The organism is Pseudomonas sp. NPDC089996 (genome assembly GCF_044748405.1).
Taxonomy (GTDB): domain Bacteria; phylum Pseudomonadota; class Gammaproteobacteria; order Pseudomonadales; family Pseudomonadaceae; genus Aquipseudomonas.
Window position 1 is genome coordinate 1 of the sequence record NZ_JBIVGA010000011.1, and the last position, 56,138, is coordinate 56,138.

Below are 56,138 nucleotides of genomic sequence, written 5' to 3' on the forward strand. Positions count from 1 at the left end.
TGTGCTCCCACTCGTGCTCATGGCACCTGCGGCATTCAGCTTGTCATTCACCGCTCTCACTTCAGATTCTAATCCCCTCTTAAGACACAAGCGGCCTTGTGTCGCGAAGGGGCCGCACGGCGGCCCCAGCAATATCGGGAGCGAAGTTGAGACCCTGGGGGTGCTTTGCACCCCTTTCGCGACACAAGGCCGCTCCCACAGGGACCTCTGCCAAGCCAAACCCCCAGTCATATCGTTAGACTTTTTCGATCTAGTCCACCGCCTAAATAGAAGCAGCCGCTGTGATAAAGTGGCTCGCTCGAACACGGCCCGCAGGCCGTCCATAAGATCGTTTCGTGTTTTTTCGTGAGTAGCCATGGTCGACAAACTGACGCACTTGAAACAGCTGGAGGCGGAAAGCATCCACATCATCCGCGAGGTGGCCGCCGAGTTCGACAACCCGGTGATGCTGTACTCGATCGGCAAGGATTCCGCCGTGATGCTGCACCTGGCGCGCAAGGCCTTCTTCCCGGGCAAGCTGCCGTTCCCGGTGATGCACGTCGACACCCAGTGGAAATTCCAGGAGATGTACAGCTTCCGCGACAAGATGGTCGAGGAAATGGGCCTGGAGCTGATCACCCACGTCAACCCTGAGGGTGTGGCGCAGGGCATCAACCCGTTCACCCATGGCAGCTCCAAGCACACCGACATCATGAAGACCCAGGGCCTCAAGCAGGCGCTGGACAAGCATGGTTTCGACGCCGCCTTTGGTGGCGCGCGCCGCGACGAAGAGAAGTCGCGGGCCAAGGAACGTGTCTACTCGTTCCGAGACAGCAAACACCGCTGGGACCCGAAGAACCAGCGCCCGGAACTGTGGAACGTGTACAACGGCAAGGTCAACAAGGGCGAGTCGATTCGCGTCTTCCCGCTGTCGAACTGGACCGAGCTGGACATCTGGCAGTACATCTACCTCGAAGGCATCCCGATCGTGCCGCTGTACTTCGCCGCCGAGCGTGAAGTGATCGAGAAGAACGGCACCCTGATCATGATCGACGACGAGCGCATCCTCGAGCACCTGTCCGAGGAAGAGAAGGCGCGCATCGTCAAGAAGAAGGTGCGTTTCCGTACCCTCGGCTGCTACCCGCTGACGGGCGCTGTCGAGTCGGAAGCCGAAACGCTCACCGACATCATTCAGGAAATGCTCCTGACGCGCACTTCCGAGCGCCAGGGCCGAGTCATCGACCACGATGGCGCCGGTTCCATGGAAGACAAGAAACGTCAGGGCTACTTCTAATTTTCAGGGTTACTCCATGTCGCACCAATCCGATTTGATCAGCGAAGACATCCTCGCTTATCTGGCTCAGCACGAGCGTAAAGAACTGCTGCGTTTCCTCACCTGCGGTAACGTGGATGACGGCAAGAGCACCCTGATCGGGCGCCTGCTGCACGACTCGAAGATGATCTACGAGGACCACCTCGAGGCCATCACTCGCGATTCGAAGAAGGTCGGCACCACCGGCGAAGAAATCGACCTGGCATTGCTGGTCGACGGCCTGCAGGCCGAGCGTGAGCAGGGCATCACCATCGATGTCGCCTACCGCTACTTCTCCACTGCCAAGCGCAAGTTCATCATCGCCGACACCCCGGGCCACGAGCAGTACACCCGTAACATGGCCACCGGGGCTTCGACCTGCGACCTGGCGATCATCCTGGTCGATGCCCGCTACGGCGTGCAGACCCAGACCCGTCGCCACAGCTACATCGCCTCGCTGCTGGGCATCAAGCACATCGTGGTCGCGGTCAACAAGATGGACCTCAAGGGCTTCGATGAAGGCGTGTTCGAGTCGATCAAGGCCGACTATCTGAAGTTCGCCGACGCTATCAACCTGAAGCCGAGCAGCCTGCACTTCGTGCCGATGTCGGCGCTCAAGGGCGACAACGTGGTCAACCACAGCGAGCAGTCGCCGTGGTATGCAGGCCCGACGCTGATGGAAATCCTCGAAACCGTCGAAGTCGCGGCCGACCGCAACTTCACCGACCTGCGCTTCCCGGTGCAGTACGTCAACCGTCCGAACCTGAACTTCCGCGGCTTCGCCGGCACCCTCGCCAGTGGCGTGGTGCACAAGGGGGACGAAATCGTCGTGTTGCCTTCGGGCAAGAGCAGCCGAGTCAAGTCCATCGTCACCTACGAAGGTGAGCTGGAAAACGCCGGCCCAGGCCAGGCCGTGACCCTGACCATGGAAGACGAGATCGACATCTCCCGTGGCGACCTGCTGGTGCACGCCGATAACGTGCCGCCGGTGACCGACCAGTTCGACGCCATGCTGGTGTGGATGGCCGAGGAGCCGATGCTCCCGGGCAAGAAATACGACATCAAGCGCGCCACCAGCTACGTGCCGGGCTCGATTGCCAGCATCACCCACAAGGTCGATGTGAACACCCTGGAGCAGGGCGCGGCCAGCGCGCTGCAGCTGAACGAGATTGGTCGCGTCAAGGTCGCTCTGGATGCCTCGATCGCCCTGGACGGTTACGACAGCAACCGCACCACCGGCGCGTTCATCGTCATCGACCGCCTGACCAACGGCACCGTCGGCGCCGGCATGATCATCGCCCCGCCAGTGCTGCCACACGGCGGCACCGGCCAGCATGGCAAGCAGGCTCACGTGGCCACCGAAGAACGCGCCCTGCGCTTCGGCCAGCAGCCGGCCACCGTGCTGTTCAGCGGCCTGTCTGGCGCCGGCAAGAGCACCCTGGCCTACGCCGTCGAGCGCAAGTTGTTCGACATGGGCCGTGCGGTGTACGTGCTCGATGGTCAGAACCTGCGCCACGACCTGAACAAGGGCCTGCCACAGGATCGCGCTGGCCGCACCGAGAACTGGCGCCGTGCCGCCCACGTGGCGCGCCAGTTCAACGAAGCCGGCCTGCTGACCCTGGCTGCGTTCGTTGCCCCGGATGCCGAAGGCCGCGAGCAGGCCAAGGCGCTGATCGGCAAGGAGCGTCTGGTGACCGTTTACGTTCAGGCCTCGCCGCTGGCGTGCCGTGAGCGTGACCCGCAAGGTTTGTACGCTGCCGGTGGCGACAACATCCCGGGTGAGAGCTTCCCGTTCGATGTGCCGCTGGATGCCGACCTGGTGATCGATACCCAGAGCACCAGTGTTGAAGAAGGCGTGAAGCAGGTGCTGGATGTGCTGCGTCAGCGTGGCGCGATCTAAGTATTGCTTGTTGTGGAAAACCCCGCTTCGGCGGTAATGCTGTTTACTTGAGTTGATCTCACACTGCTTGGGGCTGCTTCGCAGCCCATCGCAGGCAAGCCAGCTCCTACAGTACCGCGCAAATCTTGAAATCTGCGCTGTACCTGTAGGAGCTGGCTTGCCTGCGATGGGCCGCAGAGCGGCCCCAATTGCTTAAGTGAACAGCATTACCGCTTCGGCGGTTTTTTTGTTTCTGTGAGATTCATGCTGGATTTACATATGGACTAATTGACAAGTTGACATGTATTGCGCGGCGCTCTAGCCTAAGTGCAAAGGGGCTTTTCAGGCCCTGAGGAGGATCCATGAGTGTGGTCACCCACGATGTCATTCATCCTGCGCTCGCTCATATCGAGGCCGCCAAGGCTGCGTTGCGGGAGCGCTTCGAGGAGCATCTTGCGCGAGCGTCGGCGGCGGTCGTTTTAAAAGCCGTGGCTCTTGCGGACGAGAAAGCTTTTGCTGCGCTCGCCAAAGTGGAAGTTGAAGCCAAGCGCAGTATTGCAACGCGCAATCAGGAAGCAGTGGCCAGGATGAAGGCGCGCGCCTTTGAACGGGTAGACAGCCGCTGTGAACTGCTCGACTCCAAAGCAGCTTGCGAAATTCTAGGTATTACCAAGCAGGCGCTGAGTCAGAAGACCAAGGCGGGGAAGCTCTTGGCGTATACCAATACGGGTAACCGCAGGAAGTTCTACCCGTCGTTTCAGTTTGCCGAAAACAAGCCAAGGTTGATTATTGAAGCAATCATTACGTCGGTTGATGTCGACCCCGCTGATACCGAAGCCATGAACACGCTTGTTCAGCACCTGGTCGGCAGGATGGATTATTCCGACCCAGGCGAGCCAGGCAACGTATTGCCCCGTTTCGAATTGCTGGATGATCCAGCAGCTCTTAAAATCATCAAGCGTGATTACCGAAATGCACTGATGGCTGGGCAGTGAGAACAGACCCCACGAGAGGTCTGTCTTGATGCTTACTCCAGGACTACACCCAGGCTCTCGAGAAACTCTACAGCAGTCTCGCCGTTCGTTAGCAGGGCTTCCAGGCGGCTTATCGCGTTGACCTGGCACTCACGGCCTTCGAACAAGACAAGGTTGCACCCATGCATCGACCCGGTCACCGTGTAGACCGCTGACGGGTACAGCAGGCCGTCGACCTCGCGGATATCCATGCATGCCTGGCTCAATTTTTGGGTGAGTGCGTACCCCTCCCGCCCTTGTCCCCGGGCCTGCACGATATCTCGTACTTTATGGTGAGTGGCTTTGTTTGCCAGCGCAGAGACGTCAACCACGTTCAATACGCGTGCTGCCTTGAGTCGATGGAGGGATGCCTGCTCAAGTCGCCACAGGCTAACGGACTGCTCGTCGATACCCTGCCCAGGCTGGAAAGATTCGGCCACGGCAACTTCTTCGGTGAAACCGAGATAATAGACACCGACCTGCCTGGCGGGATCGGCAAAGCGTGTGTCGGAGTCAGCGCGATAGTGGATGGGGTTGGCATCGTAACGGGAGGGCTGAACGCGGTGCAGCACTGTGCCGATGGGGATCTGGCGTATCAGTTCCGAGTAGCTGTTCAGGGCCTTCAGAACTAGCCCGGAGATAGTGTTCTCCGGCTTTTCCGCTATACCGTCCATGAAGCGCCTCCGAGCTAGCCCTTTGTGTCCTCGAGCGAATTGTAGTGCCGGTCATAGTCACTATGGCGTTCGCATCCTTGTTTGTAAGGATCCATGTCGCAGGCGAATTTCTGGTCCTGACGATCGGGGAGAATGAGGATCCTGCCGTCGGCGCAACCAGATAGAAATAGGATTAACATCCATGCAGACTTTTTCATTTCACGTCCTTGAACAGGCAAAGTCCTTTTGATTTACGCCAGTCGATGATACGAGCGATGACTGCCATAGCGCATCCCTCCAGTTCGTTAGCCGGGTAGTAGAGGAGGTCAGAGCCATCTGGGTGCTCTGCCATGTCGATAAAATGTTCCAGTAATTGATCCTGCCAGGCCGAAGTTCCGTTGGCCTGGAGCAGTTCTTCGAGCACCGTCCGGAATTCTGCGCAGGTGTAGTCGGCAAGGCTGTGCTTTTGACTGATCACCACGCCACCTCCGAACACAGCGCGTACTGCAGGGCACTCATGATCCGCAGGTTCTCGGCGTCGTACATCGCACCGCCCATGGTGGGCGGGTCGAGGTGGCAGATCTGATAGTTGCGCACGCCTTTGGCGGTTTCGCCAAAAGGTGCGCGGGGCGGCCAGCCTTGCTTGATGCGGTTGAGTTGCGAGGTGACGAATTGGTGGGAGTAAACCGGGTCTGCGGCGAGGGCCATTCAAAAGGAAAGGGAGAAATCGTCGAAGTTTGCAAAGGATTGCTCGGCCAGCTTTCTTGCGATGTGATTTGGGAATTGGAAGATCATGGCATCGATTCTATAGGGTAATGTCACAGGGATCATCTCTCCGCTTTGTTGTGATGTGAATATTTCACGTGCTTATTTGTGGGTGAGGTATGTACCAAATAGTTGTAGGAATAATCACTCCTGATCGATTGCGCGCGACGCGGCGGCGAACACCCCGCCGAAGCGAGGGCTGCGATTCATTGTTTATAAATCTTCCACTGCCGTGGCCTGCACGGCTCCTTGATAGTATTCGGCACCGTTTAGAGTTCATCTGGGTTTCAGTTTCAGGGCAGTAGATAAAATCTGTTTCACTGGGTTTGTTTGCTACCGCATACAAACGGTTAAATAAAACAAGACAGTATGTCATTCAGCTCCCCTGTATTGGCGTGCTAGAGCTCTTTGAGGCATTCGACGAAGTCCGCCTCGGTGTGTTCGCTGTAGTGGAATTGTGCTAATCGTTGAAGTGCCGCACATATTCGCAAGCTGATTCTGTTTTCAAAATTACGTACGGAGATGCCTGGTCGGACAAATTAATGCATCGAGGAGTTATGGTGATTCAGTAGCGGGGTTATGCTCGAGTTTCTTTGGGGTGTCGCCTTCGGTCTCGAGATGTTGTCTGATGATCGTATGGTTGGCGCATTGCTGCATATAGGGGTCCATGTCGCACTGGAATTGCCGGGCGGAGTCGAATCGGTAAAGGCTAGGCTTTCCTTCGCAGCCGGCTAGGATTGCAGTTAGGATTATTAAAAGTCTCATCGCGTATTATTCCTGAGTTTTAAGCGCGTAATTTTGTTGTCTTCTCAGTGCGCGTCTATTGTTGCAAGGTTCGTAGGTGAAGTTGTTACTTTATGGTGTGGGAATTTTCTCTAAGGGTTGTAGGAGCTTTTCTGTTCGGCTAGGAGTGTTGGCATAGTTCTGTGATATTGGGATTTGGTAATTTTGAGAAATGATTGCTGTCTGGCTTTTTGTGTAGGGTCTTCGTAACTTTTGGTTGGTCTAAATAGGAGGTGTGTGATGGCTATATAATCTCAGAGCTTCAAAAATAATGGAGGGGCAGTTCTTCCTCCGAATCAGGCGATGACCGCAGGACAGTTCCTTGTTTCCCCTAATGGACGGTTTACCCTTCGTCTTCGTGGGGATGGCAGTTTGGTTTTAGAGGATAGCGGCACCGTGGTTTGGGTTGCAGATGAAAAACAGCCCTATAGCACTACATTTCGATATAAGAAAATGCGTGATCCTTTGAAGTTCGTAGTAAGTAATTCAGGTTTCTTGTACGATCCCGCTCACCGGAGGCTGTGGTCTGCCCAAAGTACGGAAACACTCGATAAGTCTTATTGGTATAACAATTACCTCACGATAACTGATTCCGGCAATATCGTTATATATGATGGTCGCAATGGCGATGTGCGTTGGCCTCGGGTAGGATTTGTTCCAGGGCGACTGCCTCCCGTACGTAAATTCATTGGTCACTTTTTACCCTGAGGATCCGTCGCCACTGTGGGAGTGGGAGCATGACTATCCATGAGTCTTGAATGGTAGTTTCAGTGAGCGTGGAGGACTCCAAGTCCTAGTTCAGCAACTGCTTGGAGTTCAATTTTTTGTGGGGATGGGGCAGTTGCCGGACACATGGTGCGGCGAGCGCTGGAGTGAGGTACTAAGATTAAATATTAAATATGTGTGGCTGATACAGGAATCCCCCGCTTTTCCTTAACCGCTTTGTATGAAAAACTCGAATAGATCTCCTTCACCCCCGGCAACCGCTGCAGCACTTCCCTTGTAAATTCCCCAAACGATTCCAAGTCCCGCGCCAGTATCTCCAACAGAAAGTCATACCGCCCGGAGATGTTGTGGCACGCCACAATTTCAGGAATCTCCATCAGCCTTTGTTCGAAAGCCAAGGCCATTTCCTTGGTATGCGAATCCATCATGATGCTGACAAACGCCGTCACCCCGAATCCCAGCGACTTGGGCGAAAGAATGGCCTGGTAGCCAGTGATATAGCCGTTGTCTTCCAGCAGCTTGACCCGTCGCCAACAGGGCGAGGTGGTCAGTGCAACCTGGTCGGCGAGTTCGGATATGGTCAGGCGGGCGTTGTCCTGCAGGGCAGCGAGCAAGGCGCGGTCAGTGTGGTCGAGGCTTGAAGGCATAATTTGCCCTCCTGGTCTTGTATTTGTTGTTTTCATTCCAAACAAAGCACAAATACATGGGCAATTTTGGAAAATTTCAGGCAGCTCAGTGGCATAAGCTTATAGCAAACCACCAGAGGCTGTTGCCATGCGCAACCCCCATAACAACACCGGTTTTTCCACCCGCGCGATCCATCATGGCTACGACCCGCTTTCCCACGGCGGCGCCTTGGTGCCACCGGTTTACCAGACCTCGACCTATGCCTTCCCCAGCGTCGAATATGGCGCGGCGTGCTTTGCCGGCGAGGAGGGCGGGCACTTTTACAGCCGCATCTCCAACCCGACCCTGGCCTTGCTGGAACAGCGCATGGCTTCGCTGGAAGGGGGCGAGGCAGGCCTGGCCCTGGCGTCGGGCATGGGGGCTATTACCTCGACCTTGTGGACCTTGCTGCGCCCCGGTGACGAGCTGATCGTCGGGCGCACGGTGTATGGCTGCACCTTCGCCTACATGCACCATGGCATCGGTGAGTTCGGGGTGAAGGTGCGCCATGTCGACCTCAATGACAGCAAGGCACTAAAGGCGGCGATCACCCACAAGACCCGGATGATCTACTTCGAAACCCCGGCCAACCCGAACATGCAACTGGTCGATATTGCGGTAGTGGCCGAAGCGGCGCGAGGGCATGATCTGCATATCGTGGTCGACAACACCTACTGCACGCCCTATTTACAGCGGCCGCTGGAACTGGGCGCCGACCTGGTGGTGCATTCGGCGACCAAATACCTAAGTGGCCACGGTGATATCACTGCGGGGCTGGTGATCGGGCGCAAGGCGCTGATTGATCGGATTCGCCTGGAAGGGCTCAAGGACATGACCGGCGCTGTGCTGTCGCCACACGATGCTTCGCTGCTCATGCGCGGCATCAAGACGCTCGCGTTGCGCATGGACCGTCACTGCGCCAATGCCCAGCAAGTCGCCGAGTTTCTCGCGCGCCAGCCGCAGGTGGAGCTGATTCAGTATCCGGGGCTGCCATCGTTTGCCCAGTACCAACTGGCGCAGCGGCAGATGCGCTTGCCAGGCGGAATGATCGCTTTCGAGCTCAAGGGCGGGATCGAAGCCGGTCGGCGCTTCATGAATGCCCTGCAATTGTTTGCCCGTGCTGTGAGCCTGGGCGATGCCGAGTCGCTGGCGCAGCATCCGGCGAGCATGACCCATTCCAGCTATACGCCTGAAGAGCGGGCGCATCACGGCATTTCGGAGGGACTGGTGCGGTTGTCGGTGGGGTTGGAGGATGTGGAAGATTTGCTGGAGGATGTCGAGCAGGCGCTTAAGGCTTGCAGCTAGGTTGCCTGGTCCTGTGGGAGCGGCTTTAGCCGCGAACACCGGCAAAGCCGGTGCCATCCACCGCGTTGTCTGCTTCGCGGCTAAAGCCCACAGGGTATGGCGGCGCTCTTGTGGACATTGTTCCGTCTGCTACAGCGCAGCTCGCAGGGCTGAGTAATCTCCCACAGGAGCCGAGACCCGGGGCACAAAAAAAGGCCTCATACGAGGCCTTCTTCATGTTCAGCAGATCAGCGCTTGAGCCCGTAGCTCTCGTCGAGCATGCCCGGCGAGTCAGGCGACTTCGGCGCGTAGTCGCGTGGCACTTCGGCGGTGTCGCGCGGCGGGGTCAGGCGGTCGCGTGGGCCTTGCGCCGCTTCGGAGTGCAGGGCAGCCAGCAGGCGCTGACGGGTGACATCGTCTAGGGCCAGGCTGTTGGCGCCTTCGGCCAGGTGATCTTGTACGTCCTGGTAGCTCTGGGTCAGTTTCTTGACCAGCATGGCGGTGCTGTTGAAGTGGGTGACCACTTCGTTCTGATAGCTGTCGAAACGCTTCTGGATGTCATCCAGTTGGCGCTGGGTATTGCTGGGCGCCGCGTTGGGCAGCAGGCGGGCCACGATGAAACCGACCGCCACACCGATGACCAGGGCCAGGGTTGGCAACAACCAAACAAGGAGCGAGAGTTCCACGAGTCCTTCCTCTATAAACGGCTTTGCTTTACGTTAACGGCTCAGACCTGCGCTGTATACCGCGAGCGATCGCAAATCAGAACAGAATTCCTCACCTAGACGAAACGACCCCCTTCGAGGTCACGGAGTAGTGCCTTGCTTGTCCGCGAAACCCCCTTGTTCATCGACGGCCCGATCGGCCAGCTGGAAGCCTTGTACCTGGACGTGGCCGATGCCCGCGGTGCGGTGCTGATCTGCCACCCCAACCCGGTTCAGGGCGGCACCATGCTCAACAAGGTGGTCTCGACCCTGCAGCGCACCGCCCGCGATGCCGGCTACGTGACCCTGCGCTTCAACTACCGTGGCGTCGGTCAGAGCGCCGGCAGCCATGACATGGGCGCCGGCGAAGTGGCCGATGCCGAGGCCGCCGCAGCGTGGCTGCGCGCGAAGCACCCGGAACTGCCGCTGGTGCTGATGGGCTTCTCGTTCGGTGGTTTCGTCGCCACCAGCCTGGCCGGGCGCCTGGAAGCCGAAGGCGTGGAGCTGCAGCAGCTGTTCATGATCGCCCCGGCGGTGATGCGCCTGACCGCCGACTTCCCGCTGCCCCAGCGCTGCCCGATCGTCGTGGTGCAGCCAGACGCTGACGAAGTCGTGGATCCGCAATTGGTTTACGAATGGTCCGACGCATTGGGGCGCCCCCATGAGCTGCTGAAAGTGGCAGAATGCGGACACTTCTTCCATGGCAAGCTGACCGATCTGAAGGATCTGCTGCTGCCGCGCCTTTCGAACTGAGCCAAGCCTGAATAAGCGAACACCCATGACCACGCGCATCCTCACCGGTATCACCACCACCGGCACCCCGCACCTGGGCAACTACGCCGGTGCCATACGCCCGGCGATCGTCGCCAGCCAGCAGCCTGGTGTCGACTCGTTCTACTTTCTGGCCGACTACCACGCGCTGATCAAGTGCGATGACCCGCTGCGCATCCAGCGCTCGCGTCTGGAAATCGCTGCCACCTGGCTGGCCGGTGGCCTGGACCCGGCGAAGGTCACCTTCTACCGCCAGTCCGACATCCCCGAAATCCCCGAGCTGACCTGGCTGCTGACCTGCGTCGCGGCCAAGGGCCTGCTCAATCGCGCCCACGCCTACAAGGCCTCGGTGGACAAGAACCTGGAAACCGGCGAAGACCCGGATGCCGGCGTGACCATGGGCCTGTACAGCTACCCGGTGCTGATGGCCGCGGACATCCTGATGTTCAACGCCAACAAGGTGCCGGTCGGCCGTGACCAGATCCAGCACGTGGAAATGGCCCGCGACATTGGTCAGCGTTTCAACCACCTGTTCGGCCAGGGCAATGACTTCTTCGCCCTGCCGGAAGCGGTGATCGAGGAGAGCGTGGCGACCCTGCCGGGCCTGGACGGTCGCAAGATGTCCAAGAGCTACGACAACACCATCCCGCTGTTCACCAGCGCCAAGGACATGAAAGACGCCATCTCGCGTATCGTCACCGACTCGCGTGCGCCTGGCGAAGCGAAGGATCCCGACAATTCGCACCTGTTCACCCTGTTCCAGGCCTTCTCGACGCCGGCGCAGTGCGCCGAATTCCGCGAAGAGCTGCTGCAGGGGCTGGGTTGGGGCGAGGCCAAGCAGCGTCTGTTCCAACTGCTCGACGGCCAGCTGGCCGAGAAGCGCGAGCACTACCACCAGCTGATCGCGCGCCCGGCAGACCTGGAGGACATCCTCCTCGCCGGCGCTGCAAAGGCCCGCAAGATCGCCACGCCGTTCCTCGAGCAGCTGCGTGAGGCCGTTGGCCTGCGCTCGTTCCGCAGCAGCGTGCAGGCCACCACTGAAGTGAAGAAGAAGGCCGCCAAGAGCGCGCGCTTCGTCAGCTTCCGTGACGAAGACGGCAGCTTCCGCTTCCGCCTGCTGGCCGCCGATGGCGAGCAACTGCTGCTGTCGCGCAGTTTCGCCGATGGCAAGAGTGCCGGTGCCGTCAGCAAGCAACTGCAGCAGGGCGGTGACGCCGATGTGCGCGTTGACGGCCTGGGCTTCAGCCTGTGGCTGAACGACGAGCAAGTTGCCGACGGGCCGCAGTTCGACAGCGCCGAAGCCCGTGATTCGGCCATCGAAAGCCTGCGTGTAGCGCTTCAGCCACTGTAGGAGCGGGCTTGCCCGCGATCACCGGCGAAGCCGGTGCCATACAGCGTAAAACTGCCTTGAATGAGGCATATTGACGCAAGTCGCATTGCCATTAAGCGGGCCTGTCGCTACAGTGACGGCCCGTTTTTTGTTGCCTCGCTAACGAAATCATGACGCCCCTAGAACGATATCAAGCAGATCTGAAACGTCCCGACTTCTTCCATGACGCGGCGCAGGAAACTGCGGTGCGTCACCTGCAGCGTCTGTACGACGACCTGGTGCACGCGCAGAACAACAAGCCGGGCGTGTTCGGCAAGCTGTTCGGCAAGAAGGAGCAGACGCCGGTCAAAGGCCTGTACTTCTGGGGCGGGGTAGGGCGCGGCAAGACCTATCTGGTCGACACCTTCTATGAAGCGCTGCCGTTCAAGCAGAAGATGCGCACGCACTTCCACCGCTTCATGAAGCGCGTCCACGAGGAAATGAAAACCCTCAAGGGCGAGAAGAACCCGCTGACCATCATCGCCAAGCGCTTCAGCGATGAAGCCAAGGTGATCTGCTTCGACGAATTCTTCGTGTCCGACATCACCGATGCCATGATCCTCGGCACTCTGATGGAAGAGCTGTTCAAGAATGGCGTCTCGCTGGTGGCGACCTCCAACATCGTCCCCGACGGCCTGTACAAGGACGGCCTGCAGCGCGCGCGCTTCCTGCCGGCCATCGCGATGATCAAGCAGTACACCGACGTGGTGAACGTCGACAGTGGCGTCGACTACCGTCTGCGTCACCTGGAGCAGGCCGAACTGTTCCACTTCCCGCTCAACGACGCGGCGCACCAGAGCATGCGTGCCAGCTTCAAGGCGCTGACGCCTGAGTGTACCCAGGCCGTCGAGAACGACGTGCTGATGATCGAGAACCGCCCGATCAATGCCCTGCGCACCTGCGACGACGTCGCCTGGTTCGACTTCCGCGCCCTGTGCGACGGGCCGCGCAGCCAGAACGACTACATCGAGCTCGGCAAGATCTTCCATGCCGTATTGCTGAGCAACGTGGAGCAGATGGGCGTCACCACCGACGACATCGCCCGCCGCTTCATCAACATGGTGGACGAGTTCTACGATCGCAACGTCAAGCTGATCATCTCGGCCGAGGTGGAGTTGAAGGACTTGTACACGGGTGGGCGCCTGAGCTTCGAGTTCCAGCGCACGCTGAGTCGTTTGCTGGAAATGCAGTCGCACGAGTTCCTGTCGCGGGCGCACAAGCCTTAAGACACTGGGGCCGCTTTGCGGCCCTTTCGCGACACAAGGCCGCTCCTACAGGAATTCGCGTTCCCCTGTAGGAGCGGCCTTGTGTCGCGAAAGGGCTGCAAAGCAGCCCCATTGGCCTCAAGCCTCTTGCATGAACTGCTGCCGATACTGGTTCGGCGACAATTCCGTGTGCTGGCGGAACAACCGCGCAAAGAAGCTCGCATCGTCATAGCCGACCTCATAACTGATGGTCTTGATGCTCTTGCGCGTGCTCGACAGCAGCCCCTTGGCCGTCTCGATGCGCAACCGCTGCAGGTAGTGCAGCGGCTTGTCACCGGTCGCCCCCTGGAAGCGGCGCATGAAGTTGCGGATGCTCATGCCATGGTTGCGGGCCACGTCCTCGAAGCGGAACTTGTCGGCGAAGTGTTCCTCCAGCCAGTGCTGGATCTGCAGGATGATCAGGTCCTGGTGCAGCTTCTGCCCGCCAAAGCCCATGCGCCCGGGGGTGTAGTTGCGCTGCACCTCGTAGAGGATGTCGCGGGCCACGGCTCGCGCCACATTGGCGCCACAGAAGCGCTCGATCAGGTAGATATACAGGTCGCAGGCTGAGGTGGTGCCGCCGGCACAGTACAGGTTGTCGGCGTCGGTCAGGTGCTTGTCCTGGTTCAGGCGGATCTTCGGGTAGCGCTCGGCGAAGCTGTTGAAGAAGCGCCAGTAGGTGGTCGCCTCCTTGCCATCGAGCAGGCCGGACTCGGCCAGCCAGAACACTCCGCTGGCTTCGGCGCACAGCACGGCGCCACGGGCGTGCTGCTCGCGCAGCCATGGTAACACCTGTGGATAACGTTGCTGGAGGTTGTCGAAATCTTCCCAGAAGGCTGGGAGGATGATCACGTCGGCATCGTCAAGGCCGCCATCGACCGGCAACTGCACATTGCTGAAGCTGTCCACCGGCTGGCCATCGGGGCTCACCAGGCAAATCTCGAACATGGGCTGCAAGCCCAGGCCCAGCTGCTTGCTGTAGCGCAAGCTGGCGAGGTGGAAGAAATCCTTGGCCTGCATCAGGGTCGAAGCGAACACCTTGTCAATGGCCAGGATGCTGACGCGCCGCAACGACGCGGGGGGGTTGGTAAACATCATTGTCATTGTTCTTATAGGGTAGAGTGGTCAATCACCGGCTGGATCGTCTTATTTTTTGGCGATTGTGTCTACCCCGTGTCGTGGCGAGGCCGCATGGCGGCCCCGCACCGCTCAAGGCGCCGGGTTTGGCTGCTCCTGATGAATTGCCTCGATCGCCGCCAGCAGCTCGTCGCCAAGGTTCAGCTGCAGGCTGTCGAGGTTGCTCTGCAGTTGCACCAGGTCGGTCGCGCCGATGATGTTGCTGGTCACGAACGGCTGCCGGGTCACGAACGCCAGGGCCATCTGGGCCGGGTCCAGGCCATGCGCCTGCGCCAGCTGCACATAACGGCTGCAGGCCGCTACGGTCTGTGGGTTGGAGTAGCGGGCGAAGCGGCTGAACAGGGTCAGGCGGCCTTTCGCTGGTCGGGCGCCATTCTCGTATTTGCCCGAGAGCATGCCGAAGGCCAGCGGCGAATAGGCCAGCAAGCCGCATTGCTCGCGGATCGCCACCTCCGCAAGGCCCACTTCGAAGCTGCGATTGAGCAGGTTGTACGGGTTCTGGATGGAGACCGCCCGCGGCCAGCCACGCGCGTCGGCCAGTTGCAGGAACTTCATCGTGCCCCAGGGGGTTTCGTTGGACAGGCCGATATGGCGGATCTTGCCGGCACGCACCTGCTCGTCGAGCACCTCGAGGGTTTCTTCCAGGGGGGTGAACAGATCGTTGGCCAGGTGCTGATAGCCAAGCTTGCCGAAGAAGTTGGTGCTGCGTTCCGGCCAGTGCAGCTGGTAGAGGTCGATGCGGTCTGTCTGCAGGCGCTTGAGGCTTTCGTCCAGCGCGGCAACGATGTGCTGGCGGTTGTGCTTGAGCTGGCCGTCGCGGATGTGGCTGATGCCATTGCCGGGCCCGGCGACCTTGCTGGCCAGCACCCAGTCGTCGCGGTCGCCGTTGGCACGGAACCAGTTGCCGATGATGCGCTCGGTGGCCGCATAGGTCTCTGGGCGTGGCGGCACCGGGTACATTTCGGCGGTGTCGATGAAGTTGATGCCGTTGGCCTTGGCCAGTGCGATCTGCTCGAAAGCCTCGTCCTGGGTGTTCTGCTCGCCCCAGGTCATGGTGCCCAGGCACAGGGCGCTGATGTCGAGGTCGGTACGGCCGAGCTTGCGGTATTCCATCGGAAAGGCACTCCTTGGCAAAGAAGCCCATCAAAGCAGGTTGAAATTTTTTGCGCAATCTGGATAATTCTGCCCCTCTCCGTGTGGCGGAAGTGATGCACCACCACGCAGGAAGAACCCCGTCGAACATTGGCGTGCCCGACCCGAGCCCCCAAAAGCGTCAGCGTTCGGCTGCGCGCTTGCCCTTGGCAAGTTGTGCACTATCCAGTAAGATTCGCCGTCTATTTTTCGCTGGGCGGCCTCTGAGGCTTTAGAGAATGAAAACTTTTACTGCTAAACCGGAAACAGTAAAGCGCGAGTGGTTCGTAGTCGACGCCGCTGGCCAGACCCTGGGTCGTCTGGCTACCGAAATCGCTACCCGTCTGCGTGGCAAGCACAAACCAGAATACACCCCTCACGTTGACACCGGCGACTACATCGTCGTTATCAACGCTGAACAGGTTCGTGTGACTGGTGCCAAGTCTTCCGACAAAATGTACTACTCCCACTCCGGTTTCCCGGGCGGTATCAAGGAAATCAACTTCGAGAAGTTGATCGCCAAGGCCCCTGAGCGTGTTATCGAAACCGCGGTCAAAGGCATGCTGCCTAAGAACCCGCTGGGTCGCGACATGTACCGCAAGCTGAAAGTGTACGCGGGTGCAACTCACCCACACACTGCTCAGCAGCCTCAAGAACTGAAGATCTAACGGGAAGGTTCATTATGTCGGCGACTCAAAACTACGGCACTGGCCGTCGCAAGACCGCAACCGCTCGCGTATTCCTGCGTCCGGGTACTGGTAACATTTCCATCAACAACCGTTCTCTGGACGTGTTCTTCGGTCGCGAAACCGCTCGCATGGTTGTTCGCCAGCCGCTCGAGCTGACCGAAACCGTTGAGAAGTTCGACATCTACGTCACCGTTTCCGGTGGTGGTGTCAGCGGTCAAGCCGGTGCGATCCGTCACGGTATCACCCGCGCTCTGATGGAATACGACGAAACCCTGCGTGGCGCTCTGCGTCGTGCTGGTTACGTCACCCGCGACGCTCGTGAAGTCGAGCGTAAGAAAGTGGGTCTGCGTAAAGCGCGTAAGCGTCCTCAGTACTCCAAGCGTTAATACCGCTTCGGCAGTCGAGAAAAGCCCGGTTCCTTGGAACCGGGCTTTTTTTTGTGCTTGAACTAACCTGTCAGCATGTCGGTGACCACTTGTCGCATAGACGCAGATCAAGCAAAGCGCGGGTTATAGCTCCTTGTCGGGGTAATCACCTTGTCACTGTGTGGATTTGTTTCTTACCATGGCGACCAAATTTTAGTGCCACAGACACAACCTAAGTACAGGCCAGGTCCAACTGGCCAAGCAAAGCTGATGGGAGAGGACTGAATGAGCAATGACGGCGTCAACGCAGGCCGGCGCCGCTTCCTCGTAGCCGCGACATCCGTGGTCGGGGCGGCGGGGGCAGTGGGGGCTGCGGTACTGTTCGTGGGGTCATGGTTTCCCAGTGCCAAGGCGAAAGCGGCCGGTGCACCGGTGAAGGTCAATATTGCCAAGGTCGAACCGGGGCAGCAGATGGTTGCCGAATGGCGGGGTCAGCCGGTGTTCATCGTGCGGCGAACGCAGGAGATCCTTGGCAACCTGAAAAAGATCGAAGGTGACCTCTCCGATCCTCAATCGAAGAACTCGGTGCAGCCGACCTATGTCGACCCCGAGGTACGCTCGATCAAGCCGGAACTCCTCATTCTCGTCGGGCTCTGCACGCACCTGGGCTGTTCGCCGACCTTTCGCCCGGAAGTCGCACCCGCAGACCTCGGGCCGAAGTGGGTCGGTGGCTACTTCTGTCCTTGCCACGGCTCCCACTACGACCTGGCCGGTCGTGTCTACAAATCGCAGCCTGCGCCTCTAAACCTGCCAGTGCCGCCGCACTCTTATGAGTCGGACGACATCGTCGTCATCGGCGTCGACCAGGAGAAAGCATGATGAGCAAGTTCATGGACTGGATTGACGCTCGCTTCCCCGCCACCAAGATGTGGGAAGACCACCTGAGCAAGTATTACGCGCCCAAGAACTTCAACTTCCTGTATTTCTTCGGCTCGCTGGCGCTGCTGGTGCTGGTCAACCAGATCGTCACTGGCGTGTGGCTGACCATGAGCTTCACGCCATCGGCGGAAGAGGCCTTCGCCTCGGTCGAGTACATCATGCGTGACGTCGAGTACGGCTGGATCCTGCGCTACCTGCACTCCACGGGCGCCTCGGCGTTCTTCATCGTGGTCTATCTGCACATGTTCCGCGGCCTGCTCTACGGCTCCTACCAGAAGCCCCGGGAGCTGGTGTGGCTGTTCGGCATGCTGATCTACCTGGCGCTGATGGCCGAGGCCTTCATGGGCTACCTGCTGCCGTGGGGGCAGATGTCGTACTGGGGTGCCCAGGTGATCATCTCGCTGTTCGGTGCCATCCCGGTGATCGGCGGCGACCTGACCCAGTGGATCCGCGGTGACTACCTGATTTCGGGCATCACTCTGAACCGCTTCTTCGCGCTGCACGTGGTGGCCCTGCCGATCGTGATTCTCGGCCTGGTGGTGCTGCACATTCTGGCTCTGCACGAAGTGGGTTCGAACAACCCAGATGGTGTGGACATCAAGAAGAAAAAGGACGAAAACGGCATTCCGCTCGACGGCATTCCGTTCCACCCGTACTACACCGTGAAGGACATCGTCGGGGTGGTGGTGTTCCTGTTCGTGTTCTGCGCCGTGGTGTTCTTCTTCCCCGAAATGGGCGGTTACTTCCTGGAAAAACCCAACTTCGAGCAGGCGAACGCGTTCAAGACGCCCGAGCATATCGCCCCTGTGTGGTACTTCACGCCGTTCTACGCGATCCTGCGGGCGGTGCCTGACAAGCTCATGGGCGTGATCGCCATGGGTGCTGCGATTGCCGTGTTGTTCGTGCTGCCCTGGTTGGACCGCAGTCCGGTGCGCTCCATGCGCTACAAGGGCTGGATCAGCAAGGTCTTCCTGCTGGTGTTCTGCATAGCCTTCGTCATCCTCGGCATTCTCGGCGTACTGGCACCGACACCCGGTCGCACCTTGCTGTCGCAGGTGTGCACCGTGCTGTACTTCGCCTACTTCCTGCTGATGCCGTTCTACACAAGGCTCGAGAAGACCAAACCGGTTCCGGAAAGGGTGACTGGCTGATGAAAAAGTTGATTGCAGTATTTTTGCTGGCAGTGATGCCTGCCTTTTCCTTCGCTGCCGAGCATGGCCTGGAGCTGGACAAGGTCGATATCGACCTCACTGACAAGGCGGCCATGCAGGATGGTGCGCGTACGTTCGCCAACTATTGCATGGGCTGCCACAGCGCAAAGTTCCAGCGTTACGAGCGGGTCGCCGACGACCTTGGCATCCCCCATGAGCTGATGCTCGAGAAGCTGGTGTTCACCGGCGCCAAGATCGGCGACCACATGCAGATCGGCATGCAGCCCAACGATGCCAAGACCTGGTTCGGTGCAGCGCCACCCGACTTGACCCTGGTCGCCCGGGTGCGGGGCACCGATTGGTTGTACACCTACCTGCGCAGCTTCTATGAAGACAAGTCGCGCCCGTACGGGGTCAACAACAAGGTGTTCCCGAACGTCGGCATGCCCAACGTGCTGGTCGGCCTGCAGGGCAATCAGGTGGTTGGCTGCAAGCAGGTGCAGATGGTGGTCGATGGCAAGAAGCAATTCGACCCATTGACGGGCAGTCCGCTGACCCATGAAGCTTGTGACCAGCTGACCATTACGCCGAATTCCGGTACCCTGAACACCGAGCAGTTCGACGAGAAGGTCAAGAATCTGGTGACCTTCCTGGCCTATTCGGCCAACCCGGTCAAACTGGAAAGCCAGCGCATCGGTACCTACGTGTTGCTGTACCTGGCTTTCTTCTTCGTATTTGCCTACTTGCTCAAGCGCGAATACTGGAAGGACGTGCACTGATCACGCAGTAGTTTCTGGTAGTTGAACGCGCCCGCGGGGCTCTGGCGAATGCGCCCAGGGCCCCGCGGGCGCGTTTTCATTTTGAGTGTTACAAGCATCCCCTGCGAGGAGGCGCTACATGGGCGCAACCAACCGGTTAGCCTGCTATTCCGACCCTGCTGACCATTATTCTCATCGGGTACGCCTGGTGCTCGCCGAGAAGGGTGTCAGCGTGCAGCTCATCGATGTAGAACCTGCGCGGCTGCCACCCAGGCTGGCTGAGGTGAATCCTTACGGCAGCGTGCCGACCCTGGTCGATCGTGATCTGGCGTTGTATGAGTCGACCGTGGTGATGGAATACCTCGAGGAGCGTTACCCACATCCGCCGCTGATGCCAGTGTATCCGGTAGCGCGTGGCAACAGCCGTTTGCTGATGCACCGTATCCAGCGTGACTGGTGCGCGCTGGCGGACATCATTCTCGACTCGCGCAGCGCCGAGGCCGCCCGCGCCGAGGCGCGCAAGGCGCTGCGCGAGAGCCTGACCGGCGTGTCGCCGCTGTTCGGCGAGTTCGCTTGCTTCATGAGCGAGGAGCAAAGCCTGGTCGACTGTTGTCTATTGCCCATACTCTGGCGTTTGCCGGTAATGGGTATCGAATTGCCGCGGCAGGCCAAGCCGCTGCTGGATTACATGGAGCGACAGTTCGCCCGCGAGCCCTTCATGGCGAGCCTGTCCTCTGTTGAACGTGAAATGCGCAAGCTTTAAGGAGCCGTTGATGAACTCCAGTCGCCCCTATCTGGTTCGAGCACTGTACGAGTGGATCGTCGACAACGATTGCACCCCCCATATGCTGGTCAATGCCGAATTTCCGGCTGTTCAGGTGCCACAAGGTTTCGCCAGTGATGGCCAGATCGTTTTGAATATCTCGCCGAGTGCCGTGCGCAACCTGCACATGGACAACGACGCCGTGAGCTTCGAGGGGCGCTTCAGTGGCGTTGCCCATTCGTTGTTCGTGCCGGCGGGCGCCATTCTGGGTATCTATGCCCGTGAAAACGGACAAGGCATGGTCTTCGAGTTGGAGCCACCGCTGATGGACGGTGATGAACTGGAAGATGAAGAGGTCGAGCCGGATGATGATGGCCCGCCGGAAGGGGGTGGTCAGCCACCGCGGCCAAGCGGGCGCCCCAGCTTGAAGGTGGTCAAGTAACAAAAAAGGCGATCCGCATGGATCGCCTTTTTTTTGCCGCGAAATTGCGCTTACAGGTCGCTGATGGTGCGGACCTGGTCACGGTTGATGCGGGTGCGCTTGCCGTCGAGTTGCTGGAACTCGTAGAAACCCGTGTCCTTCTCGAAGCTCGGGGTATCCACCGCCTGGATTTCACGACCGTCGTTGAGGGTAATGAGGCTTGGGGTGGAGCAGCCGGCCAGGGTGGCGAAGGTGCCGAGCAGCAGGGCGGGCAGCAATAGCTTTTTCATGCGGTATTTCCTGGATATCTGGAAAGGTTGAAGCAGGTGGTTGCCTGCACCGGCCTCTGTGGGAGCGGGCTTGTCCCATGAAGAGGCCAGTACAGGTTGAAGATGGATCAGTCGATGTACTCGAACAGTTTGACGATCTTCTGCACGCCAGACACGCCCTGAACCACGGCAGTGGCCGAGTTGGCCTCTTGCTGGGTCACCAGGCCCAGCAGGTAGACGATACCGTTCTCGGTAATCACCTTGATGCGCGAGCTGGGCACGGCGTTGTCGGTGAGCATCTGGGTCTTGATCTTGGTGGTCAGCCAGGCGTCGTTGTTGCGCGCCAGGATGGAGGAGGGCTGCATCACCTGCAGCTCGTTGTGCACTTTCTTCACCCGCTGGACCTGACTGGCGGTCTGTTCGGCCAGGCTCTTGAGGTCGGCGCGCGGGGTTTGCCCGGCCAGCAGCACAACACCGTTGTAGCTGCTGACGACGATGTGCGAGCTCTTGTCCAGGTCAGGGCTGGCCTTGGCAATATTGACCGAAGCCTTGGTCTCGATCAGTGAGTCGTCGATCTTGCTGCCAATGGTGCGGGTGCCGCGATCATCCTCGATCGGCGAGTTGCGGGTCGAGGTCAGTACCGAGCTGCAGCCGGTGACGCTCAGGCACAGGGTCAGGGCCATCAGGCCGAGGCGGATGGGGGTCATTCTTCACTCCCGAACAGTTGGCTGTCGATCAGATCGCACAGGCAATGGATCGCCAGCAGGTGGACTTCCTGGATACGAGCGGTGACCGTCGACGGTACGCGGATTTCCACGTCTTCGGGCAGCAGTAGCGAAGCCATGCCACCGCCGTCACGCCCGGTCAATGCTACGACAATCATTTCGCGATCATGTGCGGCCTGGATCGCTTGAATCACGTTGGCCGAGTTGCCGCTGGTCGAAATCGCCAGCAGAACGTCGCCGGGCTGGCCCAGGGCGCGGATCTGCTTGGAGAAGATTTCGTTGTAGCTGTAATCGTTGGCGATCGAGGTCAGCGTCGAGCTGTCGGTGGTCAGGGCGATGGCCGGCAGGCTCGGGCGCTCACGCTCGAAGCGGTTGAGCAGCTCCGAAGAGAAGTGCTGGGCATCGCCGGCCGAGCCGCCATTGCCGCAGGCGAGCATCTTGCCCTCGTTGAGCAGCGCATTGACCATGACCAGGCTGGCCTGCTCGATGTGCGGTGCCAGGATGTCCATTGCCTGTTGCTTGGTGTCGATGCTGGCCTGGAACAGCCGGCGAATTCGGGATTGCATGTCCATCTGGTGACCTTAAGTGGGGCGGAGGCCATTGCTACGCGCAACAGGGACCAGCCCGCGAAACATAGAGCAAAAAAATTGAAGTCGGTTCAGCATTCGAAGGCGTTTTTCAGCCATTGAAACGGCCGGCCTGCATGGTGGCTGCCCTGCAGGGCGACAACGTCGAAGCGGCAGGGGTGATTGGCCCAGCGGGACTCCTTCTGCAGGAACAGTGTGGCGGCAAGCACCAGCCGTTTCTGCTTGCGCCCGTCGATACTGCCGAGGGCGCCACCGAAGTCCGCGTGCAGCCGGTAGCGGACTTCGACGAATACTACTGTATCGGCGTCGAGCATGACCAGATCAAGCTCGCCGCCTTTGCATCGCCAATTGCGTGCCAGCAGTTGCAGGCCTTGCCCTTGAAGGTACTCAAGGGCTCGATTTTCTGCAGCCTGACCGGCGCTGCTCGGCGATGCCTCGGGCATCAGCGTGGGGTGTCCGGCAGGCGCTTGACCTGGCCGCCAGAGAACTCGGCCCACGGCAGCTGGCGCTCGATGCGCTGGCTGGCGTTGATGCTCAGGCTGCCAGACAGGCCTTGCACGCGGTTGTCCGGCAGTGCCTTGAGCTGGCCCAGGCGAGGCGCCAGGCTGTAGGCATCGACGCCCATGGCGTACAGGCGGCCGAGGCTGCCTGCGGCCTGTGGCCATTGTTGCACCACCTGCTGGCGCAGGCTGTTGCTGGTGTCAAGCAGCCATGGGGTTTCGCAGAAGCGAATGCCATTCATGTCGTTGTACTGATTGACGTCACCGCTGGCGCTGTACAGGTTCGAGGTGGCGTAGACCGGTACGTCACCGGCGTACTGGAAGTTCAGGGTTGGTTTGATCTGCTGCGCCTGCTGCGGGGTCGAGGCAAGGAAGATGAAGTCGATGTCCTGACGGCGCGAGGGTTGTGCCGCGATGTTGCCGCCAACAGTGCTCTGCAGGCTCTGGGCACGGCCTTCGCTCTGGCGCAGCTGGAACAGGCTGGCGATCTGCTGGGCCAGTGCGACCGGTTGTGCGATGCGCTCGGCAGCGATGATGGTGCCGCCATTGCCTTCCCAGTCCTGGCGGAAGGCGGCCAGTACGCGGTCACCCCACTCACCGCTCGGCACCAGGGCGACGGCGCGGACCATGCCGTCGGCGCGGGCGCGGCGCGCCACTTCGCGGGCTTCGTCCTCGGCCGCGAGGCCGAACTGGAACAGCTGCGGTGGCGCCTTCTGGCCGGCGTCGGCGTAGTTCAGGGCGAGGGTGGTGATAGGCAGTTGCGCGTTGGCCGCGAGTTTCTTGACCAGGGGTTTTTCCAGCGGGCCAACGACCAGTTGTACGCCATCGGCCTGGGCCTGGCGGTAGAAGTCGTCGAGCGAGCCGATGCGTGAGCTGTCATACACCTGCACCGCCGGTGCTTGCTGGCCAGCCTGCTGAGCCTGGAAGTGGGCAGCCATGAAACCGTCACGCAGGGCGCGTGCCACGCCGGCCAGCGGGCCTTCCTGAGGCAGCAGCAGGGCGATCTTGGTCAGCGGCTGGCTGGCCAGCTCCTTGAGCTTGGCCAGGGCCTGCGGCAGCTGCTTGGCAGCCGGATGGTCGGGGTGCTGCTTGCGCCAGGCGTCGATGGCGGCCTGTTGCTGCTCGAGGGTGCCGGCGCTTTTCACCGCCAATGCCAGGCTGGTCCAGCCGGCCAGGATCTCGTTGCTGGCAGGCTGTTGCAACTGCTCGGCCGGCAGCGAGGCAACCAGGGCCCAGGTCGCGTCATTGTTGGCGCTGGCAGCCTGACCGCTGAGCAGCGGGCTCAGCAGTACGCGCTGCTGGGCGGCGGCCAGGGCCTGGCCGTCTGCCTCGAGGGCGGCGGCGTGGACGCTGTAGGTGCGCACCTGCTGTTGCTCTGGCAGTTCGGCGATGTGCTGCAGGCTCGGGTGCGACAGCGCGGTCAGGGCGGCCTTGGGCTGATTGCGGCTCATGGCCAGCTCGGCGCCGAGGGTGGCGGCGAAGATCTGCTGGGCCGGTTTGAGCGTGTCCATCGGCACCTGCTCGAGGATGCGTGCGGCGCGTGGGAAGTCCTTCTGCGTGTACGCCAGGTCGGCAGCGCTCAGGCGCAGCAGGGCAGCATCTTCCGCGGACTTGCTGGTGGCGGCTTTCTCGAGCAGTTGCTCGATACTGGCATCCGGAGTGCGTGGCAGTTCGCCCAGGCTGGATGAGGGCGAGCTGGCGCAGGCTGCCAGCAGGGCAGCGAGGCAGAGGGCTGTGAACAGCCGCAGGCAAGCGATCATGTAAAGGTCCTGTTACTCGATCAAGTTGGCCGACAATTGTACCCAAGCGGCGGCCGGGGCGCGATCTGCCGTTGGCAGAACCTTCACTATAGGCGGCTCGCCGGTGGCCGCCGATGAAGTTCTTTGCGCCCTGTTACCGGCGCTCGGGCTACAATGGCGCCTTTGATCCGAAAGGCAGGGTGTGTGCAGTGACTGATGTGGCCGGGGCTTCGAAATCCACCATGGGGACGCTTTATGTGGTCGCGACCCCCATCGGCAACCTTGACGACATGAGCGCCCGGGCGCTCAAGGTGCTGGCCGATGTCGCCCTGATCGCTGCCGAGGACACCCGGCATTCGATCCGCCTGCTGCAGCACTTCGGCATCGATACGCCGCTGGCGGCCTGCCATGAGCACAACGAACGCGACGAGGGCGGGCGTTTCATCACCAAGCTGCTGGCTGGTGAAGACGTGGCACTGGTGTCCGATGCCGGTACGCCGCTGATTTCCGACCCGGGCTACCACCTGGTGCGCCAGGCCCGGAGTGCGGGGGTCAGGGTAGTTCCGGTACCAGGCGCCTGCGCATTGATTGCCGCCCTTTCGGCGGCCGGGCTGCCTTCTGACCGGTTCATTTTCGAAGGCTTCCTGCCGGCCAAGGCTGTCGCTCGTCGCGCGCGCCTGGAGCTGGTGAGGGAAGAGCCTCGCACGCTGATCTTCTACGAGGCGCCGCACCGCATCCTGGAGTGCCTGGAAGACATGGAGCTGGTGTTCGGTGGCGAGCGCCCTGCGCTGCTGGCGCGCGAGCTGACCAAAACCTTCGAGACCCTCAAAGGCCTGCCTTTGGCCGAGTTGCGCGCGTTCGTCGCTGGCGATAGTAACCAGCAGCGGGGCGAGTGCGTGGTGCTGGTCGGTGGCTGGAGTGCACCTGAAGGCGAGGAAGCGATCAGTGCCGAGGCGCAGCGTGTGCTGGATCTGCTGCTGGCCGAAGTGCCATTGAAAAGAGCGGCGGCATTGGCGGCGGAAATTACCGGCGTACGCAAGAACCTGTTATATCAAGCGGCCTTGGAAAAGCAGAAAGCCCAGTAGTGGCAATCAGGCATAAATCACGGTATCGCTTGTTCTTGCGCGCGCGTACCGTTAACCTTGGCGGCGGAGAGTCGATCGGACAGTCGCTGCCCTCTTTTGTTCCGCAAAAGAGGGGGGAGGAAAGTCCGGGCTCCATAGGGCAGAGTGCCAGGTAACGCCTGGGAGGCGCGAGCCTACGGAAAGTGCCACAGAAAATAACCGCCTAAGCATTTCGGTGCCGGTAAGGGTGAAAAGGTGCGGTAAGAGCGCACCGCACGTCTGGCAACAGTTCGTGGCTAGGTAAACCCCACTCGGAGCAAGACCAAATAGGGTTCCATCAGGCGTGGCCCGCGTCGGAACCGGGTAGGTTGCTAGAGGCGTCCAGTGATGGCCGTCGTAGAGGAATGACTGTCCTCGACAAAACCCGGCTTACAGATCGACTCTCCACCTTTTCCTCTCCTGCTTGATTCGATAGCAGATCCCTCCTGGTAATACCAAAAAAATCTTACTCTTGATAATTCACTTTAACTTCGAGCGGCATTCGTTTGAGGTGGTTTGATTTTTCTCGTGTTTTTTTCCTCTGGGCAGCCCTTCCGCATTCCTTTGTTGCGCTAAATCTCGGTCCCGTAAGGGTTTTCCTTATGAACGTGCCTTGACGGTGCATCCGGCGGATTCCTATAGTGTGCGCAAGTGGCAGAAAGTGGGATGAAGTGGGTTTTCTGGCACAAAAAAGCTAACATTGTGGGGAATCGCAGCCGTGTTCCGCGGAGCCAACGCCGTCAGCCTCGATGCAAAGGGCCGTCTCGCAATGCCGAGCCGGTACCGTGACGAGCTCGATTCGCGTTGCAATGGTCAGCTGATCGTGACCATCGACGCCGTAGACCCCTGCTTGTGTGTCTACCCCCTCGATGAGTGGGAACAGATTGAAGCCAAGTTGCGTGCCTTGCCGTCGTTGCGTGAGGAAAACCGCCGCCTGCAGCGTTTGCTGATCGGCAATGCGGTTGACCTGGAGCTCGATGGCAGTGGTCGTTTTCTGGTGCCGCCCCGCCTGCGTGAGTACGCCAAGCTGGACAAGAAGGCGATGCTGGTAGGGCAACTGAACAAATTCCAGCTGTGGGACGAGGATGCCTGGAACGCGGTTTCGGCAGCCGACCTTGCAGCTATCCAACAACCGGGCGCCATGCCCGACGATTTGCGTGACCTGATCCTGTGACCATAGATAGCGGCTTCAACCACATCACCGTCCTCCTTGACGAAGCCGTCGAGGCATTGGCCCTGCGCGCCGACGGTTGCTATCTGGACGGCACCTTTGGGCGTGGCGGCCATAGCCGCCTGATCCTCAGCAAACTTGGCCCGCAAGGGCGGCTGCTGGGCTTCGACAAGGATCCTCAAGCGATTGCCACGGGGCAAGCGCTGGCGGCCGAAGACGGCCGCTTTGTCATTGTGCAGCGCAGCTTTGCCGAGCTGGGCGCGGAAGTGGCCGAGCGTGGCCTGGACGGCAAGGTCAGCGGCGTACTGCTTGACCTGGGCGTGTCCTCGCCGCAGCTGGATGACCCCGAGCGTGGCTTCAGCTTCCTCAACGATGGCCCGCTGGACATGCGCATGAACCCCGACCAGGGCATCAGTGCCGCCGAGTTCATTGCCACCGCCCCCGTCGAAGAAATTGCCCGCGTCTTCAAGGAGTACGGCGAAGAGCGCTTTGCCGGGCGCATGGCGCGTGCCGTGGTCGAGCGCCGCGAGAAGCAGCCCTTCACCCGCACCGCCGACCTGGCCGAAGTGCTCAAGGTCGCCAACCCGGCCTGGGAAAAGGGCAAGAACCCTGCAACCCGCGCCTTCCAGGGCCTGCGCATCCACGTCAACAACGAGCTGGGTGACCTCGAGGCGGGCCTTGAGGCTGCGCTCGACGCCCTGGAAGTGGGCGGCCGCCTGGCGGTCATCAGCTTCCACTCGCTGGAAGACCGCATCGTCAAGCTGTTCATGCGCAAGCTGGTCAAGGGCGAGGCCGATAACCTGCCCCGCAACCTGCCGGTACAGCACAAGGTCTTCGAGCCGAAGGTCAAGCTGATCGGCAAGGCTCAGTTTGCCTCCGAAGCCGAACTCAAGGCCAACCCGCGGTCGCGCAGCGCCGTGATGCGGGTGGCGGAGAAGCTTCGGTGAGCCGGCTATTCGCCAAACCTCTGCCAGGCGGAAGCTTCCTGATGCTTCTGCTGTTTGTCGCTGTGCTCATTTCGGCCATCGCGGTGTCTTACAGTGCCCACTGGAACCGCCAGTTGCTCAACACCCTGTACGGCGAGTTGAGCGAGCGGGACAAGGCCCAGGCCGAATGGGGCCGGCTGATCCTCGAGCAAAGTACCTGGACTGCCTCCAGCCGTATCGAGAGCCTGGCTTCCGAGCAGCTGAAGATGCGCGTGCCTGCGGCTGACGAAGTGCGGATGGTGGCGCCATGATGAAGCTCGAAGGCGCACTCTACCCCTGGCGCTTCCGGGTGGTGATCGGTTTGCTGGCGCTGATGGTCGGCGCGATCTGCTGGCGCATCATCGACCTGCAGGTGGTCGATCGCGACTTCCTCAAGGGGCAGGGCGATGCCCGCAGCCTGCGCCACATCCCGATTCCTGCTCACCGTGGCCTGATCACCGATCGCAACGGCGAGCCGCTGGCCGTCAGTACCCCGGTCACGACCTTGTGGGCCAACCCCAAGGAAATGCAGGCATCCAAGGACCGCTGGCCGCAGCTGGCCGCTGCACTCGGGCAGAACACCCAGCAGTTGACCGAGCGCCTGACTCAGCAGGCCAGCAAGGAATTCATCTACCTGGTCCGCGGCCTGACCCCGGAGCAGGGCCAGCACGTGCTCGACCTCAAGGTGCCGGGTGTGTATGGACTGGAAGAATTCCGCCGTTTCTATCCGGCCGGTGACGTGACTGCACACATGGTCGGCTTCACCGACCTCGACGACCACGGTCGCGAAGGTGTAGAGCTGGCCTACGATGAATGGCTGGCCGGCGTGCCCGGCAAGCGGCAGGTGATCAAGGACCGGCGTGGCCGGCTGATCAAGGACATCCAGGTAACCAAAAACGCCAAGGCCGGCAAGACCTTGGCGTTGTCGATCGACCTGCGCCTGCAGTACCTGGCTACCCGCGAACTGCGCAACGCCATTGCCGAACAGGACGCCAAGGCCGGCAGCCTGGTGATCATGGACGTCAAGACCGGTGAAGTCCTGGCCATGGTCAACCAGCCGACCTACAACCCCAACAACCGTCGCAGCATGTTCCCGGCCGCCATGCGCAACCGGGCGATCATCGACGTGTTCGAGCCGGGTTCGACGGTGAAACCGATCTCGATGAGCGCCGCGCTGCAGAGCGGCCGCTGGAAGCCGAGCGACAAGGTCGAGGTGTATCCGGGCAGCTTGCAGATCGGCCGTTACACCATCAAGGACGTGTCCAGGAGCGAGGGCCCGATTCTCGACCTGACCGGCATCCTGATCAACTCATCCAACGTCGGCATGAGCAAGATCGCCTTCGATATCGGCGGCGAAGCCATCTACCGGGTCATGTCCCAGGTCGGCCTGGGTCAGTACACCGGCCTCGGCTTCCCGGGCGAGCGCGTTGGCAACCTGCCTAACCACCGCGAGTGGCGCAAGGCTGAAACTGCGACCCTGTCCTACGGCTACGGCGTGTCGGTGACCGCACTGCAACTGGTGCACGCCTACGCGGCGCTGGCCAACGACGGCAAGATGGTGCCGCTGTCGATCCTCAAGGTCGACAAGGTGCCAGAGGCGGTGCAGGCCATTCCGAAGGAAACCGCCGAAACCGTTCAGGGCATGCTGCAACAGGTGATCGAAGCGCCGCGCGGCGTGTTCCGTGCCCAGGTGCCGTTCTATCACGTGGCCGGCAAGTCCGGTACCGCACGTAAGGCCACCGTTGGCTCCAAGGGTTACACCGAAAATGCCTACCGCTCGCTGTTCGCCGGCTTCGGCCCGATGAGCGACCCACGCTACGCCATCGTCGTGGTCATCGACGAACCAGGCAAGGGTGGCTACTTCGGTGGCCTGGTATCGGCCCCCGTATTCAGCAAGGTCATGTCGGGCACCCTGCGCCTGATGAACGTGCCGCCAGACAACCTGCCGCCGCCAAGCGACCCGCAGCAGGCCAGTGCAGCAGCCGCCAAGGGAGGGCGTGGATAATGACGATGCCATTGAGCAAGCTTTTCGCCCACGCCAGCCGCGATCCGCTGATCCGTGAACTGACCCTGGACAGCCGTCAGGTGCGCCAGGGCGACCTGTTCCTGGCCGTGCCAGGTGCCAAGGTCGACGGCCGCGAGCACATTGCCGACGCGCTGTCGCGCGGCGCTGCGGCGGTGGCTTATGAAGAGCAGGGCGTCAACGTGCTGCCGCTCACCGATGTGCCGCTGATTCCGGTGAAGGGCCTGATCGGCCAGTTGTCGCAGATTGCCGGGCGCTTCTACGGCGAGCCGAGCCGCCAGCTGAACCTGGTGGGCGTCACCGGCACCAACGGCAAGACCAGTGTCACCCAGCTGGTGGCTCAGGCGCTTGATGAGCTGGGCCTGCGCTGCGGCCTGATCGGCACCTTGGGCACCGGCTTCTATGGCGAGCTGCAGAGCGGCCGTCTGACCACGCCTGATCCGATCGCCGTGCAGTCGACCCTGAACGACCTCAAGAAGGGCGGCGCCAAGGCCGTGGCCATGGAAGTGTCCTCCCACGCCCTGGAGCAGGGTCGGGTCGCTGCGCTGGAATTCGACATCGCGGTCATGACCAACCTGTCCCGCGACCATCTGGATTACCACGGCAGCATGGAGGCCTATGAGGCCGCCAAGGCCAAGCTGTTCGCCTGGCCGAGCCTGCGTTGCCAGGTGGTCAACCTGGATGACGACTTCGGTCGCCGCCTGGCCGAAGACTTTGCCCGCCGCCCGAGTGTCGATCATATCGAGACCCGGCTGCTCAGCTATAGCCTGGAAAACCCGGACGCCTCGCTGTTCTGCCGTGAAGCGCATTTCGATGATGATGGTGTGCGCGCCATTCTCGTCACCGCCCAGGGCGAACGCGTCCTGCGCAGCCAGTTGCTTGGCCGTTTCAACCTGAGCAATGTGCTCGCGGCCGTGGCCACGCTGCTGGCGCTGGACTACTCGCTGGACGAGATCCTCAAGGTCGCCCCGCGCCTGCAAGGCCCGGTCGGCCGCATGCAGCGCCTGGGTGGTGGTGACAAGCCGCTGGTGGTGGTCGATTACGCCCACACCCCCGACGCCTTGGAAAAAGTCCTCGAAGCCCTGCGCCCGCATGCTCATGGCAAGTTGCTGTGCCTGTTCGGCTGCGGTGGCGACCGTGATCGCGGCAAGCGCCCGCTGATGGCCGAAGTGGCCGAGCGCCTGGCCGACCGCGTACTGGTCACCGACGACAACCCGCGGACCGAAGACCCGCTGCGCATCTTCGACGATATTCGCCCCGGTTTCGCCAAGCCTGCCGACGTCGAATTCGTCGCTGGCCGTGGCGAAGCCATTGCCCACCTGATCGCCACCGCAGCGGCCGATGACGTGATCGTCCTGGCCGGCAAGGGGCACGAGGATTACCAGGAGATCCATGGCGAGCGCCATGCCTTCTCCGACCTGATCGAAGCCGACAAGGCACTTGCAGCCTGGGAGGCTCCACATGCTTAGACCCATGACCCTCAGCCAGCTCGCCGGCGCCTTGCATGCGCGCCTGGTGAGTGCCGACGCCAGCTTCACCGGTGTCAGCATCGACAGCCGCAGCGTCGCGGCCGGTCAACTGTTCGTTGCCCTGACCGGGCCACGCTTCGATGGCCATGACTACCTCGCCGACGTGCAGGCCAAAGGCGCGGTCGCGGCGCTGGTCGAGCGCGAAGTCGCCGGCGTCGATCTGCCACAGCTGGTGGTCGCCGACTGCCGCGTCGCACTCGGCCAGCTCGGTGCGTTGAACCGCGCCGCCTTCGACAAGCCGGTCGTCGCCATCACCGGCTCCAGCGGCAAGACCACGGTCAAGGAAATGCTCGCCAGCATCCTGCGCACCCGTGGCTTGGTGCATGCCACCCGTGGCAACCTGAACAACGACCTCGGTGCTCCGCTGACCTTGCTGGAAATTACCCCGGAGCACAGCGCTGCCGTGATCGAACTGGGCGCTTCGCGCATCGGTGAAATCCGCTACACCGTCGGCCTCACTCAGCCGCAGGTGGTGATCATCAACAACGCCGGTACTGCCCACGTTGGCGAGTTCGGCGGCCCCGAGAAGATCGTCGAAGCCAAGGGCGAGATCCTCGAAGGCCTGGGCGAGGGCGGCATCGCCATCCTCAACCTGGCCGACAAGGCGTTCGATATCTGGCGCAAGCGTGCAGGCAGCCACCGCATCTTCAGCTTCGCCCTGGACAACCCGCAGGCCGATTTCCATGCCAGCGACATTGGCCGTGATGCCCGTGGCTGCCCGTCGTTCACCCTGCACGGCCCGGATGGCAGTGTGCCGGTGCAATTGAATGTGCTCGGCGAACACAATGTCAGCAACGCCCTGGCCGCTGCCGCCGCTGCCCATGCCGTTGGTCTGACCCTGAGCGGCATCGCCGCCGGCCTCAATGCAGTGCAACCGGTCAAGGGCCGTACCGTGGCGCAAATCGCGCCGAACGGCGTGCGGGTGATCGACGATAGCTATAACGCAAATCCCACCTCCATGTGTGCGGCCATTGATATACTCCGCGGCTTTTCCGGGCGCACCGTTCTGGTGCTGGGGGATATCGGCGAGCTGGGCCAGTGGGCGGAGGAAGGTCACCGTCAGGTGGGCGAGTACGCGCACGGCAAGGTCGACGCCCTGTATGCAACGGGTTCCAACATGATTCATGCGGTCAAGGCGTTCGGCGCCGATGGCCGTCATTTCGCTACCCAGGCTGAGCTGATCGACGCTGTTAGCGCCGAAACTGCCAGCGACACCACTATCTTGATCAAGGGCTCGCGCAGCGCTGCGATGGAAAACGTCGTGGCTGCATTGTGCGGTGCCAGCGGGGAGAAACATTAATGCTGCTGCTGTTGGCCGAGTATCTGCAACAGTTCCACAAGGGCTTCGCGGTCTTCCAGTACCTATCCCTGCGCGGGATTCTGGGCGTACTGACCGCGTTGTCGCTGGCGCTGTGGCTGGGGCCGTGGATGATCCGTACCCTGCAGATTCGCCAGATTGGTCAGGCCGTTCGTAACGACGGCCCGCAATCGCACCTGTCCAAGTCCGGCACCCCGACCATGGGTGGCGCACTGATCCTGTCCGCCATTGGCGTCAGCACTCTGCTGTGGGCCGACCTGTCCAACCGCTATGTCTGGACCGTGCTGATCGTCACCCTGCTGTTCGGTGCAATCGGCTGGGTCGACGACTACCGCAAGGTGATCGAAAAGAACTCGCGTGGCCTGCCTAGCCGCTGGAAGTACTTCTGGCAGTCGGTATTCGGCCTGGGTGCGGCGGTGTTCCTGTACATGACCGCACCGACCAGCGTCGAAACCACCCTGATCGTGCCGTTCCTCAAGGACGTCACCATCCCGCTGGGCATCGGCTTCGTGGTCCTCACCTATTTCGTCATCGTCGGCTCCAGCAACGCGGTCAACCTGACCGACGGCCTCGATGGCCTGGCAATCATGCCGACCGTGATGGTTGGCGGCGCGCTGGGTATCTTCTGCTACCTGTCGGGTAACGTGAAGTTTGCCGAATACCTGCTGATCCCCTATGTGCCGGGCTCGGGCGAGCTGATCGTGTTCTGCGGCGCGCTGATCGGCGCCGGCCTGGGCTTCCTGTGGTTCAACACTTATCCGGCCCAGGTATTCATGGGCGACGTCGGCGCACTGGCGCTGGGCGCTGCACTGGGCACCATCGCCGTGATCGTCCGCCAGGAAATCGTGTTGTTCATCATGGGCGGCATCTTCGTGATGGAAACCCTGTCGGTGGTGATCCAGGTCGCCTCGTTCAAGCTCACCGGCAAGCGCGTGTTCCGCATGGCGCCGATTCACCACCACTTTGAACTCAAGGGCTGGCCTGAGCCGCGCGTGATCGTCCGCTTCTGGATCATCACCGTGATTCTGGTGCTGATCGGCCTGGCAACCCTGAAACTGAGGTAGAAAAGCGTGTCATTGATCGCTTCCGACCAATTCCGCATCGTTGTCGGCCTCGGCAAGAGCGGCATGTCCCTGGTTCGCTTCCTGGCGAACCGGGGCATTGCCTTTGCGGTCGCCGACACCCGTGAGCAACCGCCGGAACTGGAAGCCCTGCGCCGTGATTACCCGCAGGTGGAAGTGCGCTGTGGTGAACTGGACGTCGACTTCCTGTGCCGCGCCAACGAGCTGTACGTAAGCCCGGGCCTGGCCCTTGCCACCCCGGCCCTGCAGCAGGCAGCGGCGCGTGGCGTGCAGCTGTCCGGTGACATCGAGTTGTTCGCCCGCCATGCCAAGGCGCCGATCGTGGCGATCAGCGGCTCCAATGCGAAAAGCACCGTCACCACCCTGGTCGGCGACATGGCCGCCAAGGCCGGCAAGCGCGTGGCCGTAGGCGGCAACCTGGGCACCCCGGCACTGGACCTGCTGAGCGACGACGTCGAGCTGTATGTGCTGGAGCTGTCGAGCTTCCAGCTGGAAACCACCGACCAGCTCAACGCTGAAGTGGCCACCGTACTGAACATCAGCGAAGACCACATGGACCGCTACAGCGGCCTGCCGGCCTACCATCTGGCCAAGCACCGGATTTTCCGCGGTGCCCGTCAGGTCGTGGTCAACCGCCAAGACGCCCTGAGCCGGCCGCTGCCGGTGGAAGGTCGCCCATGCTACACCTTCGGTCTCAACCCGCCGGATTTCAAAGCATTCGGCCTGCGTGAAGTTGATGGCGAGAAGTACCTGGCGTACGAATTCCAGGCGCTGATGCCGGTGCGCGAGCTGAAGATTCGCGGCGCACACAACCAGAGCAACGCCCTGGCGGCACTGGCCCTCGGCCACGCTGCCGGCCTGCCGTTCGCGCCGATGCTCGAGGCGCTGCGCGAGTTCAAGGGCCTGGCTCACCGCTGCCAGTGGATTCGTGAGCGCGAGGCCGTCAACTGGTACGACGATTCCAAGGCCACCAACGTCGGTGCCGCGCTGGCAGCGATCGAAGGCCTGGGTGCTGACATTGACGGCAAGCTGGTGCTGATCGCCGGTGGCGACGGCAAGGGCGCCGACTTCGCGGCCCTGCGCGAGCCGGTCAAGCGCTTCTGCCGCGCTGTGGTGCTGCTTGGCCGCGATGCCGAGCGCCTGGCCGATGCCTTGGGAGACGGTGTACCGCTGGTGCGGGTCAAGACACTGGACGACGCGGTGCAGCAATGCGCCGAGCTGGCCCAGCCAGGCGACGCCGTGCTGCTGTCGCCGGCCTGCGCCAGCCTCGACATGTTCAAGAACTTCGAAGAACGCGGGCGCCTGTTCGCCCAGGCGACGGGGAGGCTGGCATGATCTTCGGCATCCTCAAGCCGTATCCGTCGCCGCTGATCAGCGGCCGTGGCGTCGACCTCGACTTCGCGATGCTGGCCGGTTGCCTGGCGCTGCTTGGCCTGGGCCTGGTGATGATCACCTCGGCTTCCTCGGAAGTCGCTGCGGTGCAGTCGGGCAACCCGCTTTATCACATGTACCGTCACCTGGTGTACGTGTTCCTCGGCCTGGTTGCCTGTGGCGCGACCCTGCTGGTGCCGATCGCCACATGGCAGCGCATGGGCTTCATGATGCTGATCGGTGCCTTCGGCCTGCTGGTGCTGGTGCTGGTGCCGGGGATCGGCCGCGAAGTGAACGGTTCGATGCGCTGGATCGGCTTCAGCTTCTTCAACGTCCAGCCATCGGAAATCGCCAAGGTCTTCGTGGTCATCTACCTGGCCGGCTATCTGGTACGCCGGCAGACCGAAGTGCGCGAAACCTGGATGGGCTTCTTCAAGCCGTTCATCGTACTGTTGCCAATGGCCGCCCTGCTGCTGATGGAACCGGACTTCGGGGCCACCGTGGTGATGATGGGGGCCGCCGCCGCGATGCTGTTCCTCGGCGGGGTGGGGCTGTTCCGTTTCAGCCTGATGGTGGTGCTGGCAGTGGCTGCGGTGTTCATCCTTGTGCAGGCGCAGCCCTACCGCATGGCGCGCCTGATCACCTTCACCGATCCCTGGTCCGACCAGTTCGGTTCCGGTTACCAGCTGACCCAGGCGCTGATCGCCTTCGGCCGTGGCGAGTGGCTGGGTGTCGGGCTGGGCAACAGCGTGCAGAAGCAGTTCTACCTGCCTGAAGCACACACCGACTTCGTGTTCTCGGTACTGGCCGAAGAGCTGGGCGTGGTCGGCTCGCTGGTGACCATCGCGCTGTTCGTCTTCGTCACCGTCCGCGCGTTGTACATCGGCCTGTGGGCAGAGAAGGCCAAGCAGTTCTTCGCCGCTTATATGGCGTTCGGCCTGGCGTTCCTGTGGATCGGCCAGTTCCTGATCAACATCGGTGTGAACGTCGGCCTGCTGCCGACCAAGGGCCTGACCTTGCCGTTCCTCAGTTACGGTGGGTCATCGCTGGTGATCTGCTGTGCCTGCGTAGGTTTGCTGTTGCGTATCGAATGGGAGAGTCGCACGCACCTGGGCAGCGAGGAGCACGAATTCAAAGAAAGCGATTTTGCCGAGGAGACCAGTCATGGCCGCTGACGGCAAGAACGTACTGATCATGGCCGGTGGCACCGGTGGGCACGTGTTCCCGGCGCTGGCCTGCGCCCGCGAATTCCAGGCACGTGGCTACACCGTGCACTGGCTTGGCACTCCGCGCGGCATCGAGAACGAACTGGTTCCACAAGCCGGCCTGCCACTGCACCTGATCCAGGTCAGCGGCCTGCGTGGCAAGGGCAAGCTCTCGCTGCTCAAGGCCCCGTTCACCCTGGTCAAGGCAGTGCTCCAGGCACGCCGTATCGTGCGCGAGCTCAAGCCCGTGTGTGTGGTCGGCTTTGGCGGCTATGTGACCGGCCCGGGCGGCGTTGCCGCACGGCTGTGCGGCGTGCCGCTGGTGATCCATGAGCAGAACGCCCGCGCCGGCACCACCAACCGCCTGCTGCTGCCACTGGCGGCGCGTGTCTGCGAAGCCTTCCCGGCGACCTTCGACGCCAGCGACAAGCTGCGTACCACCGGCAACCCGGTGCGCCCGGAGCTGTTCATGGACGCCCTGCGCGCGCCCCTGGCCGAGCGTCGCGCACGCCTGCTGGTCATGGGCGGCAGCCTGGGTGCGGAACCATTGAACAAATTGTTGCCTAAGGCCCTGTCCGAAGTACCGGCGAACCTGCGCCCAGAGGTGTTTCACCAGGCTGGCAAGCACCATGCGCCAGCCACTGCCGAGCGTTATCGCGAGGCAGGCGTGGAGGCTCAGGTCGAACCGTTCATCAAGGACATGGCCCATGCCTATGGCTGGGCCGATATCGTGGTCTGCCGGGCCGGTGCCCTGACCGTCAGCGAACTCGCGGCGGCGGGCCTGCCTTCGATGCTGGTGCCCTTGCCCCACGCGATCGACGACCACCAGACCCACAATGCCCAATATCTGGCCCGGGAAGGCGCTGCCTTCCTCATGCCACAAGCGACAACTGGCGCAGCGCAACTCGCTGAACGCCTGAACGAGGTGCTGATGCAACCCGAAAAACTCAACACCATGGCTGGCACCGCACGGCGCCTGGCCAAACCTGCTGCAACCAGCACCGTGGTCGATATCTGCCTGGAGGTGGCCCATGGTTGAAAGCCAGAAAGCCATGCCCCATCCGAAGATGGGCCGCATCAACCGCATCCACTTCGTCGGCATCGGCGGTGTGGGCATGTGCGGGATCGCTGAAGTGCTGCTGAACCTGGGCTACCAGGTGTCCGGTTCCGACCTCAAGGCGTCGCCGGTCACCGAGCGCCTGGAATCGTTCGGCGCCGAAATCTTCGTCGGCCACCGCGCCGAGAACGCTGCCAATGCCGATGTGCTGGTGGTATCCAGTGCGATCAACCCGGCCAACCCGGAAGTCGCCACGGCCCTGGAACGTCGCATTCCCGTGGTGCCGCGTGCCGAGATGCTCGCCGAGCTGATGCGCTACCGCCATGGCGTGGCGGTAGCCGGTACCCATGGCAAGACCACCACCACCAGCCTGCTGGCCTCGGTGTTCGCCGCCGGCGGGCTGGACCCGACCTTCGTCATTGGTGGCCGCCTGACCGCTGCCGGTACCAACGCGCAGCTGGGCACCAGCCGTTACCTGATTGCCGAAGCCGACGAAAGCGATGCCAGCTTCCTGCACCTGCAGCCGATGGTTGCCGTGGTCACCAATATCGACGCCGACCACATGGCGACCTACGAAGGCGACTTCAACAAGCTGAAGAAGACCTTCGTCGAGTTCCTGCACAACCTGCCGTTCTATGGCTTGGCCGTGATGTGCCTGGACGACCCGGTCGTGCGCGAGATCCTGCCGCAGGTCAAGCGCCCCACGGTCACCTACGGTTTCAGCGAAGAGGCCGACATCCGCGCCATCAACGTGCGCCAGCAGGGCATGCAGACCCACTTCACCGTGCTGCGCCGTGACTGCGAGCCGCTCGAAGTGTCGGTGAACATGCCCGGCAACCACAACGTGCTCAACGCCTTGGCCACCATTGCCATCGCCACCGACGAAGGCATCAGCGATGAAGCCATCGTCCAGGGGCTGTCGGGCTTCCAGGGCGTCGGTCGACGCTTCCAGGTATACGGCGAGCTGCCGGTCGACGGCGGCAGCGTGATGCTGGTCGACGATTACGGTCACCACCCGACCGAAGTGGCTGCGGTGATCAAGGCCGTGCGCGGTGGCTGGCCAAGCCGTCGCCTGGTGATCGTCTATCAGCCGCACCGCTACAGCCGTACCCGCGACCTGTACGACGATTTCGTCCAGGTGCTGGGCGATGCCAACGTGCTGCTGCTGATGGAAGTCTACCCGGCCGGCGAAGAGCCGATCCCCGGTGCCGACAGCCGCCAGCTGTGCCACAGCATCCGCCAGCGCGGCAAGCTGGACCCGATCTACATCGAACGTGGCGCCGAGCTGGCGCCGCTGGTCAAGCCGCTGCTGCGTGCTGGCGACATCCTGATCTGCCAGGGTGCCGGTGACGTCGGCGGCCTGGCCCCGCAACTGATGAAAAGCCCGCTGTTCGCTGGCGCCAAGCAGGAGAAGTCGAAATGACCAGCGCTTACGAACAACTGCACTCGACCCTGGACGTCAAGGCGTTCGGCCGCGTGGCCGTGCTGTACGGTGGCAAGAGCGCCGAGCGTGAAGTGTCGCTGAAGTCCGGCGCCGCAGTGCTCGACGCCCTGACCAGTGCCGGTGTCGACGTGGTCGGCATCGACGTCGGCGACGACCTGCTGGCGCGCCTGCAGGGCGAGAAGATCGACCGCGCCTTCATCATCCTCCACGGCCGTGGCGGTGAAGATGGCAGCATGCAGGGCCTGCTGGAGTGCCTGGGTATCCCCTACACCGGCAGCGGCATCCTCGCCTCTGCACTGGCGATGGATAAGCTGCGCACCAAGCAGGTGTGGCAGAGCCTGGGTATTCCGACCCCACGCCACGCGGTACTGGCCAGCGAGCAGGATTGTGTTGCAGCCAGTACGGAACTGGGCTTCCCGCTTATCGTCAAACCTGCCCATGAAGGCTCTAGCATCGGCATGGCCAAGGTGAACAGCGAGCAGGAACTGATCGCTGCCTGGCAAGAGGCCGCCCACTACGATTCGCAAGTTCTGGTCGAACAATGGATTCACGGCCCGGAGTTCACCATCGCCGTTCTGCGTGGCCAGGTGCTGCCGCCGATCGCCTTGGGTACGCCGCACGTGTTCTACGACTACGACGCCAAGTACATCGCCAATGACACCCAGTACCGCGTCCCATGCGGCCTGGACAGTGCCAAGGAGCAGGAACTGATCGACCTGACCGCGCGCGCCTGCGATGCCATCGGCATCGACGGCTGGGGCCGGCTGGACGTGATGCAGGACGAGCAGGGCCGGTTCTGGCTGCTCGAAGTCAACACCGCACCTGGCATGACTGATCATAGCCTGGTGCCCATGGCGGCCCGCGCGGCCGGCCTGGACTTCCAGCAACTGGTGCTGGCGATCCTGGCTGAAAGCGTGGCGACGCGAGGTTAACCATCATGCAAGGCGCAATGATACGTCAGCAGCAACCCGTTACCGGCCGTAGCAAGCCGGTGCCGCGTGGTGCCAGCCGACTGGTGGCCGACGAGCCCGTATCGGCGCGCCTGCCGCGGCCCAGCCTGGGCGGCCTCAAGCGCCTGCTGTGGCCGATCGTGCTGGTCGCTGCCGGGTTCGGCGCCTATGAGGGCGCCATCCGACTGATGCCGTACGCCGACCGGCCAATCACCAAGATCGACGTGCAGGGTGACCTCAGCTACATCAGCCAGCAGTCGGTGCAGCAGCGCATTGCGCCGTACGTGGCGGCGAGCTTCTTCAGCGTCGACCTCACGGCCATGCGTGCCGAACTCGAGCAGATGCCATGGATCGCCCACGCCGAAGTACGCCGGGTGTGGCCGGACGAAGTGGTGATTCGCCTGGAAGAACAGTTGCCGGTGGCACGCTGGGGTGACGAGGCCCTGCTCAACAACCAGGGCCAGGCCTTCACCCCGCGCGAGCTGGCCAACTACGAGCACCTGCCGCAGCTTGCCGGGCCGCAGCGCGCTCAGCAACAAGTCATGCAGCAGTATCAGGTACTTAGCCAGATGCTGCGCCCCCTGGGCTTTTCCATCGCTCGCCTGGAGCTGCGCGAGCGCGGCAGCTGGTTCCTGACGACCGGTGCGAGCAGTGCCGGGCCAGGCATCGAGCTGCTGCTGGGGCGCGACCATCTGGTAGAGAAGATGCGCCGTTTCATTGCCATTTACGACAAGACACTCAAAGACCAGATCAGCACTATTGCCCGCATTGATCTGCGTTATTCCAACGGACTTGCCGTTGGTTGGCGGGAACCGATTGCACCGACGACGGCCCAACCCGCCGTTGCGAAGAATTAGAGAGAGGCAGGACCATGGCAAACGCGCATAGCGGCAAAATGATCGTCGGGCTGGACATCGGCACCTCCAAGGTGGTGGCGCTGGTGGGTGAAGTGGGCGAAGACGGTACCCTCGAGATCGTGGGCATCGGCACCCATCCGTCCCGCGGCCTGAAAAAAGGCGTGGTGGTGAACATCGAGTCGACCGTGCAGTCGATCCAGCGCGCGGTGGAAGAAGCCCAGCTGATGGCCGGCTGCCGCATCCACTCGGCATTCGTCGGCGTGGCCGGCAACCACATCCGCAGCCTGAACTCCCACGGCATCGTGGCGATCCGCGACCGCGAGGTCAGCGTTGCCGACCTCGAACGTGTGCTCGATGCCGCCCAGGCCGTGGCCATTCCGGCTGACCAGCGCGTGCTGCACACCCTGCCGCAGGACTACGTGATCGACAATCAGGAAGGCGTGCGCGAGCCGTTGGGCATGTCTGGTGTGCGCCTGGAGGCCAAGGTTCACGTGGTCACCTGCGCAGTGAACGCGGCGCAGAACATCGAGAAGTGCGTACGCCGCTGCGGTCTGGAAATCGACGACATCATCCTCGAGCAGCTGGCTTCGGCCTACTCGGTGCTGACCGATGACGAGAAAGAGCTGGGCGTGTGCCTGGTGGATATCGGCGGCGGTACCACCGACATCGCCATCTTCACCGAGGGCGCAATCCGTCACACCGCAGTGATCCCGATTGCGGGTGACCAGGTCACCAACGACATCGCCATGGCCCTGCGTACACCGACCCAGTATGCCGAGGAAATCAAGATCCGCTACGCCTGCGCCCTGGCCAAGCTGGCCGGCGCCGGCGAGACCATCAAGGTGCCGAGCGTGGGTGATCGCCCACCGCGCGAGCTGTCGCGTCAGGCCCTGGCCGAAGTGGTGGAGCCACGTTACGACGAGCTCTTCACCCTGATCCAGGCCGAGCTGCGCCGCAGCGGCTACGAGGACCTGGTGCCTGCCGGCATCGTCCTCACCGGCGGCACCGCGAAAATGGAAGGCGCCGTGGAACTGGCCGAGGAAATCTTCCACATGCCGGTACGCCTGGGCGTGCCGCACAGCGTTCGGGGGCTGAGCGACGTGGTGCGCAACCCGATCTATTCCACCGGTGTGGGCTTGCTCACCTATGGCCTGCTCAAGCAGTCCGAGGACTTGGTCCTGACCGGTAACACCAACAGCAGCAACAACAGCTATGGCGATGAACCGAAGGCCCCAGTGCTTGAGCGCTTCAAGAAGTGGGTCCAGGGCAACTTCTAAGTTTCAAAGCAGTAGTGGTAGGCGCAACAACTAGAGAACTGTAAGGAGAGGGAAAATGTTCGAGCTCGTAGACAACGTCCCGCAAAGCCCGGTCATCAAAGTGATCGGCGTTGGCGGTGGCGGCGGCAACGCCGTCAACCACATGGTGAAGAGCAGCATCGAAGGCGTCGAGTTCATCTGCGCCAACACCGATGCACAGGCGCTGAAAAACATCGGCGCACGCACCATCCTGCAACTGGGTACCGGCGTGACCAAGGGTCTGGGTGCCGGTGCCAATCCGGAAGTCGGCCGTCAGGCCGCGCTGGAGGACCGTGAGCGCATCGCCGAGGTGCTGCAGGGCACCAACATGGTGTTCATCACCACCGGCATGGGTGGCGGTACCGGTACCGGCGCGGCGCCGATCATCGCCGAAGTGGCCAAGGAAATGGGCATTCTCACCGTTGCAGTGGTGACCCGTCCGTTCCCGTTCGAAGGCCGCAAGCGCATGCAGATCGCCGACGAAGGCATCCGCATGCTGGCCGAGAGCGTCGACTCGCTGATCACCATCCCCAACGAGAAGCTGCTGACCATCCTGGGCAAGGATGCCAGCCTGCTGTCCGCGTTTGCCAAGGCTGACGACGTGCTGGCCGGTGCCGTGCGCGGTATCTCCGACATCATCAAGCGTCCGGGCATGATCAACGTCGACTTTGCCGACGTACGCACCGTCATGGGTGAAATGGGCATGGCGATGATGGGGACCGGCTGCGCCAGCGGCCCGAACCGTGCGCGCGAAGCCACCGAAGCGGCGATCCGCAACCCGCTGCTCGAAGACGTCAACCTGCAGGGCGCCCGCGGCATCCTGGTGAACATCACCGCAGGTCCCGACCTGTCGCTGGGTGAATACTCCGACGTGGGTAGCATCATCGAAGCCTTCGCCTCCGACCACGCCATGGTCAAGGTCGGCACCGTGATCGACCCTGACATGCGTGACGAACTGCACGTGACCGTGGTTGCCACTGGCTTGGGCGCGCGTATCGAGAAACCGGTCAAGGTGGTCGACAACACCCTGCAGACCGCTCAGCAGGCGTACGAGGCTTCCAACCCGGCGCCGGTTCGCCAGGAGCAGCCAGCCGTCAACTACCGTGACCTCGAGCGCCCGACCGTAATGCGCAACCAGGCCCATGCAGGCGCTGCCGCGGCAGCTAAACTCAACCCTCAGGATGATCTGGACTACCTCGATATCCCGGCCTTCCTGCGTCGTCAGGCCGATTGATGGAATTTATCAGGGGTATAAAGGTGATTGGTGTTCAGCAAAGGCATGGTCTGTTATCATCCCCAGCCTTTGTTGACACCTGTTCGCATTATTTGCGCTGAAGCGGCCAATGCCATGATTAGACAACGCACCCTGAAGAATACCATCCGTGCCACGGGCGTCGGCCTGCACTCCGGGGAGAAGGTCTACCTGACCCTCAAGCCTGCGCCTGTCGACACCGGCATCGTCTTCCGTCGCGCCGACCTCGACCCTGTGGTCGAGATCCCGGCGCGTGCGGCCAATGTGGGTGAGACCACCATGTCCACCACGCTGGTCAACGGTGACGTCAAGGTCGATACGGTCGAGCACCTGCTCTCCGCCATGGCGGGCCTGGGCATCGATAACGCCTACGTCGAGCTCTCCGCCTCGGAAGTGCCGATCATGGATGGCAGCGCCGGTCCCTTCGTATTCCTGATTCAGTCTGCCGGCCTGGAAGAACAGGACGCAGCCAAGAAGTTCATCCGCATCCTTCGCGAAGTGACAGTGGTAGAGGGCGACAAGAGCGCCACCTTCCTGCCATTCGACGGGTTCAAGGTGAGCTTCGAGATCGACTTCGATCACCCGGTCCTCAAGGGCCAGACCCAGAGTGCGGTCGTCGACTTCTCCAGCACCTCGTTCGTGAAGGAAGTCAGCCGCGCCCGTACCTTCGGCTTCATGCGTGACATCGAGTACCTGCGCAAGCACAACCTTGCGTTGGGCGGCAGTGTCGAGAACGCCATCGTGGTCGACGAAACTGGTGTGCTCAACGAAGACGGCCTTCGTTCCGATGACGAATTCGTCAAGCACAAGATTCTCGACGCCATTGGCGACCTCTACCTGCTGGGCAACAGCCTGATCGGCGAGTTCAAGGGCTACAAGTCCGGCCACGCGCTGAACAACCAGCTGCTGCGCAAGCTCATTGCTGAAACCGACGCCTGGGAAGTGGTCACGTTCGAAGATGCCAGCACGGCACCGATCTCGTACATGCGTCCTGTTGCGGCCGTGTAAGTTCGAACACTCTCTAGTTCGTTGATTGAGGCCACCTTCGGGTGGCCTTTTTTATTGGCGTTTGTCTTTGTTGGCGTGGCCGGCAAGTCGCTCAAGGGCGGCGCGCAGTTTGGGGTCGGCAATACCTTCGGCGGAGTCGCGCAGGCTTTCGGCGGCACTGTTCGACAGCTCGGTGGTATGACTGCCGCGCCTGGCGGGCACCAGAGGTGGCTGCACCTTGTAGAGGATGCGCTGCAGGTTGCCGAAGGCTTCCAGGGCCTGGAGCTGGCGCTGCAGGCGCTTTTGCTGATAGCGCAGGCGCGTGGCCCAATGACCGTCGGTGACCACCAGCAGCAGGGTGCCGTCGCGCCACGAGGCGATATGGCAATGCTCGCGCGCAGCCGGCTGCAACTGGCTTTCCAGCAGGCGTTGCAGGTGCGCCAGGCGTTCGGCCTGATTCAGTAGCAGGCGCAGCGGGCGGTTCTGGCGCAGTAGCGTGGACGGCGGCTGGGCGGAGGAGGGTTTGAAGGCCATGGCGGTATGCATGCAGTTACAAGATCGGCAGTCTAACACCTCTGTTGGCTGTGCCGGCCTCTTCGCGGGTAAACCCGCTCCCACAGGCGATCACCTGTTCCCGAGGGAGTGAGATACCTGTGGGAGCGGGTTTACCCGCGAAAAGGCCGGCACAGGATACGAGCCATTCTCGATACGTTTCATGAAGCTGCGGGTTGAACTCAGGGAAAATGCCCCAATCATAGAAAAGCCCCCACCCAAGCGCTGTGCCAGCATCGTGGCAATCGACCACTTTCCTCACCATCGTTTCCGGGTAGAATGCTCGTTCGCATGCGGCCTCAGGGCTGCACGGGCGACTCATGGGGCCGCCCTCCATCCCTACGTGTGGAAGATCCTGCCGATATGTTTGCGCCTTTGTTAAAAAAACTTTTTGGAAGCAAGAACGAGCGTGAAGTCAAACGCATGCTCAAGACGGTATCTATCGTCAATGCCTTCGAAGAGAAAATGGTGGCCCTCTCCGATGAGCAACTGCGGGGCAAGACCGCAGAGTTCAAGGAGCGCCTGGCCAAAGGCGAGACGCTGGACCAGTTGCTGCCCGAAGCCTTCGCCGTGGCCCGAGAGGCCGGCAAGCGCGTCATGGGCATGCGTCACTTCGATGTGCAGCTGATCGGCGGCATGACCCTGCACGAGGGCATGATCGCAGAAATGCGTACCGGTGAAGGCAAGACCTTGGTCGGTACCCTGGCCGTCTACCTCAACGCACTGTCGGGCAAGGGCGTGCACGTGGTCACGGTCAACGACTACCTGGCCCGCCGTGACGCCAACTGGATGCGCCCGCTGTACGAATTCCTCGGTCTGTCCGTGGGCATCGTCTCGGCCTTCCAGCCGCCTGAAGAAAAACGCGCCGCCTACGCCGCCGACATCACCTATGGCACCAACAACGAATTCGGTTTCGACTACCTGCGCGACAACATGGCGTTCAGCCAGGAAGAGAAGTTCCAGCGTGAACTCAACTTCGCGGTCATCGACGAAGTCGACTCGATCCTCATCGACGAAGCGCGCACCCCGCTGATCATCTCCGGCCAGGCCGAAGACAGCTCCAAGCTGTACATCGAGATCAACCGCCTGATCCCGCGCCTGACCCAGCACATCGAAGAAGTCGAAGGCCAGGTCACCCAGGAAGGCCACTACACCATCGACGAGAAGAGCCGCCAGGTCGAGCTCAACGAAGCCGGTCATCAGTTCATCGAAGAGATGCTGACCCAGGCCGGTCTGCTGGCCGAAGGCGAGAGCCTGTACTCGGCGCACAACCTGGGCCTGCTGACCCACGTCTATGCCGGCCTGCGCGCGCACAAGCTGTTCCACCGCAATGTCGAGTACATCGTGCAGGACGGCCAAGTGCTGCTGATCGACGAACACACCGGCCGTACCATGCCCGGTCGTCGTCTTTCCGAGGGCCTGCATCAGGCCATCGAGGCCAAGGAAAACCTGAACATCCAGGCCGAAAGCCAGACCCTGGCTTCGACCACCTTCCAGAACTACTTCCGTCTCTACACCAAGCTGTCCGGCATGACCGGTACCGCCGACACCGAAGCGTTCGAGTTCCAGTCGATCTACGCCCTGAACGTGATGGTCATTCCGCCGAACAAGCCGCTCGCGCGTAAAGACTTCAACGACCTGGTGTACCTGACCGCCGACGAGAAATACGCCGCGATCATCGCCGACATCAAAGAGAGCATGACCCAGGGCCGCCCGATCCTGGTGGGTACCGCCACCATCGAAACCTCGGAGCACATGTCGAACCTGCTGCAAAAGGAAGGTATCGACCACAAGGTACTGAACGCCAAGTACCACGAGAAGGAAGCCGAGATCATCGCGCAAGCCGGTGCCCCGGGTGCGCTGACCATCGCCACCAACATGGCCGGCCGTGGTACCGACATCCTGCTGGGCGGTAACTGGGAAGCCGAAGTGGCCGCCCTGGAAAACCCGACGCCCGAGCAGATCGCCCAGATCAAGGCCGACTGGCAGAAGCGCCACCAGCAAGTGATCCAGGCCGGTGGCCTGCACGTGATCGCCTCCGAGCGCCACGAATCGCGCCGTATCGACAACCAGCTGCGTGGCCGTTCCGGCCGTCAGGGCGACCCGGGTTCGAGCCGCTTCTACCTGTCGCTGGAAGACAGCCTGATGCGCATCTTCGCCTCTGACCGGGTCAAGAACTTCATGAAGGCGCTGGGCATGCAGTCCGGCGAGGCCATCGAGCACCGCATGGTCACCAACGCTATCGAAAAAGCTCAGCGCAAGGTCGAAGGCCGCAACTTCGACATCCGCAAACAGCTGCTCGAATACGATGACGTGGCCAACGAACAGCGCAAGGTGATCTACCACATGCGCAACAGCCTGCTGGCGGCCGAGAACATTGGCGACACCATCGTCGAGTTCCGCCAGGAAGTGCTGGACGCCACCATCAGCCAGCACATCCCTCCGCAGTCGCTGCCGGAGCAGTGGGACGTGGCCGGCCTCGAAGCTTCGCTGGCCAGCGACTTCGCCATTAAGCTGCCGATCCAGCAATGGCTGGACGAGGACGATCACCTCTACGAGGAGACCCTGCGCGAGAAGCTGCTGAACGAGATCACTACCGCCTACACCGAGAAGGAAGACCAGGCGGGTATCGAGGCGCTGCGTACCTTCGAGAAGCAGATCCTGCTGCGCGTGCTGGACGACCTGTGGAAAGACCACCTGTCGACCATGGACCACCTGCGACACGGTATCCATCTGCGCGGTTACGCGCAGAAGAACCCGAAGCAGGAGTACAAGCGCGAGTCGTTCACCCTGTTCCAGGAGCTGCTCGAGTCGATCAAGCGCGACACCATCCGCGTGCTGTCGCACGTTCAGGTGCGCCGCGAAGACCCGGCAGAAGAAGAAGCCCGCCTGCGCCGCGAAGCCGAGGAACTGGCCAGCCGCATGCAGTTCCAGCATGCCGCCGCGCCGGGCCTCGAGAGCGAGCAGCTGAGCGAGGAGGGCGCCGAAGTGGCCGTGGCCGCTGCCCCGGTGCGCAACGACCTGAAGCTGGGCCGCAACGAGCCGTGCTGGTGTGGTTCGGGCAAGAAATTCAAGCATTGCCATGGTCAGATCGAGTGATCTGATGCAACCGCTGTAACTTGATGTACTTGGGGCTGCTCTGCGGCCCTTTCGCGACACAAGGCCGCTCCTACAGGAATCGCAACAATCCTGTAGGAGCGGCCTTGTGTCGCGATGGGGCGCGAAGCGGCCCCGCTTTTTGCAATCAACCGATTTTTCTAGGAGCGCTCTAATGGCTGTTGGTCTTGGTCCTTTGCCCACCCTGCACCCGGTTCCGGGTTTTGAACTCGGCATCGCCTCTGCCGGCATCAAGCGCCCCGGGCGCAAGGATGTGGTGGTCATGCGCTGTGCCGAAGGCTCCAGCGTGGCTGGCGTGTTCACCCTCAACGCCTTCTGTGCAGCTCCTGTGATCCTGTCCAAGCAGCGCGTGCAGGGCACCGTGCGCTACTTGCTGACCAACACCGGCAATGCCAACGCCGGTACCGGCGCACCTGGCCTGGCTGCCGCCGAACGCACCTGCGCCAAGCTGGCCGAACTGACCGGCGTGCCGGCCGAGTCGGTGCTGCCGTTTTCCACCGGTGTGATCGGTGAACCACTGCCGGTCGAGAAGATCGAAGGGGCGCTGCAGGCCGCACTGGACAACCTGTCGGAAAACCACTGGGCTGAAGCCGCCACCGGCATCATGACCACCGACACCCTGCCCAAAGGCGCCAGCCGCCAGTTCCAGCACGATGGCGTGACCGTTACCGTGACCGGTATCAGCAAGGGCGCCGGCATGATTCGCCCGAACATGGCCACCATGCTCGGCTACATCGCCACCGACGCCAAGGTCGCCCCAGGCGTACTCAAGGACCTGATGCTCGACGGTGCCAACAAGTCGTTCAACCGCATCACCATCGACGGCGACACCTCGACCAACGACTGCTGCATGCTGATCGCCACCGGCAAGGCCAACCTGCCGGAAGTGACCGAAGCCAGCGGCGCGCTGTTCGAAGCGCTGAAGAAGGCCGTGTTCGAAGTGTGCATGGACGTGGCCCAGGCCATCGTCCGTGACGGCGAAGGCGCCACCAAGTTCGTCACCGTGCAGGTCAACGGTGGTGGTAACCACCAGGAATGCCTGGATGTCGGCTACGCCGTGGCTCACTCGCCACTGATCAAGACCGCACTGTTCGCTTCCGACCCGAACTGGGGCCGCATTCTGGCTGCCGTGGGCCGTGCTGGCGTGCCGGAGTTGGATGTCAGCCTGATCGACGTGTACCTGGACAGCGTGTGCATTGCCAGCCAGGGCGGCCGCAGCCCGAGCTACACCGAAGCACAGGGTTCGGCCGTGATGGCGCAGGAAGAGATCACCATCCGTATCGAGCTGGGCCGTGGCCAGTGCAGCGAAACCATCTGGACCACCGACCTGTCCCACGAATACGTGAAGATCAACGCCGAATACCGCACCTGATGTAAGCCCGGGGCTGCAAGGCAGCCCCAAATTCCCGACACATGGAGCCGACCCATGAGCTATCACCTGATCATCGGCGACAAGCTGTATTCCTCCTGGTCGCTGCGAGGCGCCCTGGCCCTCGAGCTGGCTGGCGTGCCCTACGAAGAAACCCTGATCAAGCTCAACCAGCCTGATACCCGTCAACGCATCCTCGCTTATTCCTCCACCGGCAAGGTACCGCTGCTCAAGACCGAGCACGGTGTGATCGCCGACTCCCTGGCCATCGCCGAATACCTCAACGAGCGCCACCCCGAGGCCCAGCTGTGGCCGGCCGATGTCGCCGCCCGTGCCCAGGCCCGTTCGGCCTGCGCACAGATGCACAGTGGCTTCTTCGCCCTGCGCGGTGCCATGCCGTTCGACCTGAGCCGTGACCAGGCGCTGGAGAACATGCCGCTGGAGGTGCAAGTGGACATCGATCGCGTCGTCGCGCTGTGGTCGGAGTGCCGCCTGGTGGCCAAGGCCAGCGGGCCGTTCCTGTTCGGCGAGCCGACCTTGGTCGATGCCTTCTTCGCGCCGGTGGCGGTGCGCCTGCGCACCTATCGTGTGGAAGTGCCCGCCGAGGCCGCCACCTATATCGAAACCATTTACCAGTGGCCGGCCTTCAAGGCCTGGCAGCAAGCTGGCCTGGCGGAGCGTGAAGGTTGAAACGGATTCATGTTGTAGCTGCGGTGATCCGCGGCAGTGATGGGCGCATTCTGATTGCGCGCCGCGCCGATACCCAGCACCAGGGTGGCCTGTGGGAATTCCCCGGTGGCAAGGTGGAAGAGGGCGAAGGCGTCGAAGCGGCGCTGGCCCGCGAACTGCGCGAAGAGCTGGGCATCGAAGTGACCCGTTCGCGGGCGCTGATCAAGGTCAGCCACGACTACCCGGACAAGCAGGTGCTGCTGGATGTGCGTGAGGTCGATGCGTTCACCGGTGAGCCCCATGGCGCCGAAGGCCAGCCATTGGCCTGGGTCACGCCACGGGACCTGGCGCAATACGAGTTCCCGGAAGCCAACAAGCCGATTGTCGCTGCTGCGCGCTTGCCGGACCAGTACCTGATCACCCCGGAGGGCCTGGAAGTGCCGCAGATGCTCAAGGGCATCCAGAAGGCCGTGGCCGGCGGTATCCGTCTGATCCAGCTGCGCGCCCCGGACATGTACGACCCCAAGTATCGCGATGTGGCGGTGGATGCGGTGGGGCTGTGCGCCGGCAAGGCGCAGCTGATGCTCAAGGGGCCACTGGAGTGGCTGGGCGACTTCCCGGCCGCCGGGTGGCACCTGACCGCCGCGCAGCTGCGCAAGTACGCAGCCAAGGGCCGGCCGTTCCCCAGGGAGCGCTGGCTGGCGGCGTCGTGCCACAGTGCCGAAGAGCTGGCGCTGGCAGAGCAGATGGGCGTGGATTTCGTCACCCTGTCGCCGGTGCAGGCGACCCAGACTCACCCTGAGGCGGTGCCGTTGGGGTGGGACGAGGCGCAGCGGTTGATTACAGGATTCAAGCAGCCGGTCTACCTGCTGGGTGGGGTTGGGCCAGGTGAGAGGGAAAAGGCCTGGGAAGCCGGCGCCCAAGGTGTTGCCGGGATTCGCGCGTTCTGGCCTGAGGCCTGAGTATCTGGGGCCGCTTTGCGGCCCATCGCAGGCAAGCCAGCTGCTACAGGTCAATCGCTGTCTTCAGGTACGGCCATACCTGTAGGAGCTGGCTTGCCTGCGATGGGCTGCAAGGCAGCCCCGGCGATATCAGCCCTGAGGCTTCTCTGCAGGCTGCCACAAGACCTCGCTAATCCCCTGCCGTCGCCCAATGATCCGCGCCGCCACGAACAGCAGATCCGAAAGCCGGTTGATATACGCCAACCCAACCCCCTCCAACGGCTCCAGCGCATTCAACTGCTGGCACCGCCGCTCTGCACTACGCGCCAGGCTGCGGCACACATGGGCCTGTGCGACCAGCGCCGAACCACTGGGCAAAATGAAGTTCTTCAACGGCCCCAGCTCCTCGTTCCATACATCGATCGCCGCCTCCAGCCGCACCACCTCGGCCTGGTTCAAGGCCTGATAGCTGGGCATCGCCAACTCGCCCCCCAAGTCGAACAGGCGGTGCTGGCAAGGCGCCAGAACGTTGCTCACCTCATCCAGTTTGTGGTCATCCAGGCCGGCCAGCAGCAGGCCGAGCTGGCTGTTCAGGCTGTCCACCTCACCGATCGCTTCGACCCGTGGGTGGTCCTTGGGCACCCGCCGCCCGTCGCCCAGGCCCGTTTCGCCCTTGTCGCCAGTGCGGGTGTAGATCTTCGACAGGCGATAGCCCATGTCATGCCTCCGTGTGGGTCGGCACCGCCGCTGGCGGCTGGCCGAGGGGCAGGCGCAGGGTGAAGCAGGTGCCCTGGCCGGGCGTGGACTGTACTTCCATCTGCCCCTTGTGGTTGTTGGTGATGATGAAGTATGAAACCGACAGCCCGAGGCCGGTGCCCTGGCCGATTTCCTTGGTGGTGAAAAACGGCTCGAAGGTGCGTTTGCGCACGGTTTCGGGCATGCCCACGCCGTTGTCCTCGACCTGGATCTCGGCCCAGGGCGGGTTCAGCCGGGTGCGCAAGGTGATGCGCCCGGGTTCGCTGGGTTGGGGCCGCTGGTGGATGGCCTGGGCAGCGTTCTTCAGCAGGTTCAGCAGCACCTGCTCCAGTTCGTTGGCGGTGCAGGGCACCGGGCCCAGGTTGGGGTCGAACTGGCGGACGATGGCCTGGCCTTTGAAGTCGAAGCCGATGGTCAGGTCGAAGTCGTTGCTGGCGATCTCCACGGCCTGGTCGATCAGTGCCGGCAGCTCGCAAGGCACCAGTTGGCGATTGCTGCGGCGGCTGAAGCTGAGCATGTGGGTGACGATCTTGGCGGCGCGTGCGCCGGCCTGCTGAATGCCGTCGAGCAGCTGCGGCACTTCACGGTTCTGCAGGTAGCGGTTGACGCTGGGCAGGTCGATGCCCAGTTCGCCGGCCTGTTCCTGGTTGCGCGGCAGTTCCGGCGACAGGCGCCGGCGAATGTTCTGCACGTTGTGCAGGATCGCACCCAGCGGGTTGTTGATTTCGTGGGCCATGCCGGCCGCCAGGCCGCCCACCGAGAGCATCTTCTCCGACTGCACCATCATCTCTTCCAGTGACAGGCGCTGGGTGATGTCGTCGATACGGATGACCACGCCGCGCCCGCCACCACCCATCAGCGGGTAGAACGTCAGGGCGTAGTGGCGCAAGTCGTCGCCCTTGGGCCAGGTGACCCGCTCGATCTTCGCCACCCGGTGCTTCTCGACGCTTTCCTTGAGCTGGGGCAGAAACGGCTTGAGCGGCTCGAAGGCGATGAAGATCGGCTGGTTCAGCGCTTCGTCCAAGGGCGTGCCGGAGAGCACGGTGGCCTCGTGGTTCCATTGGGTCACGTAGAGCTGCTCATCGAGGGCGATCAGTGCCGAGGGCATGGAGTCGATGATGCTGTTGAGGTAGTTCTGGAAACCCGTGAGCTTCTTCTCGATCTTGCTGCGCACCTGAACTTCCAGCTCCAGCTTGCGGTTGGTGTGGCGGGTTTCTTCGGCCAGCCCTTGGGCCTGGTCGAAGGCCATCTGGAATTCGTCGCGGGCACGCTTGAGCTGCTGCTCGCGGCCTTCGATACGCGAGAGCATGGTGTTGAAGGCATCGGCCAGGCTGCCGATCTCGTCGTCGTTGCCGCGGGTGGCACGCAAGGCATAGCTTTCCTCGCGGGTGACCTGGCGGCTGAGTTCTTCGAGCTGGTTGATCGGCTGAGTGATCAGGCGCTTGATCTGCCGGGCGATGACCAGCCATAGCAGTATGCTGAACACCAGGATTGCCAGGCTGGCGCTGAGCGTGCCGGTGTAGAACGCCATGGGCAGTTCGCTGCTGGCCACCAGCAGCAGGTGCGCCGGAGGGCTGGCCTCGCGCGGGATGCGGATCAGCTGGGTGCTGCGAAACTCCATCAGGCGCCAACCGTCGATGTTGCGGTAGCGCTTGGGCAACACCAGTGGCTCGCCGTGCTGCAGCTGGGCCAGCATCCGGCCGTCGCCGCCGTAGATGGCGGCGGCGCGTAGCGGCGTGTAGCTGTCCAGTTCCTTGAGCAGGGCAGTGGCCGTCTCCGCCGAGTCGCCCGCACGGGCCGGCAGTTGGGGGTTGGCCACCAGCCTGCCGATGGTCTGCAACGCCTGCGGCGCCATGCTTTCCTGGGTGATCCAGTAGGCGGCGCTGATGAAGGTCAGGTTGGCCACCAGCAGGATGGTCACCAGCAGCACCAGCAGGGCCGCCAGCAGTTTCTGCCCGACCGGGAGGTTTTCCAGGCGTTGGCGCAGGCTCATGGGCAAGGCAATGTCCGTATTGGGTTGAGGTCAGGCGCTGGGCAAACCACGCGCTCGCAGGTTATCGACCAGGCACCGGTGCAGGTGTTCCAGCTGTGGCAGTGCCAAGCCGTGGCGCTCTGCAGCCCGGCAGGCGTGGCCCAGCAGGTAATGCACCTCGGTACGCCGGCCAGCGCGTACGTCCTGGTACATGGAAGAGTAGTTGGCGGCAGTGGCCAGGATGACCCGTTGCACTTCTTCGTCCAGGTCGGTCGCCGCTTCAGGCTGGCCGCAACGGCGCAGCAGCTCGGCCAACTCCTTGCTCAGCGCTTCGACCTCGCCAAGGTGCCCGAGCAGCCCGCCGTTCTGGCAGTCGTGGAGCACGGTCAGCGGGTTGATGGCGCAGTTCAGTGCCAGCTTGCGCCACAAGCGGGTAAGGATATCGACGGTCCATTCGCCTGGAATGCCGGCGTCGGTCAGGTCTGCGAACCATTCGGGGCGGGTGGGGTTGGCCGGATCGCCCAGCCAGTTGAAGCCATGGCCGGCGAATCGCACCCGCCAGTCGTCTTCGCGGAATGCACCTTCGGTGCTGGAGGCGAAGATGCAGCGGGCGAGGGGCGCCTGGTCGGCGACTTCGTCCTGGCTACCGAGGCCGTTCTGCAGCAGCACGATTTCGGCACCTTCAGCCAGGCGCGGCGCCAGGCGGGCGATGGCAGGGGCGGCATCGTAGGCCTTGCAGGCCACCAGCAGGCGATGAATGGGCCCACCGCACTCGGCCGTTTCGGCCGGGATGGCGTAGAAATGGGCCTGGTCCTGTTCGACCAATGTCAGGCCGCCGGCCTGCTGGTAGGCTTGCAGGCGCTGCGCATCGCGCAGGATCAGGCGTACCGCCTTGCCGGCGCGGGCCAGGCGGCAAGCCCACAGGCTACCGAGGCTACCGGCGCCGAGAATATGCCAGGTGCTGCTCATCTGCGTTTCGCAACCCGTTATAATGAGCCCGCATTTTAACCCGCTAACACCGACGCGCTCCATGTTCAGACTGAGCGCGCGTTTATTTTATGGAGATTACCCATGCCTTCGTTCGACGTGGTATCGGAACTGGACAAGCACGAAGTGCAGAACGCGGTCGACAACGCCATCAAGGACCTCGACCGCCGTTATGACCTCAAGGGCAAGGGCAGCTTCGAGTTCAAGGACAAGGAGCAGACCGTGGTGCTGACCGCCGAGGAAGAGTTCCAGCTCGAAGCCATGCTGGAAATCCTGCGCCTGGCGCTGGTCAAGCGCAAGATCGACGTGAAGTGCCTGGAAACCAACGACCCGTACCCCTCGGGCAAGGAAAAGAAGCAGGAAGCCAAGTTCCGCGAAGGCATCGACAAGGACCTGGCCAAGAAGATCGTCGCCACCATCAAGGACGGCAAGCTCAAGGTCCAGGCCGCCATCCAGGGCGAACAGGTACGAGTCACCGGCAAGAAGCGTGATGACCTGCAGGAAGCCATTGCCCTGCTTCGCACCAAGGAATTCGACATGCCGCTGCAATTCAACAACTTCCGTGATTGATCACAGGGTTGTCCGGAACCCCGATGGCCTAATGATGTCCATGGGGGTTCATGGCCGCTGGACAGCTGGCGGCCTGCGTTACTGTGCTGCTTTAGGAGATGAACATGGATTTGAACGCTGAAGTCGATCAGCTGGTCCGCCAATCGCAGACCTGGGTCCCCTTGATCATGGAATACGGCAGCCGCCTGCTGCTGGCCCTGCTGACCCTGGCGGTCGGCTGGTGGATCGTCAACAAGGTCAGCGCCCGCCTGGGCAAACTGGTTGGCCTGCGTAACGCCGACCTGGCACTGCAAGGTTTCATCAGCACCTTGTCGAACATCGTGCTGAAGGTACTGCTGTTCGTCAGCGTGGCGTCGATGATCGGCATCGAGACCACTTCGTTCGTCGCCGCCATCGGTGCCGCCGGCCTGGCCATCGGCCTGGCCTTGCAAGGCAGCCTGGCGAACTTCGCCGGTGGCGTGCTGATTTTGATGTTCCGCCCGTTCCGCATCGGCGACTGGATCGAAGCGCAAGGCGTGGCGGGTACCGTCGACAGCATCCAGATCTTCCACACCGTGCTGCGGACCGGTGATAACAAGACCGTGATCATGCCCAACGGCGCTCTGTCCAACGGTATCATCACCAACACCAACCGCCAGCCGACGCGCAAGGTGGTGTTCGACGTGGGCGTGGACTACGAGGCCGATCTGCAGAAGGCGCGCAACGTGCTGCTGGAGCTGGCGCAGGATCCGCGCGTGCTGCCGGACCCGGCACCGCAGGCAGTGGTTTCGACCTTGGGCGACAGCTCGATCACCGTGTCGCTACGCCTGTGGACCAAGACCTCCGACTACTGGGACGTGATGTTCATGCTCAACGAGCATGCCCGTGACCGGTTGAAGGCCGAAGGGATCGATATCCCGTTTCCGCAGCGGGTGATTCGCGTGGTGCAGGAGACTGCAGCGCAGTAACGTTCTGCTGAAACCGGGGCCGCTGTGCGGCCCTTCGCGGGCACGCCCGCTCCCACAGGTGCAGCGCTGTATTCGAATGCTGCGCGGTACCCTGTGGGAGCGGGCTTGCCCGCGAAGGGGCGCGCAGCGGCCCGTTTTTTCTGCCCCTTACACTTGTTCACAGCAATTCCCGAACATATCTGGCATATAGCTTGACCCCTCCTGCCTGCACCCGATACGCCATCATGAAACCACTGCTCTACATCACGCCCCTCCGGGCCCTGCTGTTCGGCCTGACCCTGGCCCTGTTCGAGCTCCTCACCTACCTGGCCAGCGACGCCGTGATGC

54 protein-coding genes and 1 other RNA gene (1 of these 55 running past the window's edge) are annotated in these 56,138 nt (G+C 62.1%); 39 read left to right on the top strand and 16 right to left on the bottom strand.

What is annotated here, in order from left to right:
- Nucleotides 1-355 precede the first annotated feature (355 nt).
- The 3 genes from cysD to ACIPW4_RS19135 all read left to right on the top strand — a co-directional run bounded on the left by cysD (nt 356) and on the right by ACIPW4_RS19135 (nt 4,165).
- Complete coding sequence (cysD, locus tag ACIPW4_RS19125; protein WP_003251799.1) at nt 356-1,273, top strand: sulfate adenylyltransferase subunit CysD; 918 nt, start codon at nt 356-358, stop codon at nt 1,271-1,273.
- A gap of 16 nt (nt 1,274-1,289) precedes the next feature.
- A complete protein-coding gene (gene cysN, locus ACIPW4_RS19130) occupies nt 1,290-3,191 on the top strand; it encodes a sulfate adenylyltransferase subunit CysN (protein WP_400660593.1) in 1,902 nt (633 codons plus the stop codon).
- Between the two features lie 341 nt (nt 3,192-3,532).
- The gene (locus ACIPW4_RS19135; RefSeq protein ID WP_400660595.1) at nt 3,533-4,165 is read left to right on the top strand and encodes a hypothetical protein; all 633 of its coding nucleotides are present in this window, start codon (nt 3,533-3,535) and stop codon (nt 4,163-4,165) included.
- Between the two features lie 32 nt (nt 4,166-4,197).
- Here ACIPW4_RS19135 and ACIPW4_RS19140 read toward each other — a convergent pair whose 3' ends face one another.
- The 4 genes from ACIPW4_RS19140 to ACIPW4_RS19155 form a co-directional block, all read right to left on the bottom strand.
- On the bottom strand, nt 4,198-4,857 hold the full coding sequence (locus ACIPW4_RS19140; protein ID WP_400660597.1) for an RES family NAD+ phosphorylase: 660 nt from the start codon (nt 4,855-4,857) through the stop codon (nt 4,198-4,200).
- 193 nt (nt 4,858-5,050) lie between these two features.
- Nucleotides 5,051-5,317 carry a bacteriocin immunity protein gene (locus ACIPW4_RS19145; protein WP_400660599.1) on the bottom strand — a complete coding sequence of 89 codons (267 nt, stop codon included), beginning with the start codon at nt 5,315-5,317 and terminating at the stop codon, nt 5,051-5,053.
- Nucleotides 5,311-5,544, bottom strand: a complete 234-nt coding sequence (locus ACIPW4_RS19150) for an S-type pyocin (RefSeq protein WP_400660601.1) — start codon at nt 5,542-5,544, stop codon at nt 5,311-5,313. Before ACIPW4_RS19150 ends, ACIPW4_RS19145 begins: the two co-directional genes overlap by 7 nt.
- A 1,733-nt stretch (nt 5,545-7,277) precedes the next feature.
- Nucleotides 7,278-7,757, bottom strand: coding sequence for an Lrp/AsnC family transcriptional regulator (locus ACIPW4_RS19155; protein ID WP_400660602.1), 480 nt, complete (start codon nt 7,755-7,757; stop codon nt 7,278-7,280).
- Between the two features lie 127 nt (nt 7,758-7,884).
- Here ACIPW4_RS19155 and ACIPW4_RS19160 point away from each other — a divergent pair, with 127 nt between their 5' ends.
- On the top strand, nt 7,885-9,081 hold the full coding sequence (locus ACIPW4_RS19160; protein ID WP_400660604.1) for a methionine gamma-lyase: 1,197 nt from the start codon (nt 7,885-7,887) through the stop codon (nt 9,079-9,081).
- Between the two features lie 227 nt (nt 9,082-9,308).
- Here ACIPW4_RS19160 and ACIPW4_RS19165 read toward each other — a convergent pair whose 3' ends face one another.
- Entirely contained in the window at nt 9,309-9,746 is a 438-nt protein-coding gene (locus ACIPW4_RS19165; RefSeq protein ID WP_400660606.1) for a YhcB family protein, read from the bottom strand.
- 135 nt (nt 9,747-9,881) lie between these two features.
- Here ACIPW4_RS19165 and ACIPW4_RS19170 point away from each other — a divergent pair, with 135 nt between their 5' ends.
- The 3 genes from ACIPW4_RS19170 to zapE all read left to right on the top strand — a co-directional run bounded on the left by ACIPW4_RS19170 (nt 9,882) and on the right by zapE (nt 13,130).
- Nucleotides 9,882-10,517, top strand: a complete 636-nt coding sequence (locus tag ACIPW4_RS19170) for an alpha/beta hydrolase (protein WP_400660608.1) — start codon at nt 9,882-9,884, stop codon at nt 10,515-10,517.
- A gap of 25 nt (nt 10,518-10,542) precedes the next feature.
- The gene (locus ACIPW4_RS19175) at nt 10,543-11,886 is read left to right on the top strand and encodes a tryptophan--tRNA ligase (protein ID WP_400660609.1); all 1,344 of its coding nucleotides are present in this window, start codon (nt 10,543-10,545) and stop codon (nt 11,884-11,886) included.
- A gap of 149 nt (nt 11,887-12,035) precedes the next feature.
- Nucleotides 12,036-13,130: a cell division protein ZapE gene (zapE, locus tag ACIPW4_RS19180; RefSeq protein WP_400660611.1), complete on the top strand. Its 1,095-nt coding sequence runs from the start codon at nt 12,036-12,038 to the stop codon at nt 13,128-13,130.
- 117 nt (nt 13,131-13,247) lie between these two features.
- On the opposite strand, the gene ACIPW4_RS19185 is transcribed toward zapE, so the two are convergent.
- A complete protein-coding gene (locus ACIPW4_RS19185; RefSeq protein ID WP_400660843.1) occupies nt 13,248-14,168 on the bottom strand; it encodes a GlxA family transcriptional regulator in 921 nt (306 codons plus the stop codon).
- 189 nt (nt 14,169-14,357) lie between these two features.
- On the bottom strand, nt 14,358-15,398 hold the full coding sequence (locus ACIPW4_RS19190) for an NADP(H)-dependent aldo-keto reductase (protein WP_400660613.1): 1,041 nt from the start codon (nt 15,396-15,398) through the stop codon (nt 14,358-14,360).
- Nucleotides 15,399-15,655: 257 nt separating this feature from the next.
- On the opposite strand from ACIPW4_RS19190, the gene rplM reads away from it, so the two are divergent.
- The 7 genes from rplM to ACIPW4_RS19225 all read left to right on the top strand — a co-directional run bounded on the left by rplM (nt 15,656) and on the right by ACIPW4_RS19225 (nt 20,523).
- The gene (gene rplM, locus ACIPW4_RS19195; RefSeq protein WP_400660614.1) at nt 15,656-16,084 is read left to right on the top strand and encodes a 50S ribosomal protein L13; all 429 of its coding nucleotides are present in this window, start codon (nt 15,656-15,658) and stop codon (nt 16,082-16,084) included.
- A 14-nt stretch (nt 16,085-16,098) separates the two neighbouring features.
- Nucleotides 16,099-16,491, top strand: a complete 393-nt coding sequence (gene rpsI / locus ACIPW4_RS19200; RefSeq protein WP_003260797.1) for a 30S ribosomal protein S9 — start codon at nt 16,099-16,101, stop codon at nt 16,489-16,491.
- A 264-nt stretch (nt 16,492-16,755) separates the two neighbouring features.
- Nucleotides 16,756-17,349: a ubiquinol-cytochrome c reductase iron-sulfur subunit gene (gene petA, locus ACIPW4_RS19205; RefSeq protein WP_400660615.1), complete on the top strand. Its 594-nt coding sequence runs from the start codon at nt 16,756-16,758 to the stop codon at nt 17,347-17,349.
- Nucleotides 17,349-18,560 (top strand): cytochrome bc complex cytochrome b subunit, encoded by a 1,212-nt coding sequence (locus ACIPW4_RS19210; RefSeq protein WP_016395499.1) that lies wholly within the window; start codon nt 17,349-17,351, stop codon nt 18,558-18,560. Before petA ends, ACIPW4_RS19210 begins: the two co-directional genes overlap by 1 nt.
- Nucleotides 18,560-19,339 (top strand): cytochrome c1, encoded by a 780-nt coding sequence (locus ACIPW4_RS19215; protein WP_400660616.1) that lies wholly within the window; start codon nt 18,560-18,562, stop codon nt 19,337-19,339. Before ACIPW4_RS19210 ends, ACIPW4_RS19215 begins: the two co-directional genes overlap by 1 nt.
- Before the next feature lie 118 nt (nt 19,340-19,457).
- Nucleotides 19,458-20,081, top strand: a complete 624-nt coding sequence (locus tag ACIPW4_RS19220; RefSeq protein WP_400660617.1) for a glutathione S-transferase N-terminal domain-containing protein — start codon at nt 19,458-19,460, stop codon at nt 20,079-20,081.
- 10 nt (nt 20,082-20,091) lie between these two features.
- Nucleotides 20,092-20,523, top strand: a complete 432-nt coding sequence (locus ACIPW4_RS19225; protein ID WP_400660619.1) for a ClpXP protease specificity-enhancing factor — start codon at nt 20,092-20,094, stop codon at nt 20,521-20,523.
- Nucleotides 20,524-20,573: 50 nt separating this feature from the next.
- Here the strand turns inward: ACIPW4_RS19225 and ACIPW4_RS19230 are convergent, their stop codons facing one another.
- The 5 genes from ACIPW4_RS19230 to ACIPW4_RS19250 all read right to left on the bottom strand — a co-directional run bounded on the left by ACIPW4_RS19230 (nt 20,574) and on the right by ACIPW4_RS19250 (nt 24,343).
- Entirely contained in the window at nt 20,574-20,792 is a 219-nt protein-coding gene (locus ACIPW4_RS19230; protein WP_400660621.1) for a YgdI/YgdR family lipoprotein, read from the bottom strand.
- 107 nt (nt 20,793-20,899) lie between these two features.
- A complete protein-coding gene (locus ACIPW4_RS19235; protein WP_400660622.1) occupies nt 20,900-21,478 on the bottom strand; it encodes a BON domain-containing protein in 579 nt (192 codons plus the stop codon).
- Nucleotides 21,475-22,068: a phosphoheptose isomerase gene (locus tag ACIPW4_RS19240; RefSeq protein WP_008097558.1), complete on the bottom strand. Its 594-nt coding sequence runs from the start codon at nt 22,066-22,068 to the stop codon at nt 21,475-21,477. The genes ACIPW4_RS19235 and ACIPW4_RS19240 overlap by 4 nt, the downstream gene beginning before the upstream one ends.
- An 86-nt stretch (nt 22,069-22,154) precedes the next feature.
- Nucleotides 22,155-22,526, bottom strand: a complete 372-nt coding sequence (locus ACIPW4_RS19245; protein ID WP_400660623.1) for a YraN family protein — start codon at nt 22,524-22,526, stop codon at nt 22,155-22,157.
- Nucleotides 22,526-24,343, bottom strand: a complete 1,818-nt coding sequence (locus ACIPW4_RS19250) for a penicillin-binding protein activator (protein WP_400660624.1) — start codon at nt 24,341-24,343, stop codon at nt 22,526-22,528. Before ACIPW4_RS19250 ends, ACIPW4_RS19245 begins: the two co-directional genes overlap by 1 nt.
- Before the next feature lie 221 nt (nt 24,344-24,564).
- Between ACIPW4_RS19250 and rsmI the strand changes: the two genes are divergently transcribed.
- The 18 genes from rsmI to lpxC all read left to right on the top strand — a co-directional run bounded on the left by rsmI (nt 24,565) and on the right by lpxC (nt 43,952).
- Nucleotides 24,565-25,407, top strand: coding sequence for a 16S rRNA (cytidine(1402)-2'-O)-methyltransferase (gene rsmI, locus ACIPW4_RS19255; protein ID WP_400660844.1), 843 nt, complete (start codon nt 24,565-24,567; stop codon nt 25,405-25,407).
- 67 nt (nt 25,408-25,474) lie between these two features.
- Nucleotides 25,475-25,834, top strand: an RNA gene (gene rnpB / locus ACIPW4_RS19260) — RNase P RNA component class A.
- A gap of 309 nt (nt 25,835-26,143) precedes the next feature.
- Nucleotides 26,144-26,599: a division/cell wall cluster transcriptional repressor MraZ gene (gene mraZ / locus ACIPW4_RS19265; RefSeq protein WP_011535546.1), complete on the top strand. Its 456-nt coding sequence runs from the start codon at nt 26,144-26,146 to the stop codon at nt 26,597-26,599.
- The gene (gene rsmH / locus ACIPW4_RS19270; protein ID WP_400660626.1) at nt 26,596-27,543 is read left to right on the top strand and encodes a 16S rRNA (cytosine(1402)-N(4))-methyltransferase RsmH; all 948 of its coding nucleotides are present in this window, start codon (nt 26,596-26,598) and stop codon (nt 27,541-27,543) included. The genes mraZ and rsmH overlap by 4 nt, the downstream gene beginning before the upstream one ends.
- A complete protein-coding gene (ftsL, locus tag ACIPW4_RS19275) occupies nt 27,540-27,833 on the top strand; it encodes a cell division protein FtsL (protein WP_028689746.1) in 294 nt (97 codons plus the stop codon). The genes rsmH and ftsL overlap by 4 nt, the downstream gene beginning before the upstream one ends.
- Complete coding sequence (locus ACIPW4_RS19280) at nt 27,833-29,566, top strand: peptidoglycan D,D-transpeptidase FtsI family protein (protein ID WP_400660845.1); 1,734 nt, start codon at nt 27,833-27,835, stop codon at nt 29,564-29,566. The genes ftsL and ACIPW4_RS19280 overlap by 1 nt, the downstream gene beginning before the upstream one ends.
- A complete protein-coding gene (locus ACIPW4_RS19285; RefSeq protein WP_400660627.1) occupies nt 29,566-31,053 on the top strand; it encodes a UDP-N-acetylmuramoyl-L-alanyl-D-glutamate--2,6-diaminopimelate ligase in 1,488 nt (495 codons plus the stop codon). Before ACIPW4_RS19280 ends, ACIPW4_RS19285 begins: the two co-directional genes overlap by 1 nt.
- Complete coding sequence (gene murF, locus ACIPW4_RS19290; protein WP_400660628.1) at nt 31,046-32,413, top strand: UDP-N-acetylmuramoyl-tripeptide--D-alanyl-D-alanine ligase; 1,368 nt, start codon at nt 31,046-31,048, stop codon at nt 32,411-32,413. Before ACIPW4_RS19285 ends, murF begins: the two co-directional genes overlap by 8 nt.
- Nucleotides 32,413-33,495, top strand: coding sequence for a phospho-N-acetylmuramoyl-pentapeptide-transferase (gene mraY / locus ACIPW4_RS19295; RefSeq protein ID WP_079226637.1), 1,083 nt, complete (start codon nt 32,413-32,415; stop codon nt 33,493-33,495). The genes murF and mraY overlap by 1 nt, the downstream gene beginning before the upstream one ends.
- Before the next feature lie 6 nt (nt 33,496-33,501).
- Nucleotides 33,502-34,848: a UDP-N-acetylmuramoyl-L-alanine--D-glutamate ligase gene (murD, locus tag ACIPW4_RS19300; RefSeq protein WP_400660629.1), complete on the top strand. Its 1,347-nt coding sequence runs from the start codon at nt 33,502-33,504 to the stop codon at nt 34,846-34,848.
- The gene (gene ftsW / locus ACIPW4_RS19305; protein WP_400660631.1) at nt 34,845-36,059 is read left to right on the top strand and encodes a putative lipid II flippase FtsW; all 1,215 of its coding nucleotides are present in this window, start codon (nt 34,845-34,847) and stop codon (nt 36,057-36,059) included. The genes murD and ftsW overlap by 4 nt, the downstream gene beginning before the upstream one ends.
- Nucleotides 36,049-37,128: an undecaprenyldiphospho-muramoylpentapeptide beta-N-acetylglucosaminyltransferase gene (gene murG / locus ACIPW4_RS19310; protein ID WP_079226640.1), complete on the top strand. Its 1,080-nt coding sequence runs from the start codon at nt 36,049-36,051 to the stop codon at nt 37,126-37,128. Before ftsW ends, murG begins: the two co-directional genes overlap by 11 nt.
- Entirely contained in the window at nt 37,121-38,569 is a 1,449-nt protein-coding gene (gene murC / locus ACIPW4_RS19315) for a UDP-N-acetylmuramate--L-alanine ligase (RefSeq protein WP_400660632.1), read from the top strand. Before murG ends, murC begins: the two co-directional genes overlap by 8 nt.
- Nucleotides 38,566-39,522 carry a D-alanine--D-alanine ligase gene (locus ACIPW4_RS19320; RefSeq protein ID WP_400660633.1) on the top strand — a complete coding sequence of 319 codons (957 nt, stop codon included), beginning with the start codon at nt 38,566-38,568 and terminating at the stop codon, nt 39,520-39,522. The genes murC and ACIPW4_RS19320 overlap by 4 nt, the downstream gene beginning before the upstream one ends.
- 5 nt (nt 39,523-39,527) lie before the next feature.
- Nucleotides 39,528-40,397: a cell division protein FtsQ/DivIB gene (locus ACIPW4_RS19325; RefSeq protein ID WP_400660635.1), complete on the top strand. Its 870-nt coding sequence runs from the start codon at nt 39,528-39,530 to the stop codon at nt 40,395-40,397.
- A 14-nt stretch (nt 40,398-40,411) separates the two neighbouring features.
- Nucleotides 40,412-41,674: a cell division protein FtsA gene (gene ftsA / locus ACIPW4_RS19330; RefSeq protein WP_103449232.1), complete on the top strand. Its 1,263-nt coding sequence runs from the start codon at nt 40,412-40,414 to the stop codon at nt 41,672-41,674.
- 55 nt (nt 41,675-41,729) lie between these two features.
- Nucleotides 41,730-42,926, top strand: coding sequence for a cell division protein FtsZ (ftsZ, locus tag ACIPW4_RS19335; RefSeq protein ID WP_003251871.1), 1,197 nt, complete (start codon nt 41,730-41,732; stop codon nt 42,924-42,926).
- A gap of 114 nt (nt 42,927-43,040) precedes the next feature.
- A complete protein-coding gene (gene lpxC / locus ACIPW4_RS19340; RefSeq protein WP_060508542.1) occupies nt 43,041-43,952 on the top strand; it encodes a UDP-3-O-acyl-N-acetylglucosamine deacetylase in 912 nt (303 codons plus the stop codon).
- Nucleotides 43,953-44,003: 51 nt separating this feature from the next.
- Here lpxC and ACIPW4_RS19345 read toward each other — a convergent pair whose 3' ends face one another.
- Nucleotides 44,004-44,465 carry a DUF721 domain-containing protein gene (locus tag ACIPW4_RS19345; protein ID WP_400660637.1) on the bottom strand — a complete coding sequence of 154 codons (462 nt, stop codon included), beginning with the start codon at nt 44,463-44,465 and terminating at the stop codon, nt 44,004-44,006.
- 381 nt (nt 44,466-44,846) lie between these two features.
- Between ACIPW4_RS19345 and secA the strand changes: the two genes are divergently transcribed.
- The 4 genes from secA to ACIPW4_RS19365 all read left to right on the top strand — a co-directional run bounded on the left by secA (nt 44,847) and on the right by ACIPW4_RS19365 (nt 50,600).
- Entirely contained in the window at nt 44,847-47,582 is a 2,736-nt protein-coding gene (gene secA / locus ACIPW4_RS19350; protein ID WP_400660638.1) for a preprotein translocase subunit SecA, read from the top strand.
- A gap of 172 nt (nt 47,583-47,754) precedes the next feature.
- Nucleotides 47,755-48,972 (top strand): bifunctional glutamate N-acetyltransferase/amino-acid acetyltransferase ArgJ, encoded by a 1,218-nt coding sequence (gene argJ / locus ACIPW4_RS19355; protein WP_400660639.1) that lies wholly within the window; start codon nt 47,755-47,757, stop codon nt 48,970-48,972.
- Nucleotides 48,973-49,026: 54 nt separating this feature from the next.
- A complete protein-coding gene (locus tag ACIPW4_RS19360) occupies nt 49,027-49,659 on the top strand; it encodes a glutathione S-transferase family protein (protein WP_400660641.1) in 633 nt (210 codons plus the stop codon).
- Nucleotides 49,656-50,600: a Nudix family hydrolase gene (locus ACIPW4_RS19365; protein WP_400660642.1), complete on the top strand. Its 945-nt coding sequence runs from the start codon at nt 49,656-49,658 to the stop codon at nt 50,598-50,600. Before ACIPW4_RS19360 ends, ACIPW4_RS19365 begins: the two co-directional genes overlap by 4 nt.
- 129 nt (nt 50,601-50,729) lie before the next feature.
- On the opposite strand, the gene ACIPW4_RS19370 is transcribed toward ACIPW4_RS19365, so the two are convergent.
- From ACIPW4_RS19370 to ACIPW4_RS19380, 3 genes are read right to left on the bottom strand one after another with little or no spacing between them, the layout of a single operon-like run.
- Entirely contained in the window at nt 50,730-51,296 is a 567-nt protein-coding gene (locus tag ACIPW4_RS19370; RefSeq protein ID WP_400660644.1) for a cob(I)yrinic acid a,c-diamide adenosyltransferase, read from the bottom strand.
- Between the two features lies 1 nt (nt 51,297).
- Entirely contained in the window at nt 51,298-53,328 is a 2,031-nt protein-coding gene (locus tag ACIPW4_RS19375; protein WP_400660646.1) for an ATP-binding protein, read from the bottom strand.
- Nucleotides 53,329-53,358: 30 nt separating this feature from the next.
- Nucleotides 53,359-54,276 carry a putative 2-dehydropantoate 2-reductase gene (locus ACIPW4_RS19380; RefSeq protein ID WP_400660647.1) on the bottom strand — a complete coding sequence of 306 codons (918 nt, stop codon included), beginning with the start codon at nt 54,274-54,276 and terminating at the stop codon, nt 53,359-53,361.
- A 102-nt stretch (nt 54,277-54,378) separates the two neighbouring features.
- Here ACIPW4_RS19380 and ACIPW4_RS19385 point away from each other — a divergent pair, with 102 nt between their 5' ends.
- The 3 genes from ACIPW4_RS19385 to ACIPW4_RS19395 all read left to right on the top strand — a co-directional run.
- Nucleotides 54,379-54,864: a YajQ family cyclic di-GMP-binding protein gene (locus ACIPW4_RS19385; RefSeq protein WP_400660649.1), complete on the top strand. Its 486-nt coding sequence runs from the start codon at nt 54,379-54,381 to the stop codon at nt 54,862-54,864.
- Nucleotides 54,865-54,968: 104 nt separating this feature from the next.
- Nucleotides 54,969-55,811, top strand: coding sequence for a mechanosensitive ion channel family protein (locus ACIPW4_RS19390; RefSeq protein ID WP_400660651.1), 843 nt, complete (start codon nt 54,969-54,971; stop codon nt 55,809-55,811).
- A gap of 224 nt (nt 55,812-56,035) precedes the next feature.
- Nucleotides 56,036-56,138 carry the 5' end (the start) of an MFS transporter gene (locus ACIPW4_RS19395; RefSeq protein WP_400660653.1) on the top strand. Its footprint extends 1,139 nt past the window's final position, so 103 of the gene's 1,242 nt are visible here — the first part of the coding sequence; it begins with the start codon at nt 56,036-56,038; its stop codon lies off the right edge, out of view.

Bases quoted from the DNA above. Each gene is read 5' to 3' on its own strand.
- ACIPW4_RS19245 (WP_400660623.1), bottom strand. From the start codon at position 22,526: ATGCCCGAGGCATCGCCGAGCAGCGCCGGTCAGGCTGCAGAAAATCGA.
- ACIPW4_RS19320 (WP_400660633.1), top strand. From the start codon at position 38,566: ATGACCAGCGCTTACGAACAACTGCACTCGACCCTGGACGTCAAGGCG.
- ACIPW4_RS19240 (WP_008097558.1), bottom strand. From the start codon at position 22,068: ATGGACATGCAATCCCGAATTCGCCGGCTGTTCCAGGCCAGCATCGAC.
- rsmI (WP_400660844.1), top strand. From the start codon at position 24,565: ATGGGGACGCTTTATGTGGTCGCGACCCCCATCGGCAACCTTGACGAC.
- murF (WP_400660628.1), top strand. From the start codon at position 31,046: ATGCTTAGACCCATGACCCTCAGCCAGCTCGCCGGCGCCTTGCATGCG.
- ACIPW4_RS19375 (WP_400660646.1), bottom strand. From the start codon at position 53,328: ATGAGCCTGCGCCAACGCCTGGAAAACCTCCCGGTCGGGCAGAAACTG.
- ACIPW4_RS19235 (WP_400660622.1), bottom strand. From the start codon at position 21,478: ATGACCCCCATCCGCCTCGGCCTGATGGCCCTGACCCTGTGCCTGAGC.
- ACIPW4_RS19280 (WP_400660845.1), top strand. From the start codon at position 27,833: ATGAAGCTCGAAGGCGCACTCTACCCCTGGCGCTTCCGGGTGGTGATC.
- ACIPW4_RS19150 (WP_400660601.1), bottom strand. From the start codon at position 5,544: ATGGCCCTCGCCGCAGACCCGGTTTACTCCCACCAATTCGTCACCTCG.
- ACIPW4_RS19285 (WP_400660627.1), top strand. From the start codon at position 29,566: ATGACGATGCCATTGAGCAAGCTTTTCGCCCACGCCAGCCGCGATCCG.
- ACIPW4_RS19155 (WP_400660602.1), bottom strand. From the start codon at position 7,757: ATGCCTTCAAGCCTCGACCACACTGACCGCGCCTTGCTCGCTGCCCTG.
- ACIPW4_RS19325 (WP_400660635.1), top strand. From the start codon at position 39,528: ATGCAAGGCGCAATGATACGTCAGCAGCAACCCGTTACCGGCCGTAGC.
- ACIPW4_RS19390 (WP_400660651.1), top strand. From the start codon at position 54,969: ATGGATTTGAACGCTGAAGTCGATCAGCTGGTCCGCCAATCGCAGACC.
- ACIPW4_RS19210 (WP_016395499.1), top strand. From the start codon at position 17,349: ATGAGCAAGTTCATGGACTGGATTGACGCTCGCTTCCCCGCCACCAAG.
- cysD (WP_003251799.1), top strand. From the start codon at position 356: ATGGTCGACAAACTGACGCACTTGAAACAGCTGGAGGCGGAAAGCATC.
- ACIPW4_RS19190 (WP_400660613.1), bottom strand. From the start codon at position 15,398: ATGGAATACCGCAAGCTCGGCCGTACCGACCTCGACATCAGCGCCCTG.
- ACIPW4_RS19225 (WP_400660619.1), top strand. From the start codon at position 20,092: ATGAACTCCAGTCGCCCCTATCTGGTTCGAGCACTGTACGAGTGGATC.
- argJ (WP_400660639.1), top strand. From the start codon at position 47,755: ATGGCTGTTGGTCTTGGTCCTTTGCCCACCCTGCACCCGGTTCCGGGT.
- ACIPW4_RS19250 (WP_400660624.1), bottom strand. From the start codon at position 24,343: ATGATCGCTTGCCTGCGGCTGTTCACAGCCCTCTGCCTCGCTGCCCTG.
- ACIPW4_RS19135 (WP_400660595.1), top strand. From the start codon at position 3,533: ATGAGTGTGGTCACCCACGATGTCATTCATCCTGCGCTCGCTCATATC.
- ftsZ (WP_003251871.1), top strand. From the start codon at position 41,730: ATGTTCGAGCTCGTAGACAACGTCCCGCAAAGCCCGGTCATCAAAGTG.
- zapE (WP_400660611.1), top strand. From the start codon at position 12,036: ATGACGCCCCTAGAACGATATCAAGCAGATCTGAAACGTCCCGACTTC.
- ACIPW4_RS19220 (WP_400660617.1), top strand. From the start codon at position 19,458: ATGGGCGCAACCAACCGGTTAGCCTGCTATTCCGACCCTGCTGACCAT.
- ACIPW4_RS19160 (WP_400660604.1), top strand. From the start codon at position 7,885: ATGCGCAACCCCCATAACAACACCGGTTTTTCCACCCGCGCGATCCAT.
- mraY (WP_079226637.1), top strand. From the start codon at position 32,413: ATGCTGCTGCTGTTGGCCGAGTATCTGCAACAGTTCCACAAGGGCTTC.
- cysN (WP_400660593.1), top strand. From the start codon at position 1,290: ATGTCGCACCAATCCGATTTGATCAGCGAAGACATCCTCGCTTATCTG.
- ACIPW4_RS19360 (WP_400660641.1), top strand. From the start codon at position 49,027: ATGAGCTATCACCTGATCATCGGCGACAAGCTGTATTCCTCCTGGTCG.
- ACIPW4_RS19385 (WP_400660649.1), top strand. From the start codon at position 54,379: ATGCCTTCGTTCGACGTGGTATCGGAACTGGACAAGCACGAAGTGCAG.
- murC (WP_400660632.1), top strand. From the start codon at position 37,121: ATGGTTGAAAGCCAGAAAGCCATGCCCCATCCGAAGATGGGCCGCATC.
- ftsW (WP_400660631.1), top strand. From the start codon at position 34,845: ATGATCTTCGGCATCCTCAAGCCGTATCCGTCGCCGCTGATCAGCGGC.
- lpxC (WP_060508542.1), top strand. From the start codon at position 43,041: ATGATTAGACAACGCACCCTGAAGAATACCATCCGTGCCACGGGCGTC.
- ACIPW4_RS19140 (WP_400660597.1), bottom strand. From the start codon at position 4,857: ATGGACGGTATAGCGGAAAAGCCGGAGAACACTATCTCCGGGCTAGTT.
- rplM (WP_400660614.1), top strand. From the start codon at position 15,656: ATGAAAACTTTTACTGCTAAACCGGAAACAGTAAAGCGCGAGTGGTTC.
- ACIPW4_RS19185 (WP_400660843.1), bottom strand. From the start codon at position 14,168: ATGCAGGCCAAGGATTTCTTCCACCTCGCCAGCTTGCGCTACAGCAAG.
- ACIPW4_RS19230 (WP_400660621.1), bottom strand. From the start codon at position 20,792: ATGAAAAAGCTATTGCTGCCCGCCCTGCTGCTCGGCACCTTCGCCACC.
- ACIPW4_RS19370 (WP_400660644.1), bottom strand. From the start codon at position 51,296: ATGGGCTATCGCCTGTCGAAGATCTACACCCGCACTGGCGACAAGGGC.
- ACIPW4_RS19380 (WP_400660647.1), bottom strand. From the start codon at position 54,276: ATGAGCAGCACCTGGCATATTCTCGGCGCCGGTAGCCTCGGTAGCCTG.
- ftsA (WP_103449232.1), top strand. From the start codon at position 40,412: ATGGCAAACGCGCATAGCGGCAAAATGATCGTCGGGCTGGACATCGGC.
- ACIPW4_RS19215 (WP_400660616.1), top strand. From the start codon at position 18,560: ATGAAAAAGTTGATTGCAGTATTTTTGCTGGCAGTGATGCCTGCCTTT.
- rpsI (WP_003260797.1), top strand. From the start codon at position 16,099: ATGTCGGCGACTCAAAACTACGGCACTGGCCGTCGCAAGACCGCAACC.
- petA (WP_400660615.1), top strand. From the start codon at position 16,756: ATGAGCAATGACGGCGTCAACGCAGGCCGGCGCCGCTTCCTCGTAGCC.
- murG (WP_079226640.1), top strand. From the start codon at position 36,049: ATGGCCGCTGACGGCAAGAACGTACTGATCATGGCCGGTGGCACCGGT.
- ACIPW4_RS19175 (WP_400660609.1), top strand. From the start codon at position 10,543: ATGACCACGCGCATCCTCACCGGTATCACCACCACCGGCACCCCGCAC.
- ACIPW4_RS19345 (WP_400660637.1), bottom strand. From the start codon at position 44,465: ATGGCCTTCAAACCCTCCTCCGCCCAGCCGCCGTCCACGCTACTGCGC.
- secA (WP_400660638.1), top strand. From the start codon at position 44,847: ATGTTTGCGCCTTTGTTAAAAAAACTTTTTGGAAGCAAGAACGAGCGT.